The organism is Cellulomonas sp. JH27-2, assembly GCF_014837175.1.
Lineage (GTDB): Bacteria > Actinomycetota > Actinomycetes > Actinomycetales > Cellulomonadaceae > Cellulomonas.
The window spans coordinates 344,923-401,707 of sequence record NZ_JACYFR010000002.1; the positions used below are offsets into that span (position 1 = coordinate 344,923).

The following is a 56,785-nucleotide window of genomic DNA, read 5'->3' on the forward strand; positions in this document are numbered from 1 at the left end:
GCAGCCGACCCTGGACTTCGGCCGCCGCCTCGCTGCGCGCGGCACCGAGATCTGGGTGCGGTTCGTGCTGGTGCCGGGCCTGACGGACGACGAGGCCAATGTCGATGCCGTCGCCGACCACGTCGCCACGCTGTCGAGCGTCGCACGCGTCGAGGTGCTGCCGTTCCACCAGATGGGCCGCGACAAGTGGGCCGAGCTGGGGCTGACCTACGAGCTCGAGGACACGCAGCCGCCGACGCCGGAGCTCGTCGAGCGGGTCCGCGGCCAGTTCCGCTCGCGCGGACTGACGACCTTCTGACAGACGAAAGGGACCTGCTCGCCCGGCGAGCAGGTCCCTTCCGCGCGTGTCAGGCCGGGACGTTCGCGACGCCGTCCGGCAGGATGCGGCGGCCCAGGACGCGCTCGGAGTAGCCCGTGCGGTCCAGGTACGGCGTGATGCCGCCCAGGTGGAAGCCCCATCCGGCGCCCAGGATCATGCACAGGTCGATCTGCTGCGGCGTCGCGACGACGCCCTCGTCCAGCATGTGGCCGATCTCGACCGTGAGCGCGGTCAGGACCGAGTCCAGGACGCCGGCCTCGTCGAGCGGCTCGTCGGCGACGGTCCGCGTGCCGTCGAACACCGCCTGGATCGCCGGGTCGACGGGCTTGGGCAGCCCCTTGGCCGGCGCGTCGAGCACGACCCGCGTGCCGTCGGCCACCAGCTTCTCGAGGCCCGGGGAGCGCGGGAACCGGTCGCCCAGGTCCTCGCGCAACGACGTGAGCACGTGCAGGCCGACGGCGGGACCCACCAGGTCGAACAGCTCGAACGGCGGCATCGGCAGTCCGAGCGGGCGCAGCGCACGGTCGGCGACCTCGACGGGCGTGCCGTGCTCGACGGCGTCGACGATCACGCCGAGCAGCAGCACGAGCAGGCGGTTGACGACGAAGCCCGGGCGGTCGGCCGCGAGCACGGCGGTCTTGCGCAGCTTGGCGGCGACCGCGAACCCGGTGGCGAGGGCCTCGGCGGACGTGTGCTCGGCGTGGATCACCTCGACCAGCGGCATCGCGGCCACGGGGTTGAAGAAGTGCAGGCCGACCACACGCTCGGGGTGCTGCAGATCGGCGGACATCGCCGTGATCGACAGGGCCGAGGTGTTCGTCGCGAGGATCGTCGTCGGGGAGACGATGCCCTCGAGCTCGGCGAAGACGCGCTTCTTGAGGTCGAGGATCTCGGTGACCGCCTCGATGACCAGGTCGCACGATGCGAACTCGGTGATGTCGGTGGTGCCGTGGATCGAGCCGACCAGGCGCGCCGCGGTGCCCTCGCTCATCCGGCCCGAAGACGTGAGGCGCTCCACCGTGGAGCGGACCGCGGCCAGGCCGTGCTCCACGCGCTCGGCGTCGAGGTCGCGCATCACGACGGGCACGCCGAGCCGCTGCGCGAACAGCAGTGCGATCTGCGCGGCCATGAGGCCCGCGCCGACGATGCCGACGCGCGTGACCGGCTGCGCGAGCGAGCGGTCCGGCGCCCCGACGGGCTTCTTGCCGCCCGAGACGAGGCCGAACGCGTAGACCGACGAACGCATCTCGTCGCTCATGATGAGGTCGGCGAGCGCCTCGTCCTCGGCGGCGAAGGCCTCCTCGCGCGACGCCGTCCGGGCCGCGGCGACCAGGTCGAGCGCGCGGTACGGCGCCGGGCGTGAGCCGTGGATCACGGCGTCCAGGCGCTTGCGGGCGCCGGCCGCCACCGCGTCCCACGTCTGCTGGTCGTCCAGCTCGCGGCGCTCGACGACCACCTCGCCGGACAGCACGCGGGCCGCCCACCGGATCGACTCCTCGAGGAAGTCGGCCGGGTCCAGGATCGCGTCCATGAGGCCGATCTCCGTGGCCTGCTTGGCATTGAACGGCTTGTTGGTGGCCGGACGCGTGAGGATCACCTCGAGCGCCTTCTCGACGCCGATCAGGCGCGGGACCAGGTACGCCCCGCCCCAGCCGGGCACCAGGCCCAGGCCGGTCTCGGGCAGCGCGAGCGCACGGACGTCGGACGCCACCGTGCGGTAGTCGCAGTTCAGCGCCAGCTCCAGGCCCCCGCCCAGGGCGACGCCGTTGACGAAGGCGAACGTCGGCACGCCCATGGTGTGCAGCAGCTCGTACGCGGCATGGCCGCTGCGGCCCAGCTCGAGGGCGGCGTCGCGACCGGTGACCGACGCGATCTGGGACAGGTCGGCGCCCGCAGCCAGGAAGTACGGCTTGCCGGTCACGGCGACCGCCGCCACCTCGCCGGCCTGGACCCGCGCCTTGACGGACGTCAGGGCCTCGGTCAGCGAGGCGATCCCCAGCGGGCCGAAGGTCGAGGGCTTGGTGTGGTCCAGCCCGTTGTCGATCGTGACGAGCGCGAGGGTGCCGGCTCCGCCGGGCAGCGCGACGTCGCGGACCAGGGCGTGCGAGACGCGCTCGGCGCGCGGGGACTGCGGGTTCTCGGTGGTCACGTCGGTGGTCGTCACAGCGTGCTCCCGTTCTGGTCGTCGGCGACGTAGTCGGCGTGGTGGGGGTTCTCCCAGATGACGGTGCCGCCCTGGCCCAGACCGACGCACATGGTCGTCAGGCCGTAGCGGACGTCCGGGTTCTCCTCGAACTGGCGGGCGAGCTGGGTCATCAGGCGCACGCCCGACGAGGCCAGCGGGTGCCCCACGGCGATCGCGCCGCCGTACTGGTTGACGCGCGGGTCGTCGTCGGCGATGCCGTACGCGTCCAGGAACGCGAGCACCTGGACGGCGAAGGCCTCGTTGATCTCGAAGAGCCCGATGTCGTCGATGGTGAGCCCGGCGCGCTGCAGCGCCTTCTGGGTGGCCGGGACCGGGCCGATGCCCATGATCTCCGGCTCCACGCCGGCGTACGCGAAGGAGACCATCCGCATCCGGGCGGGCAGGCCCAGCTCGGCGGCGGTGTCCTCGGCGGCGAGCAGGCAGGACGCGGCGCCGTCGGTCAGCGGTGCGGCCGTGCCGGCGGTGACGCGGCCCCCCGGGCGGAAGGGCGTGGGGAGCTGGCCGATAGCCTCGACCGTGGTGCCCGGCCGGGGCGGCTCGTCGGCCGTCGCCAGGCCCCAGCCGTGCTCGGGGTCGCGCAGGGCGACCGGGACCAGGTCGGGGTCGATCTTGCCCGCGGCCAGCGCGGCGGCGAACTTGGCCTGGCTCGCGGCGCCGTAGGCGTCGGCGCGCTCGCGCGTCAGCGCGGGGAAGCGGTCGTGCAGGTTCTCCGCGGTGACGCCCATGTTCAGCGCGTCGGCGGCGACGAGCTGCTCGGACATGAAGCGCGGGTTGGGGTCCGCGTCGAAGCCCATCGGGTGGTGACCCATGTGCTCGACGCCGCCCGCGAGGACCACGTCGGCGGCGCCGACGCCGATCTGCGCGGCGACGTTGGTGACCGCCGTCATCGCGCCGGCGCACATGCGGTCGATGGCGTAGCCGGGGACCGTGCGCGGCAGGCCGGCGAGCACGCCGACCGTGCGGCCGAGCGTCAGACCCTGGTCGCCCTGCTGCGTGGTCGCGGCGATGGCCACCTCGTCGACCCGGGCCGGGTCGAGGGCGGGGTGCCGGCGCAGCAGCTCGCGGATCGTCTTGACGGACAGGTCGTCGGCGCGCGTGTGCGCGTACAGGCCGTCCTTGCGGGCGCGGCCGAACGGGGTGCGGACCCCGTCGACGAAGACCACGCGGCGGACGCGCGGGGCGGGGGATGCGGTGGGCATCGGGACCTCCAGGGCGGGACGGCTGTGTCCTTGAGGTGCCGCGAGATGCGGCACCGCGACGGCCGACGCTACTCGGGACCGAGGTCCCACGCCAGCCGAAGTTACTGAAGAGTAACAACGTGTCCGGCCCTGCGGGAACGGGTATCGGGCAGTCTCAGGAAGTACGCCCGACGAGGGTCCGGACGACTCAGGCGAAAGCCTCGGCCAGGCGCGGTGCCACCAGCTCCACCTGCCACGCGCGTGCCCCGCCCGCGGCGAGCGTCGCAGCGATCGACGTCTCGTCCAGGGGGTCCGGCGGGGTCCAGCACAGGCGGCGCAGCAGGTCGGGCTGCAGCAGGTTCTCGGTCGGCACGTCGTACTGCAGGGACAGCGCGGCGACGACGTCTCTCGCCGCCGTCAGCCGGGCGGCCGCTGCCGGGTCCTTGTCCGCCCACGCGCGCGGCGGCGGCGGAGCGTCGCTCTTGGGTCCGCGCACGGACGGCAGCTCGGAGTCGGGCAGGGCGAGGCCGCGGTCGATCGCGGACTGCCACAGCGTCGCTCGTCGTCGGGTGCCCTTGCCCGCGAACGCCGGCAGTGCGGTGAGCTGCGGCACCGAGCGCGGCAGGGCCTGGGCCGCGGCGACGATCGCGGAGTCGGGCAGCACACGGCCCGGCGAGATGTCGCGCTGGCGCGCGTTCGTGTCGCGCGTGGTCCACAGCTCGCGCACGACCGCGAGCCGACGGGCGTCGCGGATGGTGTGCAGACCCGAGACCCGCCGCCACGGCTCGGCACGCGGCGGGGGCGGGGGAGCGGTGCGCACGGCCTCGAACTCCTGCGCGGCCCACTCGGCCTTGCCCGCGACCGCCAGGCGTTCGGCGAGGATCGAGCGCACCTCGACGAGGACCTCGACGTCGAGTGCGGCGTAGCGCAGCCAGTCCGACGGCAGCGGGCGCGTCGACCAGTCGACCGCGGAGTGCTCCTTGGCCAGACCCAGGCCCAGCGTGTCGGCGACGACGGCCGCGAGACCGACGCGCTCCATGCCGAGCAGCCGGGCGCCCAGCTCGGTGTCGAAGACGCGGCTGGCCCGCATGCCCTGCTCGGCCAGGCCGGGCAGGTCCTGCGACGCGGCGTGCAGCACCCACTCGACGCCGACCAGCGCGTCGGACAGCGCCGACAGGTCGGGCAGGGCGATGGGATCGATGAGCGCGGTGCCCGCACCCTCGCGGCGCAGCTGGACCAGGTAGGTGCGCTGGCCGTAGCGGTAGCCGGACGCCCGCTCGGCGTCGACGGCGACCGGACCGGTCCCCGAGCCGAAGGCCTCGACCACAGCGGCGAGCGCCTCAGGGGTCTCGACGACCGGCGGGATCCCCTCCGCCGGCTCGGTCAGGGGGGTGATCACGGGCTCCGGCGCCTCGCCCGGGGTCGGGCCAGCGCCGGTCGTGGCGTCGCCGACCTCGTTCTCCATGGCCTCAACCGTAAGCGAGAACCCGCGTGCGGCTCCGCAGGCGCGAGCGGTGCGCCGTGGCAATCACCGAGACGTGCGTCTCAGCGCAGGATGCCGCCCCGGATCGAGATCGCGACCAGCTCGGCGCGGTCACCCGTCCCGAACTTGCGCGAGATCCGTGCCAGGTGGCTCTTGACGGTGAGAGCGGACAGGCCCAGCTCCTCGCCGATCAGCCGGTTGCTGCGGCCGTCCGCGACGAGCTCGAGCACGCTGATCTCGCGCGCGGTCAGCTCGGGCAGCTCGGCCGGGGGAGGCGGAGGAGCGGGGAGCCGGACCAGGCTCGCCGTCGTCGTGCCGGCGACCGCGCCCCGCACGCCACCGGCGAGCAGGATGCCCAGCTCGGGCCGGCTCGCGCGCCGCGTCAGGACGACGACGCGGTGACTGCCGCGGCGGCGCAGGTTCGTGACGAGGGCCGAGCCGTCACCGTCGGCCACCTCGCTCACGACCACGCACATCTGGTGCCCCGCCGGGCGCGCCGGAGCGTCGGCACGCAGGGTGCCGGGTCGGCGCACGACCTGAGGTCGCAGGGGCTCGATGCTCACAGCACGGTCATCGGCACCGGGGCGGTGCGACTTGAGAGCCGTCAGCGGCGTGTGGTCCTCAGTGTCGCGGCGCGAGCGGCACGACGCCCTCGGGGAGCGGGGGCAGGCCCGCCGCGGTGCACAGCAGCGTCGCCCAGGCGCGCAGGTGAGGGGCGAGATCCTCGTCGGCGGCCGTCCAGGACGCGCGGATCTCGAGCTCGGTCTGCTCCTGCCGAACGTCCAGCGAGCCGAAGCTCTGCGAGAGCACACGCGTCACGGTGCCCCCGGCCGCGAGCGGGTCCAGGTCGGCCGACGCCAGGGCGTCGGTGAACCACGACCAGGCGACCTCGGCGAGCAGCGGGTCCGTGCCGACCTCCGCCTCGAGCGTGGCGCGCACCAGCGTGACCAGGCGGAAGCTGCCCTCCCACGCCTCGTGCCCGGCCGGGTCGTACAGCACGACGAAGCGACCGGACGCGAGCTCGGCGGCGGACACCGACCGCCGCTCGGTGCGGACCTCCGCGGTGAGCGCGGCCGAGTACGGCGCGATCCGCGCGGGACCGGGCACCTCGTCGAGCACCACCTCGGGTCGCACCGCGACGCCGCGCAACGAGCGCAGCGAGCGCACGAACTCGGCGGGGACGTCCTGGGGGCCGGCGGTGGTCACGGGGTGGAGCGTACGGGCGACCGGTGCCGTCTTGCGGTCCGGCACGCCGCGTCGTGGCTCCGCTTCGAGCACTACGCTGATCGGGCACCCAGCACCCGGCTCCGGCGCGATCGTCGTGCGCGCACGCGCACCTCGACGACCCGTGGGGCCGACGAATCGAAGGAGCATCCCTCGCATGGCTGAAACGGCGACTGGAACGGCGCAGATCGGCGTCACCGGACTGGCGGTCATGGGCCGCAACCTGGCGCGCAACTTCGCGCGCAACGGGTTCACGGTCGCGATCCACAACCGCTCGTACGCCAAGACCCAGTCCCTGGTCGACGACCACGGCGACGAGGGCACGTTCGTCCCCTCGGAGTCGGTCGAGGACTTCGTCGCGTCGCTCGAGCGGCCGCGCAAGATCGTCGTCATGGTCAAGGCCGGTGGCCCCACCGACGCGGTGATCGACGAGCTGGTGCCGCTGCTCGACGAAGGCGACATCGTCGTCGACGCCGGCAACGCCCACTTCCCCGACACGATCCGGCGCGAGAACGCGCTGAGCGCCAAGGGACTGCACTTCGTCGGCTCCGGCGTCTCGGGTGGCGAGGAGGGCGCCCTGCTGGGCCCGTCGATCATGCCCGGCGGCACGGCGAAGTCCTACGAGAGCCTGGGCCCGATCCTGGAGAAGATCTCCGCGAAGGTCGACGGCGTGCCGTGCTGCACGTACGTCGGGCCCGACGGCGCCGGTCACTTCGTCAAGATGGTGCACAACGGCATCGAGTACGCGGACATGCAGCTCATCGCCGAGGCGTACGACCTGCTCAAGCAGGGCCTGGGTGCGTCTGCGGCCGAGATCGGGCAGATCTTCGCGGAGTGGAACACGGGCGACCTGGAGTCGTTCCTCATCGAGATCACGGCAGACGTGCTGCAGCACGTCGACGCCGCGACGGGGTCGGCGTTCGTCGACATCGTCCTCGACCAGGCCGAGCAGAAGGGCACGGGTCGCTGGACCGTGCAGAACGGTCTGGACCTGGGCGTGCCGATCACCGGCATCGCCGAGGCGACGTTCGCGCGAGCCCTGTCCGGTGGCACCGCTCAGCGCGAGGCCGCGGTCGGCGTGCTGCCCGCGCACACCACGCCGTGGGACGTCACGGACCGCGACGCGTTCATCGAGGATGTCCGCCTGGCGCTGTACGCCTCCAAGGTGGTCGCGTACTCGCAGGGCTTCGACCAGATCGCCGCCGCGTCGGCCGAGTTCGGCTGGGACATCGACCGCGGAGCCATGGCCCGCATCTGGCGGGGCGGCTGCATCATCCGCGCGCGCTTCCTCAACCGCATCACCGAGGCGTACGAGCGCGACGCGCACCTGCCGCTCCTGCTGGCCGACGAGTACTTCACGGGTGCCGTCGGCAATGGCGTCGAGGCCTGGCGGCGCACCGTCGCGGGTGCGGCGCTGCACGGCGTGCCGACCCCGGCGTTCTCGTCGTCGCTCGCCTACTACGACGGCGTGCGGGCCGAGCGTCTGCCCGCCGCGCTGATCCAGGCGCAGCGCGACTTCTTCGGTGCGCACACGTACCGCCGGACCGACCGCGAGGGCACGTTCCACACCACGTGGTCCGGCGAGCGCAGCGAGCAGGACGCGTGACGCAGCCGTCCGACGGGCTGCGGGGCGTCTCCCTGCAGCCCGTCATCCTCGGCGCCGACATCGGCGTCTACGCCCTGGCGCGCTCGTTCCACGAGGCGTACGGCGTGACGTCGATCGTCGTGGCCGGTGCCGCGCTCGGACCGGTCGCGCACTCGCGGATCGTCGAGCACGAGATCGTCGGAGACGGGCACGACGCGCGCCAGCTCGTCGACCGGCTGTTGGCCGTGGCGCAGCGCCTGCCGGACCGCCGGCTGGTGCTCATGGCCAACTCCGACTGGCTCGTGCGCGTCGTCGTCGAGCACCGCACCGAGCTCGAGCCGTACTACGTGGTGCCGTTCCTGTCCGCGGACCTGCTGGCCCGCATCTCGGACAAGGCGACGTTCGCGGAGATCTGCGCCGACCTGGACATCTCCGTGCCGCGCACGTTCGTGCAGACGTTCGGCGACGGGTCGCCCGACGTCGTCGTCGACCTGGAGTACCCGCTGATCGCGAAGGCGGCGAGCAGCGCGGACTACCAGGACGTCGAGTTCGCCGGGAAGAAGAAGGTCTTCGAGATCGCGACGCCCGACGAGCTCGTGTGGCTGTGGGGCGCGCTGCGCGAGGCCGGCTACCAGGGCCGGTTCGTGGTCCAGGAGCTGGTGCCCGGCGACGACACGCAGATGCGGTCGGTCACGGCGTACGTGGACAGCCGGGGCGTGACGACCCTGCTGTGCTCCGCGCACGTGCTGCTCGAGGAGCACACGCCGTCCGGGCTGGGCAACCCGGCCGCGATGTTCACCTATCGCGACGACGAGATGCTGGCCCAGGCAGCGCGCTTCCTCGAGGCGACCGGCTACCGGGGGTTCGCGAACTTCGACGTGAAGGTGGACCCGCGCACCGGGCAGTTCCGCTTCTTCGAGGTCAACCCCCGCATCGGGCGCAACAACTACTACGTGACCGCGGCGGGGGCCAACCCGATGCGGTTCGTGGTGGACGACCACGTGCACGGCCTGGCGGTCGAGCCCGTGGTGGTGGACACGTCGGTGCTCTACGCCGTCGTGCCGCACCGCCTCCTGCTGCGCTACGTGCTGGACCCGGCCCTGGCCGCCCGCGTGCGGGGGCTGATCCGCGCGAAGAAGACCGCCCACCCGCTGCGCTACCGGGCGGACCGCTCGCCGCGTCGGCGGGCGTACGTCCTCGCGGCGCTGGTCAACCAGGTGCGCAAGTTCCGCCGGTGGTACCCCGCGGTCACCGAGACGGGGTTCTAGCCCGAGCACGACGAAGGCGCCGGGGACTCGTTCCCCGGCGCCTTCGTCGTACGGTGCCTCAGCCCAGCTCGGACGTGCCCGAGTACAGGTGCAGCACGGGGACCTGCAGCTCCTCGCGAGCCCGGCTGGCCCAGTCCTGGTGGAACGTGTCCTGCCAGGCGTGCGGGTAGGTCACGACCGCGATCTCGCGCGCGCCCTCCTCGACGCCACGGCGCAGAGCCGGCAGCGGGTCGTCCTCGACGACCGTGCCGGTGGCGGCGCGGCCGGCGCCCTCGAACTCGGCCAGCGTCGCAGCCAGCCGCTCGGCGGCCGTCGCCTCGGCCTGCGGCTTGCTCGGCTCCTTGCCGATGAGACGGTCGAACGCCTCCTTGAGCTCGCCGAGCCCCAGGTTGTCGACGATGGTCGGCAGCAGCGGCTGGTCGGAGTCCGCGGGGATCAGCACGCGGTACTCGAGCACCTCGCCCTCGTGCAGGGCGAGCAGGTGCTCGATGTCGACGGCGGCCAGCGTGTCCTCCGCGAGGACCAGGATGGTGTCGGTCACGCGTCGAGCCTAGACGCTGCGGCGCGTTGGTCCTGTCATCGGGCTGGCGGAGCACGGCGCCTCGCGAGCGATGCAGGGACGGCACCTGGTGCTCACCCGTGCGGTCCCCCTAGGCTCCGGCGCAGGCATCGACCTCGGGGGCAAGGGTGAAGGCTGCACGCACACGTCGGTTCGGGGCGCTCCTGGCGGCGGCAGCCGTCGGCACGACGTTCGTCGCGGCCTGCTCGTCGCCCCAGCCGTCGTACGACGGAGCTGCGTCGATCCTGGCCGATCGCGTCAACGGCTCGATGGCGAGCTACAGCAACGTGCCCACGACGATCGCCGAGGCGCTCCCGACCACGCGATACGTCTCTGCCGTGAACGGTGACTCCGGCACGTTCAGCGACCTCGTCGTCACGGGGCGGTTCACGGGCTGGCAGCGCGGCGTCGCGACCGTGTGGCCTGCGGGCGGGGGCGACAGCGGGACGGAGGTCGACTGGGACGACGACGCCGCGGACACACGGACGATCCTCCTGACCTTCACGGTGGACTCGACGGTGGCCGCAGCCGAGGGGGTGTATGCCGCCCGCGAGCTCACGGTGTGGGTGTCGCTGGACGGTGGCGTCCGACCGGGCGACGTCGGCGACGGGCTGACCGGCGCGGGTGAGACCGTCGTGTTCCTTCGCCACCCGAGCAATCCCTCGGTGGCCCGGTTGTGGAGCATCGCGGGCGACGGGGGATTTGTCGGCACCATCGACGACGCCGGGTCCGTGACGATGGGCGTCATCGAGCGCGCGGACGACACGAGCTGGCTGAGTGCACTCGTCCCCGACGTCGACGGTCTGACGATCGACGCGCTGCGTGACGACGCGATGCACCCGACCACCGTCAGCTTCGGCGGCTGACGCGTCGGATCAGGCGCGTGCGACCTGCCAGCGGCCGAGCAGGGTGCCGTCGGCGTGCAGCAGGTGCCGGGCGACGAGGCGGCGCGGCGGGTCCAGCCAGTCGTCGGTGCGCAGGACGCGGGGGGCGGGGCCGCCGACGAGCAGCGGGCTCCAGGTCAGGCACAGCTCGTCGATCAGGTCAGCGGCGACGAGCTGGGCGAGCAGGCCCGGACCGCCCTCGGCCAGGACCCGGTGCAGCCCGCGCGCGGCCAGCGCGCTCAGGGCGGCGCCGAGGTCGACGTCGCGGCCGCTGCCCGTGGCGATCACGTGGTCGCCCCCGACGCGCCGGCGCAGCTCGGCCAGGTCCGGGCAGCCGGGCGTCGTGAGGACGAACGGCGGGCGGTCGGCATCGAGCAGCGCCGCCGGTACGGCTCCGCTGGCCGAGACGACGGCCAGCTCGAGCGGGTCGCGCAGACCGCGGCGGCGGCGCTCGGCGGCCAGGCTCGCGGGGACGTGGAGGGGCGTGTACCCCTCGTCGCGCGCGGTACCGGCCCCGACCACCACGACGTCGGCGAGTGCCCGCAGCACCTGGAAGATGCGGTTGTCGGCGGGGCCGTTGATCGAGCCGCTGACATCGTCGGGGCCGGTGCCCCCGCCGTCGACGGTGGACACCATGTTGGCGCGGACGTGTCGCGCCGGGGCGTCGTCGAACAGGGCGAGCAGCTCGGCCTCGTCGTCGCGCGGCTCGAACCTGCGGGCGCGGTCGACGGGTAGGAGCAGGTCGAGGGCGGGGGAGTCGGTCACCCGGGTCACGGTAGCGGCGGTGTGCGCCGCGGACACGGCGACGGTGGCACGCGAGTGCTCGTCGTCGGTCGTGTTCTGCCTTTCTGCCGAATAGCGGCAGGAATGCGGAGCGCGACTGTCGGCGTCTGCCTGAGGCGGATCTGCTGCGGGCAGATCCGGGGTCCGCGGAGGTGCTGGGCATGCGACGTTCGTCAGGTCGGCACCCACACCTGCACCTGGAGGACACCGTGCACCAGACGCTCGGCCGCACCGCGGCACCACCCACCCGCCCGTTCGACGACGACCTGTCGACGCGACTCCTGCACCAACGGATCGTGGTGCTGGGGCAGGAGGTCGACGACGCGGTCGCCAACCGCATCTGCGCCCAGCTCCTGCTCCTGTCCGCGGAGGACCCGCGGCGGGACGTCGCGCTGTACATCAACTCGCCCGGCGGCTCGATCAGCGCCGCCCTGGCGATGTACGACACGATGCGGCTGATCCCCAACGACGTCTCCACGCTGGCCATGGGGCTGGCCGCCAGCGCCGGGCAGTTCCTGCTCAGTGCGGGCACGCCCGGCAAGCGGTACGCCATGCGGCACGCGCGGGTGCTCATGCACCAGCCGTCGGGCGGCATCGGCGGCACGGCCGTGGACATCGCGATCCAGGCTCAGAACCTGGCCCACGTGAAGCGGACCATGCAGGAGCTCACCGCGGAGCACACGGGCCAGGACGTCGCGACGATCGAGCGCGACGCCGACCGCGACCGGTGGTTCACCGCGGTGGAGGCGCTGGAGTACGGGTTCGTCGACCGGGTGGTCGAGCATCTCGACGACGTGCGTCCCGATGCCGCGCGGAAGGTGGGGCTGTGATGAGCGGGCAGTACACGATCCCCGTGGTCGTCGAGCAGCGACCGCACGGCGAGCGGACGGCCGACGTCTACTCCCGGCTGCTGTCGGACCGGATCATCTTCCTCGGCACGGAGATCGACGACGGGGTGTCCAACGTGATCATCGCGCAGCTGCTGCACCTGGCCTCCGAGAGCCAGGAGTCGCCCATCCACCTCTACATCAACTCGCCGGGCGGCTCCATCACCGCGTTGCTCGCCGTCTACGACACCATCCGCTACATCAAGCCGCCGGTGGCGACGTTCTGCCTGGGCCAGGCGGCGTCCGCCGCGGCGGTGCTGCTGGCCGCCGGCACGCCGGGTCAGCGGCACGTGCTCGAGCACGCACGGGTGCTGCTGCACCAGCCGTCCGGAGGGGGAGAGGGCACGGCGGCGGACCTGGAGATCCAGGCGCGCGAGATCCTGCGGATGCGTGAGCAGGTGGAGGAGATCCTGGCGCGGCACACGGGGCAGCCGGTCGAGAAGCTGCGGCTCGACACGGACCGGGACCTGATCCTCACCGCCGAGCAGGCCGTGGCCTACGGGGTCGCGGACCGCGTCGTCGCGACGCTGAAGGAGGCCGCCGCCGCGTGACGCGCCCGGCGGCGGGCGCTGGTCGTTCGCCGCCGCGGGTCAGGCGGCAAGCAGAAGACCCGTCGCCGGGCCTCCCGTGGCGGACGCGGAGCGAACGGTGTGCTCGGCGGACGACGTGGCGGCGGCGAGGTCGACGACGATCCGGCCCTCGGCCTGAGCGAGCTGCGCGTGCGCTGCCCCGACGAGGTCGACGAGCCGCATTCCGAGCGCCCGGCAGATGGCGACGAGCACCTCCGACGACGCTTCCTTGCGTCCGCGCTCCACCTCGGACAGGTAGGCCAGTGACACGCGGGCGTCGTCGGCGACGTCCCGCAGCGTGCGTCCCTGCTCCTCACGGCGCTCGCGCAGGATGCCACCGACGAGGTGCCGCAGCAGCGGCTGATTGCGAACGAGCTCGATAGTCATGAAGCCTCCTGCCGGCGAGCGGGCAGTCTGCGCCCGTGCTGCCACGCTAGCGCGGCCGACGCTCAGGACGGTGCTCGTGCCTTCTGCCCAGAGCGGACACCTCACCATCGCGACCGCCCTGCGGGTGTCAGCTCGGGGAGAGAACGCCCGTCAGGGCGGCGACGTCGCCGACGACGACCACTGCCGGGTTGCCGACGCCTCGCTCCGCGGCGATCGCCGCGATCGTGGCCAGCGTTCCCGTCGTCGTGCGCTGCGTGGGCAGGGTGCCGTTCTCGACGACAGCCACCGGGGTGTGCGGGTCGCGGCCGTGCGCGACGAGCGCCGCGGCGTGGCCGGCGAGCTGCGCGACGCCCATGAGCAGGACCAACGTGCCCTCGAGCCGGGCGAGCGTCGCCCAGTCGGGCAGGGCGTCGTGCGCGGACAGCACCGTGAACTGGCGGGCCACGCCGCGATGGGTCACCGGGATGCCGGCCGCGCCGGGGACCGCGATGGCGCTGGTGACGCCGGGCACGACCTCGACCGGGACGCCGGCCTCGAGGCACGCGGCGAGCTCCTCGCCGCCGCGGCCCAGCACGAACGGGTCGCCGCCCTTGAGCCGCACGACCCGCAGGCCGGCCTGGGCCCGCTCCACGAGCACCGCGTTGATCTGCGTCTGCGTCAGGGTGTGCGCGTGCGGGGACTTGCCCGCCTCGATCACCTCGACCGATGCGTCCAGCTCGGCGAGCAGCGCGCGCGGCGCGAGACGGTCGACGACGACGACGTCGGCCTCGGCCAGCGCCCGGCGCCCCCGGGTCGTGATGAGCCCCGGATCGCCCGGGCCGCCGCCGACGAGGGTGACGTGGCCGGACCCGGCGCGGTGGCGGCGCACGGGCAGTGCACCGGTGTCGAGCAGCAGCGCGATCGCCGAGCGCAAGGCGGTCGCCCGACGCGGGTCGCCGCCCGCGGAGACGGCCACCGAGACGTCGCCGGAGCGGGCCACGGCCGCGCTCCAGGCGCTCGAGTCGGCGGCGGAGTCCGCGCGCACGCACCACAACCGCGCGGCGTGCGCGTCGGCCGCGACCTGGTCGTCCACCGCGCGGTCACCCGTCGCGGTGTGGACCAGCCAGGCGTCGTCGAGGTCGGTGCTGAGGTAGTCGCGCCGCACCCACGTCACCAGCGCGGAGGAGACCAGGTCGGCCAGGTCCTCGCAGATCGCGGGGGCGACCACCAGGACGTCGGCACCGTCGCCGACCAGCACCGAGGCTCGTCGGGCCGCGACCGGACCTCCGCCGACGACGACGACGCGCCGACCGGCGAGGTCCAGCCACAGCGGGTGCCGGTCGGTCATATCCCGGCCCCGGCCAACCAGTCGGAGTCGTTGCCCGCGGCCGGGTCCACCGGCACGAGCGCGTCGAGCAGCGTGCGTCCCACCATGCCGGCCGCGAGCGTCGCGCCGTCGGCCGGGTCGACGATCAGGAAGCCGCCCGTGCGTCGGTGCGTGGCGTACTCGTCGAGCGCGACCGGCTCGGCCAGCCGCAGGACGACGCGCCCGATGGCGTTCAGCCCCAGCGCGGAAGGCGCCGCGTCCGACGAGGTGTCCGTCGCGTCCACGGCGTGCAGCGTGTCCGTGCCGCGCCACTCCTCGACCGTCAGGCTGTCGACGTCGAGCCGCGCGTTGACCTCGCGCAGCAGTGCCCGGACTGTGCGCGTCCCGATGCGGACGAACACGCGCTGGCCCAGGACCGACCGCTTCTCGGCGAGCCAGCACACCGTGCCGACCAGGTCCTGCCCGGTCTGAGCGGGCACCGACGTGGGCACCAGCAGGTCCCCGCGGGAGATGTCGACGTCGTCCGCCAGGCGCAGCGTGACCGACAGCGGCGCGTGCGCCTCGTCGAGCGGTCCGTCGAACGTGTCGATGCCCATCACGCGGCTCGTCTTGCCCGACGGCAGGACGGTGAGCTCGTCGCCCACCCGGACCACGCCCGACGCGATGCGCCCGGCGTACCCCCGGTAGTCGGGGTGCTCGGCGTTGCGCGGGCGGATGACCACCTGCACGGGGAAGCGGAAGTCCTCCGTGCGCGGGTCGCGCAGCACGGGGACGGCCTCGAGGTGCTCGAGCAGCGTGGGCCCGGAGTACCAGGGGGTGCGTGAGGAGCGGTCCACGACGTTGTCGCCGTCGAGCGCGGACAGCGGCACCGCGACGACGTCCGTCAGGCCCAGGCCCGTGGCGTAGGACGTGAAGTCGTCGGCGATGGCCCGGAAGACGGCCTCGTCGAAGTCGACCAGGTCCATCTTGTTCACGGCCAGCACGACGTGCGGCACGCCCAGCAGCGCGGTGATCGTCGCGTGCCGGCGCGTCTGCTCCAGCACCCCCTTGCGCGCGTCGACGAGCACGATCGCGAGCTCGGCCGTCGAGGCGCCCGTCACCATGTTGCGCGTGTACTGCACGTGCCCCGGCGTGTCCGCCAGGACGAACGCGCGGGTCGCCGTGGAGAAGTAGCGGTAAGCGACGTCGATCGTGATGCCCTGCTCGCGCTCGGCCCGTAGGCCGTCGGTGAGGAGCGCCAGGTCGACCTGGCCGCCGCCGCGCGCCGCGGTCGCCGCCTCGACGGCGGAGAGCTGGTCGGCCAGGACCGACTTCGTGTCGTAGAGCAGGCGGCCGATCAGGGTCGACTTGCCGTCGTCGACGGACCCGGCCGTGGCCAGGCGCAGGAGGTCGCGCTGGGTGTGGTCGGCGGTCGTCGGCTCAGCACTCAACTGCGTCGTACCCATCAGAAGTAGCCCTCACGCTTGCGGTCCTCCATGGCGGCCTCGGAGGCCCGGTCGTCGGCGCGGGTGGCCCCGCGCTCGGTCAGGCGGCTCGCGCCGACCTCGGCGATCACCTCGGGCACGGTCGCCGCGGTCGACTCCACCGCACCCGTGCAGCTCATGTCACCCACCGTGCGGTAGCGCACGCGGCGGACCTCGAGCGTCTCCGACGGCTTCGGGCCGCCCCACTCGCCGGGCGCCAGCCACATGCCGTCGCGCAGGAACACCTCGCGGTCGTGGCTGTAGTAGATCGAGGGCAGGTCGATCTCCTCGCGCTCGATGTAGCGCCACACGTCCAGCTCGGTCCAGTTGGACAGCGGGAAGACGCGCACGTGCTCACCGGGCTTGTGCCGGCCGTTGTACAGGTCCCACAGCTCGGGCCGCTGGCGGCGCGGGTCCCACTGCCCGAACTCGTCGCGCAGCGAGAACATCCGCTCCTTGGCGCGCGCCTTCTCCTCGTCGCGCCGCCCGCCGCCGAACACCGCGTCGAACCGGTTGCTCGTGATGCCGTCCAGGAGCGGGACGGTCTGCAGCGGGTTGCGCGACCCGTCGGGGCGCTCGACGACGCGGCCGTCGTCGATGGCGTCCTGCACGCTCGCGACCACGAGCCGCAGGCCGTAGCGCGCCACGACGTCGTCGCGGTACTCGATGACCTCGGGGAAGTTGTGCCCGGTGTCGACGTGCATGAGCGTGAACGGCACCGGCGCGGGCCAGAAGGCCTTGCGCGCCAGGTGCAGCATCACGATCGAGTCCTTGCCGCCGCTGAACAGCAGCACCGGCCGCTCGAACTCGCCCGCCACCTCACGCATGACGTGGATGGCCTCCGACTCCAGCGCGTCCAGCTGGGTCAGCGTCGTCGTGCTGGTGGTCGTCATGTGTGCAGACCGCATTCCGTCTTGGAGGTACCGGACCAGCGTCCCGCGCGCGGATCCTCGCCGGGCGCGACGGCCCGCGTGCACGGCTCGCAGCCGATCGAGGCGTAGCCGGCCTGGCGCAGGGGGTTGAGCACGACGTGCTCCGCCTCGACGAAGGCATCGACGTCGTCCTGGGTCCACGCGGCCAGGGGGTTGAGCTTGACCTTGTTCCGCTTCTCGTCCCAGCCGACGACCGTGATGTCCGTGCGGGTGGGGGCGTCCTCGCGGCGCATGCCGGTCACCCACGCCGAGTAGGGCGCGAGGCCGCGCTCGAGCGGCTCCACCTTGCGCATGGCGCAGCACAGGTTGGGGTCGCGGTCGTGCAGGCGCGGACCGTGCTCGGCGTCCTGCTGCTCGACCGTGGTCAGCGGCAGGACCGTGCGCAGCGAGATGTCCGTGAAGTCGGCGTAGTAGTCGCGCGTGCCCAGCGTCTCGGCGAAGTGGTAGCCGGTGTCCAGGAAGATGACGTCGACGCCCGGCACGGCCTGCGCCGCCAGGTGCACCAGCACCTCGTCGCCCATCGACGACGCGACGACCAGGTCCTTGCCGAACGTGCGGCCGGCCCACTCCAGGATCTCGCGCGGGTGCGCCCCCTCGAGGTCGCGGCCCGCCTGCTCGGCCAGCTCACGCAGGTCGAGGGCGCTCGTGTGCGTGTCCAGGACGGTCATGACGGGACCCCTTTCAGGCCGACGAACCGCAGTGCGAAGACGCGCGCGCACGAGCGGCACTCCCACTCGCCGTGCTTCTCGCCGGCGGGGACCAGGTCCTCGTCGGCGCAGAAGGGGCAGTAGTAGGGCACCGCGCGCTGGCCGGACTCGCTCATCGCAGGTCCTCCTCGGCGGCTCGCTGGGTCCACTGGGCGAACAGCTCGCCCTCGGTGCGCTGCTCGTCGAAGCGTCGGGTGACGCGCTCGATGTAGTCGGGCAGCTCCTCGGCAGGAACGCGCAGGCCGCGCAGGGTCTTCCCAAGACCGCTGGTCAGGCCCAGACCGCCGCCCAGGTGCACCTGGTAGCCGTCCTCGCCGCCCGCGAGCGCGCCCTTGAGGCCGATGTCGGCCGTCTGGATGCGGGCGCACGAGTTGGGGCAGCCGTTGAGGTTGATGGTGATCGGCTGGTCGAACGTGGGCAGCCGGTCCTCGAGCTCGCCGACGAGCGCCGTGGCACGCGCCTTCGTCTCGACGATGGCGAGCTTGCAGAACTCGATGCCGGTGCACGCCATGGTGCCGCGGCGGAACGTGGACGCGGACCGCACGGCGAGGCCCAGGTCCTCGAGCCCCTCGACGAGCGGGTCGACGCGGTCGGCCGCGACGTCGAGCACGACGAGCTTCTGCTCGACCGTCAGGCGCAGACGGTCGGACCCGGCGGTCTCCATGAGGTCGGCGATGCCCGTGAGGATGTCGCCGGAGATGCGGCCGACGGTCGGGGCGACGCCGACGTAGAACTGCCCGTCGGCCTGCGGGTGGACGCCCACGTGGTCACGGCGGCCGGTCGGCGGCGGGGGCGGCTCGGGACCGTCGGGGAGCGTGAAGCCCAGGTACTCGCCCTCCAGCACCTCGCGGAACAGCTCCGGTCCCCAGTCCGCCACCAGGAACTTCAGGCGGGCGCGCGTGCGCAGCCGGCGGTAGCCGTAGTCGCGGAAGATGCTGACCACGCCCACCCAGACCTCGGGGATCTGCTCGAGCGTGACGAACGTGCCCAGGCGGACGCCGAGCTTGGGGTTGGTGGACAGGCCGCCACCCACCCACAGGTCGAAGCCGGGGCCGAGCTCGGGGTGCACCACGCCGACGAACGCGACGTCGTTGATCTCGTGCGCGACGTCGTGGTGCGGCGAGCCGGAGATGGCGGTCTTGAACTTGCGCGGCAGGTTGGAGAAGCGCGGGTCGCCGATGTAGTTGTCGACGATCGCGCGCACGGCCGGCGTGCCGTCGATGATCTCGTCGGCCGCGACGCCCGCGACGGGGGAGCCGAGCACGACGCGCGGGCAGTCGCCGCACGCTTCCTGGGTCGACAGGCCGACGGCCTCGAGCCGGCGCCAGATCTCGGGCACGTCCTCGACGCGGATCCAGTGCAGCTGGATGTTCTGCCGGTCCGTCACGTCGGCCGTGCCGCGGCCGAACTCGACCGAGATGCCGGCGATCGTGCGCAGCTGCTCGAGCGAGAGGGCGCCGCCGTCGCAGCGGACGCGCAGCATGAAGTACTCGTCGTCCAGCTCGTGCGGCTCGAGCGTGGCGGTCTTGCCGCCGTCGATCCCGGGCTTGCGCTGCGTGTACAGGCCCCACCAGCGCATCCGTCCGCGCAGGTCTTCGGGCGCGATCGAGGCGAAACCCTCCTTCGAGTAGGTCTCCTCGATGCGGGCGCGCACGTTCAGCGCGTCGTCGTCCTGCTTGAACTGCTCGTTGCCGTTGAGGGCCTCACGCTGGTCGAAGGCCCACTGGCCTTCGTTGCGTGCTGCGGGTGGGGCGATCCGGGTCTGCGCCATGTGGCGCTACCTCCGAGGGGGTTCGTGGACGTGCGTCTGCGCCTGGCACCCGGATGAACCGGGCGCTCGCTTCGGGCGCGGACCGCGCGCCCTGATGGGGGGTGGGGGCGAGGTCAGATGCTCCGCAGACAGCGGCACATGCACATGCCGGCAGCCGCGTCGACGGCACAACAGTGCCGACACGCACGCTCGAACCCGGACGTCATCACTCGCACAGCCTGTCACGCGAACTGCCACCCGAGAACCAGGCTTCCGCATGATGAGATCCTCTGCTCGAAGTCTGGACTTCCGCCCGATCGACGTAGGCTGGGCGATCGTGACTTCTGAGCAGGACGTGTCCGCGCCCCCTCTCGCGGGGCACGTCGTGGCGTCCCTCGTCGGACGACGACCGCAGGTCCCCACCGCGCGGCTGCTGGCCGAGCTCGTGCCGCCGCGCCACTTCGCGGATGCGTCGTTCGACACCTACGTGCCCGACACCGCGCACCCGTCGCAGGCCGCCACGGTCGCGCGACTGCGTTCCGCGGCCGACGAGATCCGCGGCGGCGGCAAGGGTGGCCTGCTGCGGCGCCGGCGCCGGCCGGTGGCGGTCTACCTGGACGGCGGGTTCGGCGTCGGCAAGACCCACCTGCTCACCTCGCTCGCGCACGCCGTCGGCGACGCCGCGTACGGCACGTTCGTCGAGTACACCAACCTGGTGGGCGCGCTCGGGTTCCTCCCGACGGTCGAGGCCCTCGCCACCCGCCGCCTGGTCTGCATCGACGAGTTCGAGCTCGACGATCCGGGCGACACCGTCCTCATGTCGCGCCTGCTGCGCGAGCTCGCCGACCGCGGCGTGGCGCTGGCGGCGACGTCCAACACGCTGCCGGGCTCGCTGGGCGAGGGGCGGTTCGCCGCCGACGACTTCCTGCGCGAGATCCAGGCGCTGTCGGACCGGTTCGAGGTGCTGCGCGTCGACGGTGAGGACTATCGGCACCGCTCGGTGGTCACGGACGCGGACGGCCTGCCGCAGGACGTCGTGGTCGCCGGCGTCGACGGGCGCGCAGACGCGACGCTCGACGACTTCGGAGCGCTGCTCGACCACCTGGCGACCGTCCACCCGAGCCGCTACGGCGCCCTGCTGGACGGCGTCGGCCTCGTCGGGCTCACCGGCGTGCACGCGGTCCCGACGCAGGACGTCGCGCTGCGCCTCGTGGTGCTCGTCGATCGTCTCTACGACCGTGACGTGCCCGTGCTGCTGGGCGGTGCGGGGGAGCGCGCGCTGTTCTCCGAGGCGATGCTGGCCGGCGGCTACCGCAAGAAGTACTACCGCGCACTGTCGCGGCTCGGGTCGCTCGCCGCCGACGGGCAGGCCCTCCTCGCCGGATAGCGTGGTCGCCATGACGAACCTCGACGGGTACGTGGCGGGCATGACGTGGGGCTGGACCGGCGTGCGGGGCACGTGGGGCGGCGCCGAGGCGGAGCAGTCGATGGACCTCATGGTCGAACGGCTGGGCGTGACGTGGACGGCGATCACGTTCGGCGCCCTGCAGGACACCGCGCAGTCGACGCAGATCCACTTCCACGACGAGCCGACGGTCACCGACGACGAGGTGCGCTGGGCGATCCGCGCCGCGAAGGCTCGGGGCCTGAAGGTCGTGCTCAAGCCCGTCGTCAACGTCGCCGACGGCACGTGGCGCGCCCACATCAACTTCTTCGACGTCGACGTCCCGCCCGAGCCGAAGTGGTCGCAGTGGTTCGCGTCGTACACCGAGTTCGTCGTCCACCACGCCCGCATCGCGGCCGACGAGGGCGTCGAGATGCTCTGCATCGGCTGCGAGATGGTGCAGAGCGACCGCCGGGCCGACGAGTGGCGCGCGCTGGTCGCCGCCGTGCGCGAGGTCTACGACGGGCTGGTCACGTACAACTGCGACAAGTACCAGGAGGACCACGTGACCTGGTGGGACGCTGTCGACGTGATCTCGTCGTCCGGCTACTACCCGGCGGGGGACTGGGAGAACCAGCTCGACCGGATCGCTCCCGTCGTCGCCGCTCACGGCAAGCCGTTCTTCTTCATGGAGGCCGGCTGCTCCAGCCGGGTCGGCTCGCCGGACCTGCCCAACGACTGGAACCTCGCGGGTGAGCCGTCGCAGCAGGCGCAGGTCGAGTGGTACGCCGCGGCGTTCACCGCGTGCGCCAGCCGGCCGTGGGTGCGGGGGTTCATGCTCTGGGACTGGCCGGCCCGCCTGTACGACGAGGCCGACGCGGCGACGAACGACGACTACTGCATGTTCGGCAAGGCCGCCGAGGCGACCGTGCGCGAGGGGTTCGCCCGGGCCGTCGGGAGCTGAGCTCGGCTCCCGACGGCAGTCGACGGCAAAGCTCTACTGCCAGAACCCCGCGACGCTCGCAGCCAGGTCGTGCCCCTGGTCGTGCCCCGCGCGAGCGGCGTCGGGCCGCAGCGACAGCTCCATGCCGCGCTCTCCGAACAGGTGCTCGGCGTCCGGCGTGGGGAACACCGTGAGCACCTCGCTGCCGCCCGCGCGCAGCGCGTCGACCTGCGTCTGCAGGTGCGTTCCCCAGGCGAACGGGTGCAGCGACCTGCCGCCGAACGGCGACAGCACGAGCACGCGGGCCGCACCCGCGGCGAGGTCCGCGTTCTCCGCGTTGGCCCGGTAGCCGCCGTCGATGTAGAGCTCGTCGCCGATCCGGTACGGCAACCCGCTCGAACAGCTGGCGGCGACGGCGTCGACCACGTCGACGCCGCTGTCGCGGTCGAACGTGACGGGCTGACCGCTGCGGGCGTCGACGGCCGTGACGAGCACCCGTCGCTCCGGCCACCGCGCGCCGGGCAGCCGCGCGGCGACGGTCGAGCGCCACCGCGGCGCCCAAAACCCGTCGGCGCTCGCGTCGAGCTCGAGCGCCGCCGCGCCCATCCGGCGGCGGAAGTCGGTGATGTCCGACGAGGCCGCGATGGTCGCGTGCAGCCGCTGCAGCTGGTCGGGCACGGGGCGGCCCGGGTTGCGGCGTGGACCGGGTGGTGCGCCGGTCGGTCGGTGCCGGTCGGGGGCGGTCAGGGCGGCTGCGTACAGCTCGGGCAGGGGGGTGCCGACGACCTGGGCGGCCGCGGTCGACCCGGCCGAGGTGCCGATCGTCAGGTCGGCGGCCGTCACGTCGACGCCGGCCTCCGCCAGGCCGGCCAGGAGGCCGATCAACCAGGCGTTGCCGGTCGACCCGCCTCCGCCGAGGACGAGGGCCCGCTCGGGAGCGGGTGAGGAAGATGAGGAGCTCATGCCGATCGCCTCTCGCGATGGGTGGTTCGGCGCTCCCGGTCGGCTGCGTCAGCCGTGGATCGTGGACTTCGGGAGAGCGCCTGTGATGGACACTGCGTGCATCGGGCTCACCTCCTCCGGTCGGATCACGATCGAGGCGACGCTACCACCCACCTCGTCGCACCTCGCACCCTTTTCCCGGCGCCCCCGTCCCGGGCTCGATGCTCAGCCCAGCGGGAGGATCTCGTCGGTCAGGTGGTTCGGGGTGCCGAATCGGTGTGCGGTGATGCTGACGGCCTGCTCGCGCAGGAACGGGAGCAGCTCGACCCGACCGGACTCGGTCGCCTCGTGGTCCCACACGGCGACGTCCGGGCGGCCCCCGGTCGCCTCGACGAGCGACGACGCGGGCGCGCCGAGGAGCCGGACGCGGCCGCCGGCCAGGGCGCCGACGCGGGTCTGCCACGCGGCCTCGTCCTCGACGTGGACCTCGTCGGCCACGGCCCTGACGGCATCGGCCAGCTCGCGGGGAAGCACGACGGCGGTCGAGACGACGATCCGTGCGCGGGCCGCCGACGCGGCGGCGACGACACGGGCGAGCGCCGCCGCGGCATGGTCGGCGAGCCGTACGAGCACCGGGTCGCCGTAGGGCAGGTGCCGCAGCACGTTGCGCTCGGCCGTGAGCCCCGTGACGTCGTCGGCGGCGAAGCGCGTCGCGAGCGCGAGGGCGTCGCTGCGCGCGCCACGCTCGACGAAGGCGCTGTCGTGGTCGTCGAGCGAGGCGAAGCAGGCCGTCACGACCGCGAGGGCGCCCGCATCGAGGATCGACGAGCCGTCCTGCGCCGGTGCGGGCGACCACGTGCCCAGGCCGTCGAGGTAGCTGGGGCCACCCGCCTTGGTGCCCGGTCCCACCGCCGAGCGCTTCCAGCCGCCGAACGGCTGGCGGCGCACGATCGCGCCCGTGATGCCGCGGTTCACGTAGAGGTTGCCGGCCTGGATCGAGCCGAGCCACGTGTCGATCTCCGCCGGGTCCAGCGAGTGCAGCCCGGCCGTGAGTCCGTAGTCGACGTCGTTCGCGACGGCGATCGCCTCGGGCAGGTCGTCGGCCGTCATGACGGACAGCACGGGGCCGAAGTACTCGGTGAGGTGCGACGGCGCGCCACGGCGGACCCCCGTCCGTACGCCCGGGCTCCACAGCCGGCCGCTGACGTCGAGGCGGCGCGGCTCGAGAGCCCAGCGCTCGCCTGGCGCCAGGCGGGTCAGGCCGTCGAGCAGCTTGCCGGCAGCGGGCTCGATGACCGGGCCGACCTGCGTGCGCGGGTCGTCGGGATAGCCGACGACGAGCGAGGAGGCCGCGTCGAGGAGCTGGTCGTGGAAGCGTCGCGACCGGGCCACCGAGCCGACGAGGATGACGAGCGACGCTGCCGAGCACTTCTGCCCGGCGTGCCCGAAGGCGGAGGCCACGACGTCCTTGACCGCCAGGTCCAGGTCGGCGCTCGGCGTCACGATGATCGCATTCTTGCCGCTCGTCTCGGCCAGCAGCGGCAGGTCGGGGCGGAGCTCGCGGAAGAGGGCGGCGGTCTCGTAGGCGCCGGTGAGGATCACGCGGTCCACCCCCGGGTGGGCGACGAGCTCGCGGCCCAGGTCTTGCTCGTCGACCTGCACCAGGCGGAGCACGTCGCGCGGGACGCCTGCCGCCCAGAGCACGTCGGCCAGGACCGCCCCGCACCGCTCCGCCGGGCCGGCGGGCTTGAGGACGACGGCGGAGCCGCTGGCCAGCGCCGCGAGCGTCGAGCCGGCAGGGATCGCGACGGGGAAGTTCCACGGCGGCGTCACCAGCGTGAGCCGTGCGGGGGAGAACCGGGCGCCGTCCACGTGCTCGAGCTCGCGGGCCAGCTCGGCGTAGTAGTGCGCGAAGTCGATGGCCTCGCTCACCTCCGGGTCGCCCTGGTCGATCGTCTTGCCCGTCTCCGACGCCATCACCTCGAGCAGCTCGCCGCGGCGCGCCTCCAGGGCGTCGGCGGCGCGGTGCAGGACGGCCGCGCGCTCGTCCGCGGGCAGCGCGCCCCACGCGACGGCCGCCGCCCGGGCACCCTCGACGGTCTCGTCGACCTGCGCGGCCGACGTCAGGCGCGCGGCCTCGATCACGTCCAGCCCCAGCGTCGAGGACGGGACGCGGGCGAGCACGTCCGCGGCCCAGGCGCGGTTGGTCCCGACGGCGGGGTCCGTGTCCGGGGTGCTGGCGAACCGCCCGGGGCCGGGCGTCGCGGCGCCGGCAGCGAACCGCTCGCCCGTGCGGTGGGTGCTCGGCACGTCCTCGTCGAGCGCGGCGACGGAGGCCAGGAAACGGTCCCGCTCGCGGGCGAAGAGCTCCGGGTCGGCGTCGAGCTGGAAGACCGCGGACATGAAGTTGTCGCTGGACGCGCCCTCCTCGAGGCGCCGGATCAGGTAGGCGATCGCGACGTCGAACTCGCGGGGGGCCACGACGGGTGTGTAGAGCAGGAGGCCGCCGACCTCGCGTCGCACCACCTCCGCCTGCCCGGGCGCCATCCCGAGCAGCATCTCGAACTCGACCGCGTCGCGGACGTCGCGCCGGCCGGCCAGCTGCCACGCCCAGGCGACGTCGAACAGGTTGTGACCCGCGACGCCGAGCCGGACGTTCGCGGCGCGCTCGGGGTGCAGGGCGTAGTCCAGGACGCGCTTGTACTGGGTGTCGGACTCGCGCTTGGAGTGCCAGGTCGCGAGAGGCCAGCCGTGCACGTCGGCCTCGACGTGCTCCATCGGCAGGTTGGCCCCCTTGACGAGCCGGACCTTGATCGCGGCGCCCCCACGAGCCCGGCGGGCCGCGGCCCACGTCTGCAGCCGCTGCATGGCGGCGAGCGAGTCGGGCAGGTAGGCCTGCAGGACGATCCCGGCCTCGAGCCCGAGCAGCTCGGGCTGGTCGAGCAGGCGCGTGAAGACCTCGATCGTGACGTCGAGGTCCTTGTACTCCTCCATGTCCAGGTTGATGAACTTGGGGGTGGGGGACGCGGCGGCGTACCGGTAGAGCGGCTCGAGCTGCTCGACGGTGTGCTCGACCGCGGCGTCGAACGCCCACGGGTTGTGCGGCGCGACGGTCGAGGAGACCTTGATGGAGACGTAGTCGACGTCGTCGCGCGCGAGCAGGCGGCGTGTGCCCGCGAGGCGGCGCTCGGCCTCGTGCTGCCCCAGGACGGCCTCGCCCAGCAGGTTGATGTTGAGCCGCACGCCGGGACGTCGCAGGCGGGAGACGGAGTGGCCCAGCCGGCGGTCGGTCGCGTCGACGACCAGGTGCCCGACGAGGTGTCGCAGCACGCGGCGAGCGGCGGGGACGACGACCTGCGGGGCCACCACGGAGACGGCGCCGCCGACGCGCAGCAGGGTGCGCTGCACGGGGGTGAGGAAGCCCGGGCAGTGGCGAGCCAGCGAGCGCAGCCGGCGTGCGGCGACGTGCACGTCCTCGGGTCGGACCACGCCGTCGACGAAACCGACGACGAAGTCGAGCCCGTCCGGGTCCTCGAGGGCAGCGGCGAGCTGTGCCGCGGAGCCGTCCGCGGGGTGCGCGGCCGCCTCGGTCAGCCAGCGTTCGACGAGGGCGACGGCCTCGGCCGCGAGCGCGGGGTCCGTGGCGTCGGTGGTGACGGGGCGGCTGAGCGACGAGGGGGGAGTCATGGTGCCGGCGGTTCCTTCGATCACGTGCCCGCGCGCGGGCAGCGAGGCATCGGATCACCCCGCTCCGGCCAGTATGCGACCGGCACAGTCGTCAGGTACAGCGATGAATCAGGCACCATATGCGTCAGTAGAACTGATGAATTGGCCGGCCTTGAGTCAGCACGACGCGCTCATGCCGGAGGCGTCAGGATGGTCACCGACGGTGCGCTCACGCGCAGGACGCCGGGCGACGTCCGGACCGGCTCGCCCCACGACGCGGCCACGACGAGGTCGTCGGCGTCGGGCACGGTCACCTGAGCCTCGGCGTCGCCGAGCGCGAGGACCACCCGCGCGCGGCCGCGGTGCAGTACGAGGACCCCGCGCCAGGGGCCGTCGGCGTCGTCGGGCCCGTCCCATGTCAGGTCGGTCGCCGCGAGGTCGCCGGACGCGAGTTCGGGGACCGAGCGTCGCAGGGCGATCAGCAGCCGGTACCAGTCGTGCAGCGCGGCTCTCTCCGGGTCGTCGATCTCGCCACGGACCAGGCGGCTGCCCTCGAACGTGGACCGCGCGCCCGGATCGGGGATCTGCGCGTCCGGCCCGTACAGCGCGGCCCACCCGTGGCCGCCGAACTCGCCGCGCCTGCCCTCGCGCACGGCGCGGGCCAGCTCGGGGTCGGGGTGGTCGGCGAAGTACTGCCACCGGGTGCGCGCACCCCACTCCTCACCCATGAAGAGCATCGGCGTGAAGGGGGAGAGCAGCAGCAGCGCCGCCTCGACCGCCAGCGCACCGACCGGCAGGCGTTCGGAGGGTCGGTCGCCCAGGCCACGGTTGCCCACCTGGTCGTGGTTCTGCACGCTGACGACGAAGCGGTGGCCGTCGGTGCCCGCCGGGACGGGCGCCCCCCACGGCACGCCGCGGAACGTCGACAGGGTCCCGTCGTGGACGAATGCGCCGGTCAGGGCCTTGCGGAGGGTCGGGGCGGAGCCGAAGTCGACGTAGTAGCCGTGCCGCTCGCCGGTCACGAGGGCGTGGATCGCGTGATGGACGTCGTCGGCCCACTGCCCGGTCATGCCCCAGCCGCCGTCCGCCGTGGCGGCGATGCTGACGGGGTCGTTGAGGTCGGTCTCCGCGACGAGCGCGAGCGGCCGCCCCAGCGAGGCCGACAGGGCTGCGACCTCGTCGGACAGCTGCGCGAGGACGTGCTGGTCGGAGTCGTCGCGCAGCTCGTGCACGGCGTCGAGGCGCAGGGCGTCCACGTGGAAGTCGGTGAACCAGCGCAGCGCGGAGCCGACCACCCAGCGACGCACCTCGTGCGAGCCGTCGGCGTCGAGGTTGACGGCGTCGCCCCACGGTGTCTGGTGCGTCGACGTGAAGTACGGCCCGAACGCCGACAGGTAGTTGCCGGACGGGCCCAGGTGGTTGTGCACGACGTCCAGGCAGACGCCCAGGCCGCGGGCGTGCGCCTCGTCGACGAAGTGCTGCAGCGCGGCCGGGCCCCCGTAGACCTCGTGCACCCCGTACGGGTCGACCCCGTCGTAGCCCCAGCCGAACTCCCCGTCGAAGGGGGCGAGCGGCAGGAGCTCGACGACGTCGACGCCTAGCGAGACGAGGTCGTTCAGGTGCTCGACGGCGGCCGCGAGCGTCCCGGCGGCCGTGAACGTCCCGACGTGCAGCTCGTACAGCACGCGACCGCGCACGTCGACTCCCGCCCAGTCCGAGCGCCAGGTGTATCGCATCGCGTCGAAGACGCGGCTGGGCGCGTGCACGCCGCGCGGCTGCCACGCGCTGCGCGGGTCGGGCCGAGGATCGCCGCCGTCCACGCTGAACGCATAGTCGGTCCCGTGCGGCAGGTCGACGTCGTGCGTCCACCACCCACCACCGTCGGCGACCAGCGCACGGCGCTCGTCGCTCAGCACCACCTCCACGCGCCCCGCGCCCGGCGCCCACACGCGGGGCAGCATCAGAACACCTCCCGCACCAGCAGGGCGACGGGCAGGCGGTCCAGCAGGTCGGCCACCGGGACGACTCCGCCGTCGACCACCCGGTCGGTGAGCACGTCGTGCCAGCTCCCCTCCGGGAGTGCGACGGTGTGCTCGCCCCAGCCGCCCAGGCGTTCGAGGGCGGCACCCAGACGGGTCGCGACGACGGCCACCCGCGGCTCGCCGTCGACCGTGCGGGCGAACGTCAGGGCGTTCCCCGCGGAGTGCGCGAGCGGCAGGAACCCGGCGCCCGGCCCCACGAACGCGTCAGCCAGGTCGCGGCGCACCCGCAGCGCCCGCGACGTGACCAGCAGCTTCTCGTCGTCCAGGTCTCGCGGGCCGGCACCGTCGTCCAGCCGCTCCAGCCGGGCGGCGAGCGCGGCCACCTCGACCGGACGCCGGTTGTCGGGGTCCACCAGCGCGACGGCCGTCGCCTCGGTGCCCTGGTAGACGTCGGCGACGCCCGGCAGGGTGAGCTGGACCAGCTTGGTCCCCAGCGTCGCCGCCCGAACCGCGGCGCGGGTCCGGGCCTCCCACGCGGTGAACAGCTCGACGACGGCCTCGTCGGCGACCGCGTTGCGGGCCAGGTCGAGGACGGCCGTCTCGTACTCCTCGTCGGGCGCCGTCCACGTGGTCCTGTCCTTCGCCTCGCGCATCGCCTTGACCAGGTACTGCTCGAGGCGCTCGACCGCGAGCGGCCCGTCGGCGGCCCACGTGCCCGCCAAGGTCTGCCACAGCAGGTACTCGGTGCGGCCGTCCACCAGGCCGCTGCGGTACCGGACGGATGCGGCACGCAGGTCGCGCACCAGCGCCGACCACTCGCGCGGCAGCTCGCTGAGCACGCCCATCCGGGTGCGGGTGTCCTCGCTGCGCTTGGTGTCGTGGGTCGACAGCGTCGTCATGCCGTACGGCGTGGTGTGCTGCGCGCGCGCGGCCCACGCCATGAGCTCGGTGGGCGTCAGCGCGAAGCGCTCGGGCGCCCCGCCCACCTCGCACAGCGCGGACAGGTGGGTCCAGCGGTAGAACGTGGTGTCCTCGACGCCCTTGGCCATGACCGCGCCGCACGTCTGCTGGAACCGGACGACGAGCTCGTCGCGCCGGTGCCCGCGGGTCCGCCCCGCGCTGCCGACCTCGCGCCCGAGCAGCAGGTCGACCAGCACGTCCATGGTCGCGCCACGCTCCGGGCTCAGGTGGGCGCGCGCCTCGTCGGCCGCCGACGTCAGGACCTCGATCCCCTGGGCGCGCGGCGTCTGACCCGGCACCACGTAGGCGCGGTAGCGGTCGAACGCGACCAGCAGCTCGATCAGGCAGTCCTCGAGCGCGCGGAACGTGTGGTCGCGCAGGCGCAGGTCGTCGCGGCAGATGTCCGCAGCGAGCGACGTCAGGCGGTGCACCTCGGCGTACAGCGGACCGTCGACGATCTCGCGCTTGGCCCGGTTGGCCATGTCCTCGAAGCCGTCCGAGGCGTCGCCGGTGACGCGGTGCATGAGCCCGGCCAGGTCGGCCGCACCGCCCGGGTCGACGAACGTCTGCTGCACCCGCCAGAGCGCCTCGTACCCCGTGCTGCCCGCCGTGTCCCAGTCGCCGGGCAGCTCCTCGTCGCCCTCCAGGATCTTCTCGACGACCACCCATGCGCCGTCGCTGTGCTGCCGCAGCCGGGCCAGGTAGCCGGCCGGGTCGGCCAGGCCGTCGGGGTGGTCGATGCGCAGGCCGTCGATCGTGCCGTCGCGCAGCAGGTCCAGGACCAGGGCGTGCGTCGCGTCGAAGACCTCCGGGTCCTCGACGCGGATCGCCACCAGGGTGCCGACGTCGAAGAAGCGGCGGTAGTTGAGCTCCTCGTCGGCCACGCGCCAGTAGGCCAGCCGGTAGTGCTGGCGCTCGACCAGCTCGGCCAGTCCCAGCGCCTCCGTGCCGGGACGGATGGGGAACACGTGGTCGAAGTACCGCAGCACGGGCGTCACGCCGAGGCCGGGGATCTCGACCTCGTCGCGCGTGATCTGCCCCTCCGCCAGGACCGTCCCGATGCGGTCGCCCAGCACGGGCGCCAGCAGCGCCCCGTCACCGGCCGACCAGTCGACGTCGAACCAGTGCGCGTACGGCGACTCCGGCCCCTGCGCCATCACCGACCACAGCGGCGCGTTGTGCCACACGGGCGTGGGGACCGCCATGTGGTTGGGCACGATGTCGAGGACCAGCCCCAGGCCGTGGGCGTGAGCCGCGTCGGCGAGGCGGCGAAGGCCGTCGATGCCGCCGAGCACGGGGGAGACCTCGTCGTGGTCGACGACGTCGTACCCGTGCGTGGAGCCCGGTGCGGCCGTCAGGATCGGCGACAGGTACACGTGCGTGACCCCGAGCAGGGCGAGGTACGGCACACGCGCCGCGACGTCGTCGAACGTGAGGTCGGCGCCCAGCTGGACGCGGTAGGTGCTGACGGGCACCGGCCGGCCCGCCGCCGGGATGCGGCGGGACGCGACCGTCCACTGCTCGGTCATGCGTTCTTCGGGTTCTTGGCGCGGCTGCGGCGCTGGGGCTTGTCGGCAGGCTTCCCGTCGGCCGGCTGTTCGTCGGTCACGGCCTCGTCGCCCGGCGACGTACCGACCGTGCGGTGCTCGGGGTTCTGCTTGGCGGCCCGCTCCGACTCCCGCGCGGCGGCCGCGAGGGCGCCCGACGAGTACGACGGCACCGGCTCGACCGGGGGACGCGTCAGCACGACGACGGAGCTCCTGGCCAGCGTCACCTCGCTGCCGGCCTCGGCCGTCGCGCCGATCGGCACCTGCGAGTCGGTGTCCAGCACCGCGGTCCACGTCTGCCCGTACTCCGCGTCGGGCAGCGTGAACGTCGCCGGCTCCGGCTGGCCGTTGAAGAGCACCAGGAACGAGTCGTCGACGATCTGCTCGCCGCGCAGGTCGGGCTCGGCGATCGCGTCGCCGTTGAGGAACACCTGGACCGCCCGGGCCTGGCTGTTCTGCCAGGCGTCGTCCTCCATGTGCGTGCCGCCCGGGTTGAGCCACGCGATGTCGCGCAGCTCGGACTCCCCGCCGTGCTCGGGCGAGCCGGCGAAGAACCGGCGCCGCCGGAACACCGGGTGCTCGCGGCGCAGGCGCACGACCTCCCGGGTGAACTCGAGCATCGTCGTCTGCGCGTCGCCCAGGTCCCAGTCCATCCACGACAGCTCGCTGTCCTGGCAGTACACGTTGTTGTTGCCCTGCTGGGTCCGGCCGATCTCGTCGCCGTGGGCGATCATCGGGATCCCCTGCGACAGCAACATCGTGGCCATGAAGTTGCGCTGCTGACGGCCCCGGAGCTTGAGGATCTCCGGGTCGTCCGTCGGTCCCTCCGCGCCGCAGTTCCACGAGCGGTTGAAGCTCTCGCCGTCGCGGTTGCCCTCGCCGTTGGCCTCGTTGTGCTTCTCGTTGTAGGAGACGAGGTCGGCCAGCGTGAACCCGTCGTGCGCGACCACGAAGTTGACGCTCGCGATGGGCCGGCGTCCCGTGTGCTCGTAGAGGTCCGACGAGCCCGACAGGCGGCTGGCGAACTCGCCGAGCGTGGAGGGCTCGCCGCGCCAGAAGTCGCGCACGGTGTCGCGGTACTTGCCGTTCCACTCCGACCACAGCGGCGGGAAGCCGCCCACCTGGTAGCCGCCGTCGCCGATGTCCCAGGGCTCCGCGATGAGCTTGACCTGGCTGACGATCGGGTCCTGGTGGACCAGGTCGAAGAACGCCGACAGCCGGTCGACCTCGTGGAACTGCCGGGCCAGCGTCGCGGCCAGGTCGAACCGGAAGCCGTCGACGTGCATCTCGGTGACCCAGTACCGCAGCGAGTCCATGATCAGCTGCAGCACGTGCGGGGAGCGCATGAGCAGCGAGTTCCCGGTGCCGGTCGTGTCGAAGTAGTGCGACAGGTCCTCGTCGACGAGCCGGTAGTAGTTGGCGTTGTCGATCCCGCGGAAGCTGATGGTCGGGCCCATGTGGTTGCCCTCGGCGGTGTGGTTGTAGACCACGTCGAGGATGACCTCGATGTCCGCCGCGTGCAGCTCCTTGACCATCGCCTTGAACTCCTGCACCTGCTGGCCGGGGAGCTTGAAGGCCGAGTAGGCGTTGTGCGGGGCGAAGAACCCGATCGTGTTGTAACCCCAGTAGTTGGACAGCCCCTGCTCGCGCAGGTGGGTGTCGTCGACGAACTGATGGACCGGCATCAGCTCGACGGCCGTGACCCCCAGCGCCTTGAGGTGCGCGATGACCGCCGGGTGCGCCATGCCCGCGTAGGTGCCGCGCAGCTCCTCGGGCACGGCCGGGTGCTGCTGCGTCAGACCCTTGACGTGCGCCTCGTAGACGACCGAATCGTGGTACTCGTGGCGCGGTGCACGGTCCTGACCCCAGTCGAAGTACGGGTTGATGACGACCGACGTCATGGTGTGGCCCGCGGAGTCGTCGTCGTTGCGTGCGTCGTTGTCGTCGAACTGGTAGCTGAACAGCGACGCGTCGCCGTCGATCTGACCGTCGATGGCCTTCGCGTACGGGTCCAGCAGCAGCTTGGCCGGGTTGCAGCGGTGCCCCGCGGCCGGGTCGTACGGGCCGTGCACGCGGAAGCCGTAGCGCTGCCCCGGCTGCACCGCGGGCAGGTAGCCGTGCCAGACGAACGCGTCGACCTCCGGCAGGTCGACACGGGTCTCGGTGCCGTCCTCGTCGAACAGGCACAGCTCTACGCGGTCGGCGACCTCGGAGAAGAGCGCGAAGTTCGTACCGCTTCCGCTGTACGTCGCGCCGAGCGGGTAGGGGCGTCCAGGCCAGATCAACATGGGCCAAGGGTGCCAGCCCCATGTTTCCGGCGCCCGCCCAGTGCGCGCCCGCACCGGGTGATGACCGACACGGCGCCCGCGGTTGCGGAACCGGTCGCGACCTGGTGCGCTGCCAGACAGCGCGCCCGTGCGGGGCGCCGGCGAAGGGCGGGGCCGTGGCGGGACGCGTGGTGGTGGTCGGCGGGGGACTGGCGGGGGCGAAGACGGTCGAGGCGCTGCGCGACGGCGGGCACGACGGCGGCATCGTGCTCCTCGAGGCAGGCGACGAGCTGCCCTACGAGCGGCCACCGCTGTCCAAGGGCTACCTGCAGGGGTCCGACGAGCGCGACTCCGTCTTCGTGCACGACGCCGACTGGTACGCCGACCATGACGTCGAGCTCCACCTCGACGTGCAGGCCACCGCGCTCGACCTCGCCGGACGCGACGTCATCGACACGTCCGGGACCCGGCACGGCTTCACCCACGTCGTCCTCGCCACCGGCAGCGCACCCCGCCCGCTCGACGTCCCCGGCGCCGACCTCCTCGGCGTCGCGCGCCTGCGGACCCTGGCGGACGCCGACCGGCTGCGCGCGTCGCTGCAGAGCGCGTCCCGTGTCGTCGTCGTGGGAGGCGGGTGGATCGGCCTCGAGGTCGCGGCCGCCGCACGGGCGGCGGACTGCGAGGTGACCGTCGTGGTCAGGGACGAGTTCCCGCTGCGCTCGGTCCTCGGCGACCGGATGGCCGCGCTGTTCGCCGACCTGCACCGCGCCCACGGGGTGGACCTGCGCACCTCGGCCGAGGTGTCGCGGATCCTTGCCGCCGGCGACGGTGCGCACGTCGGGGGCGTGGCGCTCGCGGACGGCACCGTGGTGGACGCCGACCTCGTCGTGGTCGGGGTCGGTGCCGCGCCTCGTGTGGACCTGGCGCGCGACGCGGGTCTGCTGGTCGACGACGGCGTCGTGGTCGACGCGCACCTGCGTTCGTCGGACCAGCACGTGCTGGCCGTCGGGGACATCGCCCGGGCCGAGCACCCGTTTCTCGGTACCCACGTACGGGTCGAGCACTGGGCCACCGCGCTCAACCAGCCTGCGACGGCCGCGGCCACGATCCTGGGCCGCGACGAGCCCTACGACAAGCTGCCGTACTTCTTCTCCGACCAGTACGACCTCGGCATGGAGTACGTCGGCTGGACCGGGCACGGGTTCGACGACGTCGTGGTCCGCGGCGACGAGTCCGGACGCGAGCTGATCGCGTTCTGGACCCACGGCGGCCGGGTCGTCGCCGGCATGAACGTGAACGTGTGGGATGTGGTCGAGGACGTGGAGCGGCTCATCCGGTCGCGCGCTGTCGTGGAGCCGGCCCGGCTCGCCGACCCGGACATCCCCCTGGCCGACCTGGTCTGACGGTCAGACCGCGTGGGTCCGGGCGACGGCCCGGCGCACCACCTCGTCGTCGTCGGCTCCCTGCGCGCGCCACGCCTGCTGCTGGATCGCACCGTTCCCGCGGCGCAGCACCGTTGCCGCGTGCCGCTGCACCCACTCGAGGTCGCCCGCCTCGGCGAGGGCCTTGCCGACGTGGCTCAGCAGCTCACCGACCACGACGGCGGCCGGGCGGGGGAGACCGTCGACGGGGCTCACCAGGTCACCCGTGAGGCCGGAGCGCGCGGCCCGCCACGTCGCTGTGCGCAGGAGCTCCGCGCGCGGCTGCGGCACGATCGGTCCGGTCGCGAGCGCGGTCTCGGCGAGCGCGCGGACCAGGGCGGCCTGGAGCACGGCGTCCTCGGCGTCGAGGCACACGTCGGCGACCCGGACCTCCACGGTGGGGTACCGCGAGGAGAGGCGCGCGTCGAAGTACACCATGCCGTCGTCGACGATCGTGCCGGACTCCAGCAGGGCCTCGATGGCCCGATGGTAGCCGGCCGCGTCGCCGAACGGGGCGGTCGGGCCGGCCGTCGGCCAGCGTCCCCACACCTGTGAGCGGTAGCTGGCGTAGTCGCTGTGCGAGCCCTGCCAGGCCGGGCTGTTCGCGCTGAGCGCCAGCAGCACGGGCGTCCAGCGGCGCATGCCGTCGAGGACCTGCACGCCCTGCTCGTCGTCGTCGACCTCCACGTGCACGTGGCAGCCGCAGGTGAGCTGCTCGGCCGCCGTCATGCCGAACCGCGACCGGATCTCCTGGGCGCGACGGTCCGGGATCACGGTGGACTCCACCGCCTGCGGTGCGGTCCCGAGCGCGACCGCACGCGCGCCCGCCTGCTGGGCGAAGGAGTCCACCCGTGCACGCCCGCCGCGGACCTCGTCGAGCAGCTCGCCGAGCAGCGTGCGCGGCGGCGTGGACGTCTCGATCTGCTCGCGCTTGAACTCCTTCTCGACGTCGCCGCCGGGTTCCACCGACGGCTCGTCGCGCACCTGCGCGGCGTGCCACAGGACGGTCGGGGCGACCGCCGTCGGGTGCCCCTCGGGGGTGACCAGCAAGAACTCTTCCTCGATGCCCATGCTCCGCATCGGGCAAGTGTGGAGGCGAGGCGGGCTGCGCGCGACCGGACGGGTGCGTGCGCGGCGCGGGGCGGTGCGCCATGATCAGGCCATGGCGCAGACCGAACCGCAAGCAGGTGGCCCCGTGGACCCGCCCGAGGTGACGGTGACGATCGAACGACGGCGCAGCGGCTGGGACGTCGCTCTCGGGATCCTCATGGTGGTCGCGGGGCTGCTCATCCTGGGCGACGTCGTGGTGGCCACCGTCGTGTCGGTCTTCCTCATCGGCTGGACCGCGATCGGCGCCGGCCTCGTCCTGGGGGTGTGGGCGTTCACGCGCTTCCGCGCCGGCGGGTTCTGGTGGGCGCTGCTCGGCGGCATCACCCTCGCCGGGCTGGGCGTGCTCGTGCTGCAGCATCCCGTGCGCGGCGCGTTGTGGATCACCGTCTTCATCGGCGCCGCGTTCGTCGCGGGTGGCGTCACCCGCGTCGTCGCGGCCGCCTCGCTCCCGCGGGGCAAGGGCCTGTTCGTGCTGACGGGGATCCTGTCGATCCTGCTCGGCGGCTGGATCCTGGTGTTCCCGACCGAGGCGACGCTCACCGTGCTCGGTGTGCTCCTGGGCGTCCAGGTGCTGGTCGAGGGCATCACGCTGCTCGTGGCGGGGCGGCCCCGCATCACGTCGGGTCCGCGTCCTCCTGCGGCGATGGCGTGACGGCGGGTCGACGCCGGAACGAGCTCACCAGCCGTGCGATGAGCGTGGCCAGGAAGATCTGCCCGACGAGCGCCTCGAGCGCCGCCAGCCCACGCCCGGCGCTGCTGGCGGCGGTGAAGTCCCCGTAGCCGAGCGTCGTGATCGTCGTGAACGAGAAGTACTGGAGCGTCTCCGGGTCGGGCGGTTCTCCGTTCGCGAAGAAGTCCCCACCCTGCAGCCACCCGACGACGCCGAAGACGGCGGCGAACATGAGCCCCACCAGGAGGTAGGCGGAGATCGCCCCGGCGATGACCCGCAGCGTCACGTCCTGCGCCGTCAGGATGCGGTCCATGATGCACACGAGCGTGGTGGCGAGCACCACCACGAGCACGCAGTCGGTGATGCCGTCGGCGTCCTCGGCCGGCAACGTCAGGAACGCCACGCACACGAGCACACCGCCGGCGATCACGATGCCGCGGACCACCGCCCGCAGCGGCGGCCGCGGCTGGGAGGCCTTGACGGCGAAGACCAGCGCGGTCAGGTTCAGCGCGGTGACGGCGATCCGCACCCACGGGTCGTCGTCGAGCACGGAGAGCACGTAGGCGCCGACCAGCAGCACCAGCACCGCGCCGAAGTGGTCGGGCTCCGCCCGCAGCCGTCCGACCGGCAGTCGTCGTACCCCTGGCATGTGTACCTCCCGGCGCGATGTCTCCGGCCGGAACGTATCAGGCACGGGGGGCGTCAGACCTCGAACACGTAGCCCATGCCGGGCTGCGTGATGATGTGGCGCGGCGCTGCGGGGTCGTCCTCCAGCTTGCGCCGCAGCTGCGCGGAGTAGACCCGCAGGTAGTTGGTCTCGTCGCTGTACGCCGGGCCCCAGACCTCCTGCAGGAGCTGACGCCGGGGGACGAGCCGTCCCCGGTTGCGCACGAGGACCTCGAGCATCGCCCACTCGGTCGGGGTGAGGCGGACCTCCGTACCGTCGCGCAGGACGCGGCGCCGAGCCAGGTCGATGCTCAGGGTGCCCGCCTCGACGAGCGCCGACTCGCCGTCGGCCGGGGCTGCGGAACGACGGACGGCGGCGCGCAGGCGGGCGAGCAGCTCGTTCATCGCGAACGGCTTGGTGACGTAGTCGTCGGCGCCGGCATCCAGCGCCTCGACCTTGTCCTCGCCGTGCTGCCGTGCGGACAGCACGACGACGGGCACGCGGCTCCAGGCGCGCAGCGCGGTCAGGACGTCGATCCCGCTGATGTCGGGCAGGCCGAGGTCCAGGAGCACGACGTCCGGAAGGTGCTCGGCCGCGGCGGCCAGCGCTCCCGCCCCGTCGGCCGCCGTGGTCACGTCCCAGCCCGAGGCGCGCAGCGTGATCGCGAGCGCGCGAGCGAGGCCCGGTTCGTCGTCGACCACCAGGACCCGGTTGCCCCCGCTCACGACGACGCCCCCGCGAGGGGCACCGTGACGAGCATCGTCAGGCCGCCACCGGGCGTGTCCTCGACCGCGAGCTCGGCACCGACGGCCGTCGCCAGGCCCTCCGCGACGGCCAGCCCCAGACCCAGGCCGGGGCCGGAGGTGTCGCCGAGGCGTTGGAACGGCGCGAACATCCCCTCCTTGAGGTCGCCGGGCACACCCGGGCCCTTGTCGACCACCCGCAGCACCATGCCGGCCGTCGACGCCTCGGCCGTGACGACGACGGGCGCGCCCGCGGGCGCGTGCCTGACGGCGTTCGAGACGAGATTGGCGACGACGCGCTCCAGCAGCCCGGCGTCGGTCAGCACGAGAGGCAGGGTCTCGGGCACCTCCATCCGGACGAGCTCGGGAGAGTGGCCCTCGATCGCGAGCGGCACGATCTCGTCGAGGCTCGTGGCCCGCAGCACCGGGCGCACGCTGCCGGTCTGGAGCCGGGAGAGGTCCAGCAGGTTGTCGATGAGCCGCTCGAGGCGCGCCGTCGACGTCGCGAGCGTCGTGACGAGCGCGGTGCGGTCGGCGAGGGTCAGGTGCAGGTCCTCGGAGGTGAGCCCGTCCACCGATGCGCGGATGGTGGCGAGCGGCGTGCGCAGGTCATGCGAGACTGCCGCGAGCAGGGCCGTGCGCGTCGCGTCGGCCTGCTCGAGCACCCGGGCCTGCTCGGCCTGCGCGGAGAGACGCTCGTGCTCCAGCACGATGCCGACCTGGGACGCGAACGCCTCGAGCACGCTGCGGTCGCTGGCGGCGAGCGACCGGCCGGTGAGGGCCAGGACGCGGTCGTCGTCGACAGTCAGGACCGTCTGCGCCAGCGCGGGGTCCTGGCACGGGTGCGAGCCGTCGGTCGCCAGCGTCCGCCACCCGTCGTCGGTCCGGGCCAGCAGCGCGACCGACTCGAGCGTGAACGTCTCGCGCAGGCGCGCGACGAGCGCCGCGGCCGTGTCCTCGCCGGACAGGACCGACCGCGAGACGGCTGCCAGGGCGGACGCCTCGGCGCGGGCCCGGAACGCCTCCGTCGCCGCGCGTGCGGCGCGGTCGACGACGGACGCGACACCAGCCGCGACCAGGACGAACACACCGAGCGCCAGCGCGTTCTCAGGCTTCTCGATGGTCAGGCGGCCCGTCGGGGCCGTGAAGAACCAGTTGAGGAGCAGGAAGCCGACCACCGCGCAGACGACGGCGGGCCACAGTCCGCCGACGAGCGCGACGAGCACGGTCAGGGCCAGGAAGAGCATCAGGTCGGTGGGCAGGCCGATGTTCTCCCGGACGGCCTCGAGCAGGAGCGTCATGGCGACCGGACCGAGGACCGCCACGACCCAGCCCGCGACCCGCCGCGACGTCGACAGCGGGGACCGCCGGACGCGTGGGCGGACGCCGCTGCGCGCACCCTCATGTGTGACGAGGTGGACGTCGATGGCACCGGCGAGCCGGGCGATCTCCGTGCCGTTGCCCTCGGAGAGCGCTTCGCGCCACCGGCTGCGCCGCGAGACACCGACGACGACCATCGTCGCGTTCACGCCGCGGGCGAAGTCGACGACCGCACGTGCGACACCCTCGCCGACGACCGTGTGGAACGTCCCGCCGAGCGACTCCACGAGCCGGCGGTGGTCGGCGAGATCCGCGGGCGGCACGCTCGGCAGCCCGTCGGTCGCGAGCACGTGGACGGCCAGCAGCTCCGACCCGGCGGCGCGCTGGGCGATCCGGGCGCCGCGCCGCAGCAGCGTGTCGGTCTCCGGGCCGCCGGTCACTGCGACGACGACGCGTTCGCGGGCCGGCCACGGGGCCTCGATGGCGTGGTCACGGCGGTACGCCGCCAGCGCGTCGTCGACGCGGTCGGCCAGCCACAGCAGCGCGAGCTCGCGCAGGGCCGTGAGGTTCCCGACCCGGAAGTACGACGAGAGCGACGCGTCGATCTGCTCGGCGCGGTAGACGTTGCCGTGCGCCATCCGCCGTCGCAGCGACTCGGGGGAGAGGTCGACGAGCTGGATCTGGTCGGCGTCGCGGACCACGTGGTCCGGCACGGTCTCGCGCTGCCGCACGCCCGTGATGGCCTCGACGTCGGCGTTGAGCGACTCCAGGTGCTGGACGTTGACGGTGGTGACGACGTCGATGCCCGCGGCGAGGAGGTCGTGCACGTCCTGCCAGCGCTTGGTGTGGCGCGAACCGGGGACGTTCGTGTGCGCGAGCTCGTCGACGAGCGCGACCTGCGGTGCGCGGACGATCACGGCGTCCGTGTCGAGCTCGGTGAACGACGCGTCCCGGTGCACCAGGCTCCGCCGGGGAAGGACCTCGAGGCCGTCGACCTGGGCGGCAGTCCCGGCGCGCCCGTGCGTCTCGATCAGGCCGACGACCACGTCCGTCCCGCGTGCGAGCCGGCGGTGGGCCTCGTCGAGCATCGCGTACGTCTTGCCGACCCCCGGAGCGGCGCCCAGGTAGACGGTGAGGCGGCCGCGCCGGTTCCCCGGCGCGGCCACGCCCACCTCGCGCTCGTCCGTCACGAGCCCATTGTCTGCAGCGCCAGGTTCAGGCGCAGCACGTTGACCCGCGGCTCGCCGAGGAAGCCGAGATCGCGGCCGACGACCTGCCGTTCCACCAGCGCGGCGATCTCGTCGCGGGACAGGCCCCGCTCGCGGGCGACACGGTTCACCTGCAGCCGCGCATAGGCGGGGGAGATGTCTGGGTCGAGGCCCGAACCCGATGCCGTGACCGCGTCCGGGGGCAAGGCCCCGGGAGCGACCCCGTCGGCTGCCGCGAGATCCGCGCGGCGCTGGTCGACGGCGGCGAGGAGGTCCCGGTCGAGCGGTCCCAGGTTCGAGCCGGCGGACGCGAGCGTGTCGTACCCGTCGCCGGCGGCGGACGGGCGCGGCTGGAACCACGACGGACCGTCGAAGGGCTGCCCGATCAGCGCCGAACCGACTGCCTCCGAGCGGTCGGTGGTCCGGCCGCCGTTCGCGGTGAGGAGCGACCCCTCGGCCTGCCAGCGCATGGTCACCTGGCTGATGCCGGTGACCATGAGCGGGTAGACGACGCCGAGCAGCACGGTCAGGACGAGCAGGACGCGCAGGCCCGCCCAGGACTGGCGCCAGAACGCGAGTCCGACCGTGCCGACCGGTCTGGTCGGCCGGGTACGAGTGGTCGTGGCGGTCATGACAGGACTCCGAGTGCCGAGATGATCAGGTCGATGAGCTTGATGCCGACGAACGGCGCGATGATGCCGCCCACGCCGTAGACCAGCAGGTTGCGGCGCAGGAGCGCGGACGCGGACGACGGCTTGTAGCGCACTCCGCGCAGTGCCAGGGGGAGGAGCCCGACGATGACGAGGGCGTTGAAGACGACCGCGGACAGGATCGCCGATTCCGGGCTGGACAGGCGCATGACGTTGAGGACGTCCAGCTGCGGGACCGCGACCGCGAACATCGCCGGGAGGATGGCGAAGTACTTCGCCACGTCGTTCGCCACGGAGAACGTGGTCAGTGCGCCGCGCGTGATGAGCAGCTGTTTGCCGATCTCGACGACCTCGATGAGCTTGGTGGGGTCGGAGTCGAGGTCGACCATGTTGCCGGCCTCCTTCGCGGCCGTCGTGCCGGTGTTCATCGCGACTCCGACGTCGGCCTGTGCCAGTGCCGGGGCGTCGTTGGTGCCGTCGCCGCACATCGCCACGAGCCGGCCGCCGGCCTGCTCGCGCCGGATGAGCGCGAGCTTGTCCTCGGGAGTCGCCTCGGCCAGGACGTCGTCGACGCCTGCCTCGGCGGCGATCGCCTTCGCGGTCAGCGGGTTGTCGCCGGTGACCATGACCGTGCGGATGCCCATCGCACGCAGCTCGTCGAACCGCTCGCGCATGCCGTTCTTCACGACGTCTTTGAGGTGGATGACGCCCAGGACGCGTGCCGGCCCGTCGCCGCGCTGCTCGGCGACCACCAGAGGTGTCCCACCGGCAGACGAGATCGCGTCGACGGTCGCGCGGACGTCGTCGCCCGTGTGACCACCGGTGGAGTGCACCCAGTGCGAGACGGCCGCGGCGGCGCCCTTGCGCACCCGCCGACCCTGCACGTCCACGCCGCTCATGCGGGTGCGTGCGGTGAAGGGCACCAGCTCAGCACCCACCAGGTCGCCCTCGGCCCGCTCCCGCAGGCCGAACTTCTCCTTGACGAGCACAAGCACGGAGCGCCCCTCGGGCGTCGCGTCGGCCATCGAGGACAGCTGTGCGCCGTCGGCGAGCTCACGGGCGTCCACGCCGGCCGCGGGCAGCAGCTCTGCGGCCTGCCGGTTGCCGAACGTGATCGTCCCGGTCTTGTCGAGCAGCAGCACGTCGACGTCACCGGCGGCCTCGACCGCGCGGCCGCTCATGGCCAGCACGTTGCGCCGCACCAGCCGGTCCATGCCGGCGATGCCGATCGCGGACAGCAGCGCACCGATCGTCGTCGGGATCAGGCACACCAGCAGCGCCACGAGGACGACGACGGGCGGAGCCGCGTCGGAGTACGCCGCGAAGGGCTGCAGCGTCACGACCGCCAGGACGAACACGATGGTCAGCGACGTCAGCAGGACGTTGAGCGCCACCTCGTTGGGCGTGCGCTGCCGCTGCGAGCCCTCGACCAGCGCGATCATGCGGTCGACGAACGTCTGGCCGGCCGGGGCGGTGATGCGCACCACGATCTCGTCGGACAGCACGACCGTTCCGCCGGTGACCGCCGACCGGTCCCCGCCGGACTCGCGGATGACGGGTGCGGACTCGCCGGTGATGGCTGATTCGTCGACGGACGCGACGCCCTCGATGACGTCGCCGTCGCCGGGGATCGTCTGGCCGGCGCTGACCACGACGACGTCCCCGACGCCCAGCGCGGACGACGAGACCTCGGTCGTGGGCCACGAACCGAGCCCGGTGGCCACCGCGATCTCGTCCGAGCCCGCGACCAGGCGGCGGGCGGCCGTCTCCCGTTGCGTCGCGCGCAGGGACGCGGCCTGCGCCTTGCCGCGCCCCTCCGCGACCGACTCCGCGAGCGTCGCGCACAGCACGGTGATCCACAGCCAGGCGGCGATCGACCACGCGAACACGCTCGGGTCGAGGACGGCCAGGACGGTGGTGAACAGCGCGCCGACCTCGACGACGAACAGGACGGGGGAGTCCCACAGTGCACGCGGGTCCATGCCGCGCAGCGCACCGGGGAGGGCTGCGAGCAGCTGGGACGGCGCGAGCGCGGACCGCGGTGCGGCGGGGGTGGGGGTGGTGGGCGCGGGCGCCGGGGCGCCCAGGGTGGTGGTGCTCATGACAGCGACTCCACGACGGGACCGAGCGAGAGGACGGGGACGAACGTCAGGCCGACGACCACGAGGGTCACGGTGACGAGGAGGCCGACGAACACCGGTGTGTGGGTCGGCAGGGTGCCGGCGGAGGCTGGCACCCGGCGGGCGCTCGCGAGGCGACCGGCCAGCGCGAGGACGAGCGCGATCGGCACGAACCGGCCGACCAGCATGGCCAGACCGAGCAGCGTGTCGTAGAACGGCGTCCCGGTGGTCAGCCCGCCGAACGCGGAGCCGTTGTTGTTGCCGGCCGACGCGAGCGCGTACACGACCTCGGAGATGCCGTGGGCGCCTGGCTCCTGGATCCCCGCCTGACCTGCGGGAAGCGAGATGGCGAGCGCGGAGCCCACGAGGACGACGGCCGGCATCGCCAGGACGGAGAGCGCGACGAGGGTGATCTCCGGCCGCGCCAGCTTCTTGCCCAGGTACTCGGGAGTGCGGCCCACCATGAGCCCCGCGAGGAACACGGCGACGACGGCGAGCACGACCATGCCGTAGACGCCGGAGCCGACGCCACCCGGTGCGACCTCGCCGAGCAGCATGTTCACCATCGCCACGCCGCCGCCCGGTGCGGTCAGGGAGTCGTGCATGGCGTTCACTGCCCCGGTCGACGTGCCGGTGGTCGACGCCGCGAAGAGTGCGGAGGCGGCCTCGCCGAAGCGGGTCTCCTTGCCCTCCATGGCTCCGCCGGCGGCCGCAGGGACCAGCCCGGGACCGGCCATCTCCGCCCACGTCAGGAGCGCGACCGACCCGGCCCACAGGACGCCCATCGTCGCGGCGATCGCGGTGCCCTGGCGTCGGTCACCGACCAGGACGCCGAACGTGCGGGGCAGGGCGAACGGCAGCAGGAGCAGCAGGATGATCTCGAAGATGTTGGTCCACGGCGTCGGGTTCTCGAACGGGTGCGCGGAATTGGCGTTGAAGAACCCGCCGCCGTTGGTGCCGAGCTCCTTGATGGCCTCCTGCGAGGCCACCGGGCCGCCCAGCGCCGTCTGCGTGCCGCCCGTGAGCGTGGTCAGGTCGGTGTGGGCGTGCAGGTTCTGGATGACGCCCCCGACGACGAGGACGAGGGCCGCGACGAACGCGAGCGGCAGCAGCACCCGGACGATCGTGCGCACCAGGTCGGACCAGAAGTTCCCGACCCGCCCCGCTGCCTCGTGCCGCGCGAACCCGCGAGCGAGCGCCGCCAGCACCGTCACGCCCACGGCGGCGGACGCGAAGTTCTGCACGGTGAACCCGGTCATCTGCAGCAGGTGACCCGCGGCCGTCTCGCCCGAGTACCACTGCCAGTTGGTGTTGGTGACGAACGAGACCGCCGCGTTCCAGGCGCCGGGCGCGTCCATGGGCGGCATGCCGATGTCGAGCGGGAGGTGGTCCTGCATCCGGGCGAGCCCGAACAGCAGGAGCACCGACGCCAGCGAGAAGCCGAGCAGCGAGAGCAGGTAGGTGCTCCACCGCTGGTCGGCATCGGGGTCGACCCGCATGAGCCGGTAGCCGGCCCGCTCGACGCGCAGGTGGCGGGGCGCGCTCAGGACGTGCGCGACGTAGTCGCCCAGGGGGCGGTGCGTTGCGGCGAGGACGCCGACGACGACCAGCACCTGGGCGACGGTGGTGAACGTGCTCACGCGCGTCACCGGACCTTGTCGGCGCGCAGCAGCTGCACGACGAGGTACACGAGCACGGCGCCGGCGACCAGCAGGCCGGCGAGATCCTCCCCGCTCATGTGCGGTCCACGCGGGAAGCGACGATCGCGAGCACGGCGAAGAAGCCGAGCGTCAACGCGAGAAAGGCCAGGTCAGCCACTGTTCTGCCTTCGACGAGCCGGCGGCCCGTGGGCACGGGCCGGCACCCGCGCACGGCGGGCACGGCACAGGTCTACGACCCGTGGCGGCGGCCGGCGGGGGCGTTGACGCATCCTTGACGCCGGGACGTGCCGACCTGACGGGACGCTGACTAGGACGTCAGCGCCATCACGATGAGCAGCTGCGTGATGAGGAACCCCATCACGAGGTTGAGCCACAGGAACCGGCGCCAGCCGCGGTTGGCCTGCTCGCAGTCCTCGTCGCGCAGGTCACGGAACGGCGCCACCGAGATCAGGTAGACGACGGGCACGGCGGCGGCGAGCATCCCGGGCCAGCCGGCGTCGAGCATCAGGACCGCGGCCGCCGCGTACCCGGCCATGGCGAGGCGGACCGTGCGGCGGGCGCCGAACGCGGTGGCGATCGACCCGATGCCGGCCTCGCGGTCGGCGGTGATGTCCTGCACGGCGCCGAACGCCTGCGATGCCGCGCCCCACAGGAAGTAGGCGGCGAGCACGGCGACCACGGGCCGCGTGAACGATCCGCCCGCGAGCGTGACCCCGAAGACGGCGGGGGAGACGAAGTGGGTGCTGGACGTGAACGAGTCCAGGACCGGGCGTTCCTTGAACCGCAGGTGCGGCGCCGAGTACGCGATGACCGCGAACACGCTGATCGCCAGCACCAGGTCCGACCAGCCGTTGCCGAGCCACACCAGCGCCACCAGGAACGGGACGTTGCTGACGACCGCGGCCCAGATCGTCGTCCGGTGCCAGCGGTCGGACAGCACCACGCCCTCCACGCCGCCCTTGCGGGGGTTGCGCAGGTCCGACTCGTAGTCGAAGACGTCGTTGATCCCGTACATCAGCAGGTTGTACGGGACCAGGAAGTAGAGGGTGCCGACGACGAGCGTCAGGACGTCGTCGCCACCCGCGAGCAGGAACGCCGCGGCAAAGGGGTAGGCCGTGTTGATCCAGGACAGCGGCCTCGACGAGCCGACGACCTGCGCGATCCCCGCGCGCACCGGGTGGGTGTCAACGGACACGGTCGGCCTCCCGGTCCGTCGTCCGGGCGGGCGCGGGAGCGAGCAGCGCCCACACCGACGGCAGCAGCAGGGCGGCGGCGATCGGCCACGCCAGGTCCTCGACCGGTGCCCGCCAGATGCGGATCCCGACGAGCTGAGCGTCCGCGTACCTGAACAGGTCCGCGAGCACCATGACGCTGTCGAAGACGATCGTCAGGGCGACGAGGACCATGGCTGTGACGGCCATCGCGGCGGCTCGTCGCGGGTCGGGACGGCGGACGGCAGCGACGACGGCGACGACAGCGGCGAAGGCCACGAAGAGCAGCGCCAGACCCAGGTAGCTCATCGGCCCTCCCCAGCGGCGAGCCCGCGCCTGACCATCGCGAGCACCACCATCGTCAGGTACGTCAGGAACGTGATGAACACGAGCTCCTCGACGGGCAGGTGCGGAGCGACCTCGACCCCCAGCATCGCGCTGCCCTTCCCACGCCCGTAGAAGCCCTCGTGGATCGCGACCACGTCCCACGCGAGGAAGAAGACCACGCCGGTGACCAGGACGACCAGGCCGCGGCGCAGGTCGGCCCACAGGAACAACCGGTAGCGCGCGTCGAGCGCCACGATGCATGCGAGCGAGACCAGCTCGAAGGTCAGGTACCAGCCCCTCATCCGACGGCCTGCCGGACGGGCTCGGGCAGCGGGCCCGACGAGGTGTCGCCCCGCAGGCGCTTGACCACGTTCTCCGCGCTGATCAGGCACATCGGCAGGCCGATCCCCGGCAGCGTGGACCCGCCTGCGTAGAGCAGGCCACCGACCTTGCGGGACGCGTTGCGGCCGCGCAGGAACGCGGACTGGCGCAGCGTGTGCGCCGGGCCCAGCGCGCCGCCCGACCACGAGGACAGGTCGCGGGCGAAGTCCGCCGGGCCGACGGTGCGGCGCAGCACGATGCGCTCGGCCAGGTCAGGGGTGCCGGTCCGCTCCGCGATGGTCGCGACGGCCGCGTCGACCGCCCGCTCGACCGCCTCGTCGCCCGCGCCGTCGAGGCCGCCGGACCCGATCGTGACGTCCGCCGGGACGGGGATGAGCACGAACAGGTTCTCCATGCCGGCGGGCGCGACCGACGGGTCGGTCCGCGACGGCGTGCAGACGTACATCGAGGCGTCGTCGGGCACGTGCTTGTCCGCCCCGAAGACCGCGTCGAAGTTCGTCCGCCAGTCGGCGTTGAAGAACATCGTGTGGTGCGTCAGCCCGGGCACACGTCCGCGCACGCCCAGGTAGGCCAGGACGGCCCCCGGGCCGGGGTCGCGGCGGCACCACCAGGACTCGGGGTAGGTCTGGAGATCGCGCGGGAGCAGGCGCGTCTCCAGGTCGTGCAGGTCCCCGGCGCCGACGACGACGTCCGCCGCGACGACGCCCTCGTCCGTCACGACGCCGCGCACGGCGCGGTCGTCGCCCGTGAGGATCGACGTGACGCGGACCCCTGTGCTGATCCGCGCGCCGGCGCTCGTCGCGAGGCGTGCCACGGCGTCGATGACCGTGCCGAATCCGCCCATGGGGTAGCGCACCCCGTCGGTCAGGTCGCAGTGGCTCATCAGGTGGTAGAGGCTCGGCGCGCGTTCGGGCGAGGTGCCGAGGAACACTGCCGGGTAGCCGAGCACCTGGCGCAGCCGCCGGTCGGTGAACCGGCCCGCGACGTGGCTCTCGAGCGACGTCGCGAGCAGGCGAGCGAGACGGGGGGAGCGCCGCACGGCCCGTCCGGAGAGCAGGGACCGGGGCGACGCGAAGGTGGTGTAGAGGAACTCGTCGAGGGCCAGGTCGTACGCGTCGCGGGCCGAGTCGAGGTACGCGTCCAGGGCCGCTCCCGCGCCGCGCTCGACCCGCTCGAAGAGCGCGGGCGCCTCGCCGGTCACGAGCTCGAGCGGGTCGGGTGCGCCCTCGAAGTACACGCGGTAGGCGGGGACGAGGTCGACGAGGTCCAGCTCCGCGTCCGCACTCGTCCCGCACAGCGCGAAGAAGTGCTCGAACACCTCGGGCATGAGGTACCACGACGGGCCCGTGTCGAACGTGAACCCGTCCTGGGACCACGTCCCGGCGCGCCCGCCCACCTGGTCGCGCTGCTCGAGCACCCGGACGTCGTACCCGTCGCGCGCCAGCAGGGCCGCAGACGCCAGCCCCGCGATGCCCGCACCGACGACGACCGCGCGCCGCCCGTTCACCGCGTCCCCGTCAGCAACGAGCCCACCAGCGACCGCGCGACGATCCGCACCTTCGCGGGCGTGCTCACACGGACACGGGTCCGGGCTATCTGTGCCGCCGGCGTCACGCGCAGGCGGTGGGACAGCGCCGCGAACAGGTCGTACGCGCAGCGCACCGCGCGACGCGACGACGAGGGCAGCGCGTCGATGGCGGGCGACGCGGCGGCCAGGTCGGCGTCGATGTCATCGAGCAGCTCGTCACGAAGCGCGTCGGTGAGCCCGCCCGGCACGACGCCGGCGAAGTACGTGCGGCCCAGCGTGTCGTGGTCCGCGGCGAGGTCACGCAGGAAGTTGACCTTCTGGAACGCGGCCCCCAGGCGCTGGGCACCGGGAGCGAGCTCGGCGTACCGCCTGTCGCGGTCCGGGTCCGCGGCCAGGAACGAGCGCAGGCACATGAGTCCGACCACCTCGGCCGAGCCGTACACGTAGGTGTCGAGCGAGTCGGCGTCGTGCTCGGTCCGCTCCAGGTCCGTGCGCATGGACGCGAAGAACGGGGCGACCAGGCTCTGGTCGATACCGCACGCCCGGGCCGTGCGCGCGAAGGCGTGCACCACGAGGTTCGTCGAGAAGCCACGCTCCATGGCGTGCGCGGTCTGGGCCTCCAGGTCCGCCAGCAGGTCGGAGCGCTCGGCGTCGGTCAGGTCGAGCGCGTCGGCGTCGACGATCTCGTCGGCCAGGCGGACCAGGCCGTAGATGCTGCGCACCTGCGTGCGGACGGGTTCGGCGAGCAGGCGGCAGGCGCGTCCGAAGGACGTCGAGTACTCCTCGACGATCTGGGCGGTCGCGTGCTCCGCAGCGGCGTCGTAGAGCCTCGCGCCGTCGTGGCGGTCGGCCCGTGCGCGCGCCTCGCGTGCCGTCGCCCTCATGCCGCCCTCCCCGGGTCCTTCGCGGCCAGGGCCGTCACACGTTCGACGACCTCGTCGAGGCCTACCGTACGTGCGAGCTCGCGAGCTGCGTGGACGTGCTCCTCGACGAGCTGCTCGACGGCCGTCCTCGCGCCGCAGCTCTCGAGCAGCGACCGCAGCGTGGCAGCCTGTGCGGCGCCGAGCTGGGGGTCGCCCAGGTGGGCGGCGACCGCCGGCCATGCGGACGTGCGTGCGGCGCAGGCGATCAGGGCCGTCATCTTGCCCTCGCGCAGGTCGGAGACGGTGCTCTTGCCCGTGACCTGCTCGTCGCCGAAGACGCCCAGCAGGTCGTCGCAGAGCTGGAACGCGGTGCCGAGGCGGTGCCCGACGCGCCCGACGACAGCCAGGTCCTCCTCCGATGCGCCCGCGGCGAGCGCGCCCGCCTGCAGGGGGAGCGCGAACGAGTAGGCGGCCGTCTTGTGGGCGGCGACCGCGAGCGTCTCCTCGAGCGTGGGCACCCGCGTGCCGAGACCCAGGTGCACGTCGTCGAGCTCGCCCGCGGCGCTCGTGCGCACCGCCTCGTGGACCAGCGCGACCAGCCGGGCGCCGACGCGGGCGTCGGTCGTCACGGTGGCGAGCTGGGCCATCGCGCCGACCAGCGCCAGGTCGCCGGCCAGGATGCCGGCGGCCTGGCCGTAGGCGGTGGCGGCGGCGGGCCGCGCTCCGGCGTCCGTGGCGCGGTGGGAGAAGATCCCCGAGACGTTGAGGCGCCCGCGGCGCCGGACGTCGTGGTCGATCACGTCGTCGTGCACCACGAAGGCCGTGTGCAGCAGCTCGATGGCCTCGCCCAGCCGCTCGGCGACGGCCGGTTCGGTGCCCCCGAACGCGGCGTACGCGTCCGCGACCAGCGCCGGACGCAGCCGTCGGCCGCCCTCGCCGGCGGACCGCAGCGCGACCCACAGCGCGCGGTACTCCGCCCCGTACGCGGCGGCGTGCGCCTGTCCCTCCGCGAAGAACCCGTCCACGTCAGCCCGCCAGGACCGCATCGGCGCGGTGGTTGTCCAGGCCATCGAGCGCGGCGAGCTCCGCGACCTGCCCGACGAGCCAGGGGCTCAACGCCCACGGGGCGGCTGCGGTGGCTCGGCCCAGCTCGGCGGTCGTCAGCCAGCGATGGTCCATGACCTCGTCGGGGTTCGGACGGAGCGACTGCCGCGTGGTGGCGAACCACACCGGGCAGAACTCGTTCTCCACCACCCCGGACGCGTCGGTGGCGCGGTAGCGGAACTCGGGGAGCACGAGGCGCAGCTCGTCGACCTCGATCCCGAGCTCGGTGCGGGCGTGCCGCCGCACGGCGTCGGGCATCCCCTCGTCGGGCCGTGGGTGGCCGCAGAACGCGTTGGTCCACACGCCGGGCCAGGTGCGCTTGGCCAGCGCGCGCCGCGTCAGGAGCACCAGGCCGTCCGGGTCGAACAGATAGCAGGAGAACGCCAGGTGCAGCGGGGTGGCGTCGTCGTGGACGGTGGAGCGCGGCGCGGTCCCGCACGGGCGGTGCTCCTCGTCGAGCAGGACGACGACGTCATCGGTTGCTGTCGGCATGCGAGCTCCTTGCGCAGGGGTGTGGTGAACTTCGACCACCACTAGTAAGGCTAGTAGGTAGCCAGGCTAGTATCCAGGCATGACCGAGCCCGCGCACTTCTGGTACGCCGACGACCCGTCGGTGGCCGAGATCCTCGAGGCGGTGCGCCGCTTCCGGCGAGCCGACGAGGACATGCGGCGGCGGATCAGCGCCGGCATGCGGATGAACGTCACGGACATGTCCGCCCTCCAGTACGTGATCGCCGTCGAGCAGCGCGGCGGCCACGCCCACCCCGGTGACATCGCTGGCCACCTCGGGATCTCGACCGCGTCGACCACCAAGCTGCTCGACCGGCTCAGCGCGTCCGGCCACCTCACCCGGACCACGCACCCGACGGACCGACGCTCGGTGGTGGTGGCCGCCACACCCCACGCGCACACCGAGCTCCGAGAACGCCTGGGCCGGATGCACGAGGCGATGGCCGCCATCGCGCGTGCCGTCCCACCGCAGGCGCGCGGCGACGTCAGCGCCTTCCTGGACGCGATGTCGGACCATCTCGACAGCGAGCGTGGTGTCGCGCCCCTGACGTCGGCCTGAGGCGTGCCGCAGACGGCGCTGCGGCAGCCGCAGATGTGTCGACGCACCGCTCGCCGCCGCGCTCGATCACCTGCACAATCACCGCATGCACCGTGACGTCCGCGCCCACCTCGTCCTCGACGTGACCTCGCCCGCCACCCTGGCCTTCGCCCTGGCGGCACGCGACGCGACCGACGAGTCCCTGACCCTGGAGCTCGACGGCAAGCCGCTCGTGCCGCGTGAGCTGGTCGGCTCGCACGGATCGCGCCTGCACGTGGTCGACGCACCTGGGGGGAGCCTTCGGCTGGAGTACCGCGCGAGCGTGGACGGACACGTGCTGCAGGACGAGGACGACGAGGCCGACCGCCTGCTGCACCTGCGGCCGAGCCGGTACTGCGAGTCCGACTCGCTCGCCCCGACCGCGCGGGCCGAGTTCGCGGGTCTGTCGGGTGCCGGGCTCCTGGCTGCGGTGAGCTCGTGGGTCGGCACGCGGCTGACGTACGTGCCGGGCTCCTCGTTGCCGACGGACGGCGCGCTGCGCACGCTCCTGGCCCGTCAGGGTGTCTGCCGCGACTACGCCCACCTCGTCATCGCGCTGCTGCGAGCGCTCGACGTGCCCGCGCGCCTCGTCGCCGTATACGCGCCGGGGCTCGACCCCATGGACTTCCATGCGGTGGTCGAGGCCTGGGTGGACGGGGCGTGGCACGTGGTCGACGCAACCACCCTGGCTCCGCGCGGGACGCTGCTGCGGATCTCGACCGGGCGCGATGCGGCGGACACCGCGTTCCTCAGCGCGTACGGCGGGGTGGTGTCGCTCGTGGAGCTGGAGGTGGGCGCGGTGGCGGACGTGCTGCCCGACGACGACGTCACGCGGCTGGTCCGGCTCGGCTGACGTGCTCGCGCACACCGACCAGCCTGCTCGCTAGGGTTCCTCGCAGGGCTCGTCGACGGGAGGGAGGGGCATGCCGACCGCGCTGCTGATCGGGATCCTCGTCGCGGGCATCATCGTCCTGACCCCGCTCGCGGACCGCCTGCGCGTGCCGTTCCCGGTCGTCCTGACCGTCTTCGGTCTGCTGGTGCCGTTGCTCCCGTCCGTGCCCGTGCTGCGGGTCGACCCCGACATCATCCTGCCGCTCGTGCTTCCGCCCCTGCTGTTCGCCGCCACGCAGCGCGCCACGGCCCGTGACTTCCAGGAGAACGCCCGCCCCATCCTGCTGCTCGCGGTCGGCCTTACCCTCGCCAGCGCGGCAGCCGTCGCGGTGCTCGCGCACCAGCAGGGCCTCGGCTGGGGGCCCGCTGTCGTTCTCGGTGCCGTCGTCGCCCCGCCCGACCCGGTGGCCGCGACGGCGGTCGCACGCCGGTTGCGGCTGCCCGGCCGGCTCGTCACCGTGCTCGAGGGCGAGGGGATGTTCAACGACGCGACCGCCCTGGTCCTGTACGAGATGGCGGTGCTCGCGGTCGTCGCCGGCGGGATCAGCGCCGGTGAGCTCGGGCTCAGCCTCGTGCTCGCGGTGGTCGTCGGCGTCGGGTTGGGCATCGCGTCGGGGTGGGTCACCCGCGTGGCGATGGCCCGCCTGCACGCCGCCTCGGCCGAGACGACGCTGACGATCGCGGTGCCCTTCGCCGCCTATGTCGCGGCCGACCGGCTGCACGGCTCGGGCGTCCTCGCGGTCCTCGCCCTCGGCCTCTACCTGCGCACGTACGGCCACGCGGCGATCACGTCCGAGGGGTGGCTGCTGGGTCGGGCCGTGTGGCGCTACGCGGACTACCTCATCACCGCTTTCGTCTTCGTGTTCATCGGCTTCGAGCTGACCGAGGTGCTGCGGACCAGCCCCGAGCGGACCCGCGCGCTGTCCCTCGCGGCGTGGACGTGCGCCGTCCTGGTCGTCGTGCGGTTCGTGTGGGTGCTCGCCGCGACGCTGCGCACGCGTCGCTCGTCGCGTCGTGGGCCCATGCCGCTGGGTGGGCGCGAGGCGGTCGTGACCTCCTGGGCCGGCATGCGGGGCGTGGTCACCGTCGCGACCGCGCTGGCCCTGCCGCTGTACGCCGACGACGGCTCGACCTTCCCCGGCCGCGACACCATCGTCGTCGTCGCACTCGTGACGGTGCTCGTCACACTCGTCGTCCAGGGCCTGACGCTCGCCCCGCTGGTGTCCTGGCTCGAGGTCGGCACCACGTCGGACGCCCGGGCCGAGGCACGCGAGCTGCGTCGCGGTGCGACCGAGGCGGTCCTCGCGGCGCTCGAGGACGGGCTCGGCGACCCTGTTCCCGACCGTGTGCGCGAGGCCGTGACCCTGCAGTACCGCGGCTACCTCGCGGCCCAGCAGGCCATCGTCACGGCGACGCACGGTGAGGCGGACGACGACGACGACCCCGGCGACGACCCCGAGGTGCAACGCCTGCTCGCCGCGGCGAGCGAGGTCGAGCGCGGCTTCGTCGTGGACGCCCGGCTGCAGGGAGACGTCAGTCCCGAGGCCGCCGACGAGGTCCTCGACGAGGTGGAGCGCCGCGCGCTGCGCGACCTGGGCTGAACGCCGTGCGTACGACCGGGCGTACGACCAGGCGTACGACCAGGCCGTCCTGGCCGCCCGAGATGCCAGGTCCGTCGCCAGCGGGTAGACACGGGACATGTCCTCGTTCGTTCGTTCGTTCACGCTCGGTCTGGCCGTCGGCGGGCGGTCGTCCGTCGCGGTCACGGTCCCGATCGCCGTCGCCACCCGCGGGCGCAGCGGGACCGTCGCGGTCCTCCTGCGGTCCGCCGGCCGCCTGGCCGTCGCCGGCGAGGTGGTGGGGGACAAGCTGCCCGACGCGCCGAGCCGGCTCGACCGACCGGTGTTCCTCGCGCGGCTCGTCGCCGGGGGAGTCGGGGCCCTGGGGCTCGCGCTCGCCGAGCGGCGCTCCGCTGCTGCCGTGCTGGCCGCGGTCCCTGTCGGGGTCGCGGGCGCCTACGTCGGCTCGTTCGCCGGGTACACGTGGCGCACCTGGGCGGCGAAGGACGGCCCCGCCTGGGCCCAGCCCGACACGCGCGCCGCCGCGCTCGAGGACGCGCTGGTCCTGGCCACGAGCGCAGGCCTGATCCGCTCCGCACCCCGGGAGGCCTGATGGACGTCGCCGACCTGCTCACCGACGGTTTCGGTCGCATCGTGCCGACGGCGCGCCGGCTGCTCGACGGCCTGCCCGCGCCTCTGCTCACGTGGCGCGCGGACCCCGAGGCGAACACCATCGCGTGGCTCCTCTGGCACGCGGGACGCGGTCAGGACGCCCAGCTCGCGCCCCTGGCGGGCGCCGAGCAGGTGTGGTTGCGCGACGGGTGGGCGCGTCGCTTCGACCTCCCGTTCGCCGACGACGCCAGCGGGTACGGCCAGTCGTCCGACGAGGTCGCCGCCGTCGACGTCCCCGCCGACCTGCTCCTCGGCTACCTCGAGGCAGCCACGCAGGCCACGACGACCTTCGTCGCCGGGCTGGAGCCGGGCGACCTCGACCGCGTCGTCGACGAGGGCTGGGACCCGCCTGTCACGCTCGGCGCGCGCCTGGTCAGCATCCTGGCAGACGACCTGCAGCACCTCGGGCAGGCCGCGTATGTGCGGGGCCTGGCGGAACGCGTGCGCTGAGCCGGCGGGCTCCTCGCCTCAGGACGCGAGGGACTGCTCGCGGTGCAGCCCGATCCGTTGCGTCGGGACGGTCGGCACCGGTGCCGGCGGCGCCGCGCGCACCAGCTCGTCGACGAGCACCTGCCAGGCGCGCTGCACACGCACCAGCGACTCGGTGACGACCTCCGGCGGGACGTGCCCCGATGCACGCTCGCCGCGCGCCTCGTCGAGCGCGTCCAGGCCGTCGTCCACCGCACGCCGTGCGGCCCGGTAGCTCGACGTCCCGCGATCGGGAACGGCGGTCAGCACGTCGAGCGCCGCGGTCGCATCCAGGAACTCGGCCCGCAGCCGCTCGAAGGCGGCGGGGCGCTCGAACATCGTCATCCGGCCGGTCGAGGCCACTACGGTCTCGACGAGCGACGACTCGGCGAGGCCCTCGACGGCGCGGTGCAGCGCGTGCGTGTCGAGCTGGACCTGGAGCAGGAGCACCAGGGTGCGGCCCAGGATCGCCTCGGTCCGCTCCCGTGCCATCGCTCGCTGCCGCTCGGCCTCGCGCGCTCGTTCGGCCTCCCGCAGCGCGTGCGCGTACGCCTCGCGCTCCCGCTGCTCCAGCTCGGCGCGCAGCTGGTTGGCGCGGCGCGAGACCTGCGCGATCTGCGTCAGCACGCGTCGCTCGCTGGTGGCCTGCGCGTCGGCGACGAGGTCGCGGGCGGTCTCGTTCACGGGTGCGCTGTATCCGTCGTCGGTGTACGCGAACAGCGCGACGGCGTGCCGGTCCGCCCACAGCGTGGCCGTCTTGGCGTACCCGGACCGCGAGTAGAAGGCCGCCGTACGCGATCCCGCGACGATGCGCAGGCGCTCGAGCGGGGTGATGTCCAGCGGTGCCCTGCTGCGGTCGACCATCGCCGCGAACGTCGCTCCGAGCAGGTCGACGGGGTCGCCGTCGTCGGGCGTGACGCGGACGTCGACGAGCGCGAGCACCATGCGGGCATGGCGCTCGGCGAACCGTTCGGCCTCCCGCCACTGCGGGTCCCGACCCGCTGCGCTCATCGTCGTCTCCCGGCTCGTCGGCGCCTGGCCAGCGCTCTCACGTCCGACGCTACGGCGTTCGGGCGGCGGCAGCGGGGCCCCGGCCGGGTGACGTTCGGGTGTCGTTGCGCTGTTCGGGTGAGGCTCCGGCGACGACACCGGGGCGAACCGGACGCAGCGCTCGGGTGAGGCTCATCACGTCGTGCGCGCGGGGACGCGCGCGGGTCACCAACCGGAGCGCACGTAGTCCTTGAGGAAGCAGCCGTGCAGCAGCTCGCCGGCCTCGCCCCGCACGATCGGGTCGTACACGCGGGCCGCGCCGTCCACGAGGTCCAGCGGGGCGTGGAAGCCCTCCTCCGCGAGCCGCACCTTGGTGAAGTGCGGGCGCTCGTCGGTGATCCAGCCGGTGTCGACGCTGGTCATCAGGATGTTGTCGTGGGCCAGCTCACCGGCGCTCGTGCGCGTGAGCATGTTGAGGGCGGCCTTGGCCATGTTGGTGTGCGGGTGACCCGGTCCCTTGTACCCGCGCGAGAACACCCCCTCCATCGCGGAGACGTTGACGACGTACGAGTGCCGCTCGCCTGCGCGTCGCATGGCCGGCCGCAGACGGCTGACCAGGATGAACGGAGCGGTCTGGTTGCACAGCTGCACCTCAAGCAGCTCGAGGGGGTCGACCTGGTCGACCGTCGCGACCCACGAGTTGGTGTGCTCCTGGTCGGGGACCAGACCGCCCGCGTCGATGCCCGTGCCCGCGACGAGCCGCTCGAGCGAGGCCGCCTGCGCCGTCAGCGCCGCCTCGGCGACGCTCTCACGCTGCGCGAGCGGCAGGGTCGGGCTGCTCAGCTCGCTCACCGCCCCCGCGAGCTGCTGCGGGTGCGCGCTGCTGGTCCGGCCGAAGGTCGTGATCGCGGGCAGCGGACCGTCGGGCAGCGGCTCGAGCTCGGCGTCGACGAGCCGCGAGTACGCGCCGGGGGAGCGCCGAACCGTCTGGG

Annotated in this window: 51 protein-coding genes (2 of these 51 running past the window's edge); 15 read left to right on the forward strand and 36 right to left on the reverse strand. The window is 73.2% G+C overall.

Going from position 1 to position 56,785, the window contains the following annotated elements:
* Positions 1-298, forward strand: the 3' portion of a protein-coding gene (pflA, locus tag IC607_RS06520) for a pyruvate formate-lyase-activating protein (RefSeq protein ID WP_191786267.1). Its footprint begins 590 nt before the window's first position; 298 of the gene's 888 nt are visible here — the last part of the coding sequence; its start codon lies off the left edge, out of view; the stop codon is at positions 296-298.
* 49 nt (positions 299-347) lie between these two features.
* On the opposite strand, the gene IC607_RS06525 is transcribed toward pflA, so the two are convergent.
* The 5 genes from IC607_RS06525 to IC607_RS06545 form a co-directional block, all read right to left on the reverse strand.
* Positions 348-2,483, reverse strand: coding sequence for a 3-hydroxyacyl-CoA dehydrogenase NAD-binding domain-containing protein (locus tag IC607_RS06525; protein ID WP_370526053.1), 2,136 nt, complete (start codon positions 2,481-2,483; stop codon positions 348-350).
* The gene (locus IC607_RS06530) at positions 2,480-3,724 is read right to left on the reverse strand and encodes a thiolase family protein (protein ID WP_191786269.1); all 1,245 of its coding nucleotides are present in this window, start codon (positions 3,722-3,724) and stop codon (positions 2,480-2,482) included. Before IC607_RS06530 ends, IC607_RS06525 begins: the two co-directional genes overlap by 4 nt.
* 187 nt (positions 3,725-3,911) lie before the next feature.
* The gene (locus IC607_RS06535; protein ID WP_191786271.1) at positions 3,912-5,168 is read right to left on the reverse strand and encodes an HRDC domain-containing protein; all 1,257 of its coding nucleotides are present in this window, start codon (positions 5,166-5,168) and stop codon (positions 3,912-3,914) included.
* An 80-nt stretch (positions 5,169-5,248) separates the two neighbouring features.
* Entirely contained in the window at positions 5,249-5,749 is a 501-nt protein-coding gene (locus IC607_RS06540) for a response regulator transcription factor (protein WP_370526054.1), read from the reverse strand.
* 58 nt (positions 5,750-5,807) lie between these two features.
* Positions 5,808-6,392, reverse strand: coding sequence for a DUF3000 domain-containing protein (locus IC607_RS06545; protein WP_191786273.1), 585 nt, complete (start codon positions 6,390-6,392; stop codon positions 5,808-5,810).
* Positions 6,393-6,567: 175 nt separating this feature from the next.
* On the opposite strand from IC607_RS06545, the gene gndA reads away from it, so the two are divergent.
* Entirely contained in the window at positions 6,568-8,016 is a 1,449-nt protein-coding gene (gndA, locus tag IC607_RS06550) for an NADP-dependent phosphogluconate dehydrogenase (RefSeq protein WP_191786275.1), read from the forward strand.
* Complete coding sequence (locus tag IC607_RS06555; protein WP_191786278.1) at positions 8,013-9,263, forward strand: hypothetical protein; 1,251 nt, start codon at positions 8,013-8,015, stop codon at positions 9,261-9,263. The genes gndA and IC607_RS06555 overlap by 4 nt, the downstream gene beginning before the upstream one ends.
* 58 nt (positions 9,264-9,321) lie before the next feature.
* Here IC607_RS06555 and IC607_RS06560 read toward each other — a convergent pair whose 3' ends face one another.
* The gene (locus IC607_RS06560) at positions 9,322-9,804 is read right to left on the reverse strand and encodes a hypothetical protein (RefSeq protein ID WP_191786280.1); all 483 of its coding nucleotides are present in this window, start codon (positions 9,802-9,804) and stop codon (positions 9,322-9,324) included.
* A gap of 146 nt (positions 9,805-9,950) precedes the next feature.
* Between IC607_RS06560 and IC607_RS06565 the strand changes: the two genes are divergently transcribed.
* Entirely contained in the window at positions 9,951-10,688 is a 738-nt protein-coding gene (locus IC607_RS06565; RefSeq protein WP_191786282.1) for a hypothetical protein, read from the forward strand.
* Between the two features lie 9 nt (positions 10,689-10,697).
* Here IC607_RS06565 and IC607_RS06570 read toward each other — a convergent pair whose 3' ends face one another.
* Positions 10,698-11,471 carry a dihydrofolate reductase family protein gene (locus IC607_RS06570; RefSeq protein ID WP_191786284.1) on the reverse strand — a complete coding sequence of 258 codons (774 nt, stop codon included), beginning with the start codon at positions 11,469-11,471 and terminating at the stop codon, positions 10,698-10,700.
* A gap of 179 nt (positions 11,472-11,650) precedes the next feature.
* Between IC607_RS06570 and IC607_RS06575 the strand changes: the two genes are divergently transcribed.
* Together IC607_RS06575 and IC607_RS06580 are read left to right on the forward strand one after the other, a co-directional pair.
* Positions 11,651-12,319 (forward strand): ClpP family protease, encoded by a 669-nt coding sequence (locus IC607_RS06575; RefSeq protein ID WP_225224567.1) that lies wholly within the window; start codon positions 11,651-11,653, stop codon positions 12,317-12,319.
* Positions 12,319-12,927 (forward strand): ClpP family protease, encoded by a 609-nt coding sequence (locus IC607_RS06580; RefSeq protein ID WP_191786286.1) that lies wholly within the window; start codon positions 12,319-12,321, stop codon positions 12,925-12,927. The genes IC607_RS06575 and IC607_RS06580 overlap by 1 nt, the downstream gene beginning before the upstream one ends.
* 39 nt (positions 12,928-12,966) lie before the next feature.
* On the opposite strand, the gene IC607_RS06585 is transcribed toward IC607_RS06580, so the two are convergent.
* From IC607_RS06585 to IC607_RS06615, 7 genes are all read right to left on the reverse strand, one after another.
* Positions 12,967-13,332: a helix-turn-helix domain-containing protein gene (locus IC607_RS06585; RefSeq protein ID WP_191786288.1), complete on the reverse strand. Its 366-nt coding sequence runs from the start codon at positions 13,330-13,332 to the stop codon at positions 12,967-12,969.
* Between the two features lie 127 nt (positions 13,333-13,459).
* Positions 13,460-14,659, reverse strand: coding sequence for a uroporphyrinogen-III C-methyltransferase (cobA, locus tag IC607_RS06590; RefSeq protein ID WP_191786290.1), 1,200 nt, complete (start codon positions 14,657-14,659; stop codon positions 13,460-13,462).
* Positions 14,656-16,083 carry a sulfate adenylyltransferase subunit 1 gene (locus IC607_RS06595; RefSeq protein ID WP_191786292.1) on the reverse strand — a complete coding sequence of 476 codons (1,428 nt, stop codon included), beginning with the start codon at positions 16,081-16,083 and terminating at the stop codon, positions 14,656-14,658. The genes cobA and IC607_RS06595 overlap by 4 nt, the downstream gene beginning before the upstream one ends.
* Complete coding sequence (cysD, locus tag IC607_RS06600; RefSeq protein WP_255502273.1) at positions 16,083-16,994, reverse strand: sulfate adenylyltransferase subunit CysD; 912 nt, start codon at positions 16,992-16,994, stop codon at positions 16,083-16,085. The genes IC607_RS06595 and cysD overlap by 1 nt, the downstream gene beginning before the upstream one ends.
* On the reverse strand, positions 16,991-17,701 hold the full coding sequence (locus tag IC607_RS06605; RefSeq protein ID WP_191786296.1) for a phosphoadenylyl-sulfate reductase: 711 nt from the start codon (positions 17,699-17,701) through the stop codon (positions 16,991-16,993). Before IC607_RS06605 ends, cysD begins: the two co-directional genes overlap by 4 nt.
* Positions 17,698-17,856: a hypothetical protein gene (locus tag IC607_RS06610; protein WP_191786298.1), complete on the reverse strand. Its 159-nt coding sequence runs from the start codon at positions 17,854-17,856 to the stop codon at positions 17,698-17,700. Before IC607_RS06610 ends, IC607_RS06605 begins: the two co-directional genes overlap by 4 nt.
* Positions 17,853-19,511, reverse strand: coding sequence for a nitrite/sulfite reductase (locus tag IC607_RS06615; protein ID WP_191786300.1), 1,659 nt, complete (start codon positions 19,509-19,511; stop codon positions 17,853-17,855). Before IC607_RS06615 ends, IC607_RS06610 begins: the two co-directional genes overlap by 4 nt.
* Before the next feature lie 316 nt (positions 19,512-19,827).
* Between IC607_RS06615 and zapE the strand changes: the two genes are divergently transcribed.
* Both zapE and IC607_RS06625 read left to right on the forward strand, forming a co-directional pair.
* Entirely contained in the window at positions 19,828-20,877 is a 1,050-nt protein-coding gene (gene zapE / locus IC607_RS06620) for a cell division protein ZapE (RefSeq protein ID WP_370526055.1), read from the forward strand.
* Between the two features lie 10 nt (positions 20,878-20,887).
* Complete coding sequence (locus IC607_RS06625; RefSeq protein ID WP_191786302.1) at positions 20,888-21,838, forward strand: 1,4-beta-xylanase; 951 nt, start codon at positions 20,888-20,890, stop codon at positions 21,836-21,838.
* Between the two features lie 33 nt (positions 21,839-21,871).
* Here the strand turns inward: IC607_RS06625 and IC607_RS06630 are convergent, their stop codons facing one another.
* The 5 genes from IC607_RS06630 to glgX form a co-directional block, all read right to left on the reverse strand.
* Complete coding sequence (locus IC607_RS06630) at positions 21,872-22,780, reverse strand: patatin-like phospholipase family protein (protein ID WP_191786304.1); 909 nt, start codon at positions 22,778-22,780, stop codon at positions 21,872-21,874.
* A 204-nt stretch (positions 22,781-22,984) separates the two neighbouring features.
* Entirely contained in the window at positions 22,985-26,446 is a 3,462-nt protein-coding gene (locus tag IC607_RS06635) for a bifunctional proline dehydrogenase/L-glutamate gamma-semialdehyde dehydrogenase (RefSeq protein ID WP_191786306.1), read from the reverse strand.
* 170 nt (positions 26,447-26,616) lie between these two features.
* Positions 26,617-28,386: a malto-oligosyltrehalose trehalohydrolase gene (treZ, locus tag IC607_RS06640; RefSeq protein ID WP_191786308.1), complete on the reverse strand. Its 1,770-nt coding sequence runs from the start codon at positions 28,384-28,386 to the stop codon at positions 26,617-26,619.
* On the reverse strand, positions 28,386-30,896 hold the full coding sequence (gene treY / locus IC607_RS06645) for a malto-oligosyltrehalose synthase (protein ID WP_191786310.1): 2,511 nt from the start codon (positions 30,894-30,896) through the stop codon (positions 28,386-28,388). The genes treZ and treY overlap by 1 nt, the downstream gene beginning before the upstream one ends.
* Complete coding sequence (glgX, locus tag IC607_RS06650; RefSeq protein ID WP_191786312.1) at positions 30,893-33,202, reverse strand: glycogen debranching protein GlgX; 2,310 nt, start codon at positions 33,200-33,202, stop codon at positions 30,893-30,895. Before glgX ends, treY begins: the two co-directional genes overlap by 4 nt.
* A 155-nt stretch (positions 33,203-33,357) precedes the next feature.
* Here glgX and IC607_RS06655 point away from each other — a divergent pair, with 155 nt between their 5' ends.
* On the forward strand, positions 33,358-34,584 hold the full coding sequence (locus IC607_RS06655) for an NAD(P)/FAD-dependent oxidoreductase (RefSeq protein WP_370526056.1): 1,227 nt from the start codon (positions 33,358-33,360) through the stop codon (positions 34,582-34,584).
* A gap of 3 nt (positions 34,585-34,587) precedes the next feature.
* Here the strand turns inward: IC607_RS06655 and IC607_RS06660 are convergent, their stop codons facing one another.
* Positions 34,588-35,682, reverse strand: coding sequence for a glutamate--cysteine ligase (locus IC607_RS06660; protein WP_370526057.1), 1,095 nt, complete (start codon positions 35,680-35,682; stop codon positions 34,588-34,590).
* Between the two features lie 82 nt (positions 35,683-35,764).
* On the opposite strand from IC607_RS06660, the gene IC607_RS06665 reads away from it, so the two are divergent.
* Positions 35,765-36,364, forward strand: coding sequence for an HdeD family acid-resistance protein (locus tag IC607_RS06665; RefSeq protein WP_191786317.1), 600 nt, complete (start codon positions 35,765-35,767; stop codon positions 36,362-36,364).
* Here IC607_RS06665 and IC607_RS06670 read toward each other — a convergent pair.
* The 14 genes from IC607_RS06670 to idi all read right to left on the reverse strand — a co-directional run bounded on the left by IC607_RS06670 (position 36,327) and on the right by idi (position 50,618).
* Positions 36,327-37,031, reverse strand: coding sequence for a potassium channel family protein (locus IC607_RS06670; RefSeq protein ID WP_191786319.1), 705 nt, complete (start codon positions 37,029-37,031; stop codon positions 36,327-36,329). The two genes, IC607_RS06665 and IC607_RS06670, sit on opposite strands and share 38 nt — an antisense overlap.
* Positions 37,032-37,084: 53 nt before the next feature.
* The gene (locus IC607_RS06675; protein ID WP_191786322.1) at positions 37,085-37,774 is read right to left on the reverse strand and encodes a response regulator transcription factor; all 690 of its coding nucleotides are present in this window, start codon (positions 37,772-37,774) and stop codon (positions 37,085-37,087) included.
* Positions 37,771-40,302: a DUF4118 domain-containing protein gene (locus tag IC607_RS06680; protein WP_370526058.1), complete on the reverse strand. Its 2,532-nt coding sequence runs from the start codon at positions 40,300-40,302 to the stop codon at positions 37,771-37,773. Before IC607_RS06680 ends, IC607_RS06675 begins: the two co-directional genes overlap by 4 nt.
* The gene (kdpC, locus tag IC607_RS06685; protein WP_191786324.1) at positions 40,299-40,952 is read right to left on the reverse strand and encodes a potassium-transporting ATPase subunit KdpC; all 654 of its coding nucleotides are present in this window, start codon (positions 40,950-40,952) and stop codon (positions 40,299-40,301) included. The genes IC607_RS06680 and kdpC overlap by 4 nt, the downstream gene beginning before the upstream one ends.
* The gene (kdpB, locus tag IC607_RS06690; protein ID WP_191786326.1) at positions 40,949-43,072 is read right to left on the reverse strand and encodes a potassium-transporting ATPase subunit KdpB; all 2,124 of its coding nucleotides are present in this window, start codon (positions 43,070-43,072) and stop codon (positions 40,949-40,951) included. Before kdpB ends, kdpC begins: the two co-directional genes overlap by 4 nt.
* Positions 43,069-44,730: a potassium-transporting ATPase subunit KdpA gene (gene kdpA, locus IC607_RS06695; protein ID WP_370526059.1), complete on the reverse strand. Its 1,662-nt coding sequence runs from the start codon at positions 44,728-44,730 to the stop codon at positions 43,069-43,071. Before kdpA ends, kdpB begins: the two co-directional genes overlap by 4 nt.
* Positions 44,731-44,824: 94 nt before the next feature.
* Complete coding sequence (locus IC607_RS06705; protein WP_191786332.1) at positions 44,825-44,971, reverse strand: hypothetical protein; 147 nt, start codon at positions 44,969-44,971, stop codon at positions 44,825-44,827.
* Between the two features lie 87 nt (positions 44,972-45,058).
* Complete coding sequence (locus tag IC607_RS06710; RefSeq protein WP_191786335.1) at positions 45,059-45,946, reverse strand: prenyltransferase; 888 nt, start codon at positions 45,944-45,946, stop codon at positions 45,059-45,061.
* Entirely contained in the window at positions 45,936-46,271 is a 336-nt protein-coding gene (locus IC607_RS06715) for a lycopene cyclase domain-containing protein (protein WP_191786337.1), read from the reverse strand. Before IC607_RS06715 ends, IC607_RS06710 begins: the two co-directional genes overlap by 11 nt.
* Positions 46,268-46,591 (reverse strand): lycopene cyclase domain-containing protein, encoded by a 324-nt coding sequence (locus IC607_RS06720; RefSeq protein ID WP_191786339.1) that lies wholly within the window; start codon positions 46,589-46,591, stop codon positions 46,268-46,270. Before IC607_RS06720 ends, IC607_RS06715 begins: the two co-directional genes overlap by 4 nt.
* Complete coding sequence (gene crtI / locus IC607_RS06725; protein WP_191786341.1) at positions 46,588-48,138, reverse strand: phytoene desaturase family protein; 1,551 nt, start codon at positions 48,136-48,138, stop codon at positions 46,588-46,590. The genes IC607_RS06720 and crtI overlap by 4 nt, the downstream gene beginning before the upstream one ends.
* Positions 48,135-49,043 (reverse strand): squalene/phytoene synthase family protein, encoded by a 909-nt coding sequence (locus IC607_RS06730; RefSeq protein WP_191786343.1) that lies wholly within the window; start codon positions 49,041-49,043, stop codon positions 48,135-48,137. The genes crtI and IC607_RS06730 overlap by 4 nt, the downstream gene beginning before the upstream one ends.
* Positions 49,040-50,068 carry a polyprenyl synthetase family protein gene (locus IC607_RS06735; protein ID WP_191786345.1) on the reverse strand — a complete coding sequence of 343 codons (1,029 nt, stop codon included), beginning with the start codon at positions 50,066-50,068 and terminating at the stop codon, positions 49,040-49,042. The genes IC607_RS06730 and IC607_RS06735 overlap by 4 nt, the downstream gene beginning before the upstream one ends.
* On the reverse strand, positions 50,049-50,618 hold the full coding sequence (idi, locus tag IC607_RS06740; RefSeq protein ID WP_191786347.1) for an isopentenyl-diphosphate Delta-isomerase: 570 nt from the start codon (positions 50,616-50,618) through the stop codon (positions 50,049-50,051). The genes IC607_RS06735 and idi overlap by 20 nt, the downstream gene beginning before the upstream one ends.
* Before the next feature lie 79 nt (positions 50,619-50,697).
* On the opposite strand from idi, the gene IC607_RS06745 reads away from it, so the two are divergent.
* The 5 genes from IC607_RS06745 (at position 50,698) to IC607_RS06765 (ending at position 54,785) form a co-directional block, all read left to right on the forward strand.
* Positions 50,698-51,195 carry a MarR family winged helix-turn-helix transcriptional regulator gene (locus IC607_RS06745; RefSeq protein WP_191786349.1) on the forward strand — a complete coding sequence of 166 codons (498 nt, stop codon included), beginning with the start codon at positions 50,698-50,700 and terminating at the stop codon, positions 51,193-51,195.
* A gap of 85 nt (positions 51,196-51,280) precedes the next feature.
* On the forward strand, positions 51,281-52,066 hold the full coding sequence (locus IC607_RS06750) for a transglutaminase family protein (protein ID WP_191786351.1): 786 nt from the start codon (positions 51,281-51,283) through the stop codon (positions 52,064-52,066).
* 70 nt (positions 52,067-52,136) lie between these two features.
* Positions 52,137-53,705, forward strand: a complete 1,569-nt coding sequence (locus IC607_RS06755; RefSeq protein ID WP_191786352.1) for a Na+/H+ antiporter — start codon at positions 52,137-52,139, stop codon at positions 53,703-53,705.
* 97 nt (positions 53,706-53,802) lie between these two features.
* Complete coding sequence (locus IC607_RS06760) at positions 53,803-54,276, forward strand: hypothetical protein (protein ID WP_191786354.1); 474 nt, start codon at positions 53,803-53,805, stop codon at positions 54,274-54,276.
* Positions 54,276-54,785, forward strand: coding sequence for a DUF664 domain-containing protein (locus tag IC607_RS06765; RefSeq protein WP_191786356.1), 510 nt, complete (start codon positions 54,276-54,278; stop codon positions 54,783-54,785). Before IC607_RS06760 ends, IC607_RS06765 begins: the two co-directional genes overlap by 1 nt.
* 18 nt (positions 54,786-54,803) lie before the next feature.
* Here IC607_RS06765 and IC607_RS06770 read toward each other — a convergent pair whose 3' ends face one another.
* Together IC607_RS06770 and IC607_RS06775 are read right to left on the reverse strand one after the other, a co-directional pair.
* Positions 54,804-55,814, reverse strand: a complete 1,011-nt coding sequence (locus IC607_RS06770; protein WP_191786358.1) for a hypothetical protein — start codon at positions 55,812-55,814, stop codon at positions 54,804-54,806.
* A 204-nt stretch (positions 55,815-56,018) separates the two neighbouring features.
* Positions 56,019-56,785: the 3' portion of an SDR family oxidoreductase gene (locus tag IC607_RS06775; protein ID WP_191786360.1), read on the reverse strand. The gene runs 730 nt beyond the window's last position; only the last 767 of its 1,497 coding nucleotides appear in the window; its start codon lies off the right edge, out of view; the stop codon is at positions 56,019-56,021.

Excerpts from the sequence above, each read along its gene's own strand:
- IC607_RS06630 (WP_191786304.1), bottom strand. The coding sequence starts at position 22,780 with ATGAGCTCCTCATCTTCCTCACCCGCTCCCGAGCGGGCCCTCGTCCTC.
- IC607_RS06535 (WP_191786271.1), bottom strand. The coding sequence starts at position 5,168 with ATGGAGAACGAGGTCGGCGACGCCACGACCGGCGCTGGCCCGACCCCG.
- IC607_RS06755 (WP_191786352.1), top strand. The coding sequence starts at position 52,137 with ATGCCGACCGCGCTGCTGATCGGGATCCTCGTCGCGGGCATCATCGTC.
- IC607_RS06530 (WP_191786269.1), bottom strand. The coding sequence starts at position 3,724 with ATGCCCACCGCATCCCCCGCCCCGCGCGTCCGCCGCGTGGTCTTCGTC.
- IC607_RS06745 (WP_191786349.1), top strand. The coding sequence starts at position 50,698 with ATGACCGAGCCCGCGCACTTCTGGTACGCCGACGACCCGTCGGTGGCC.
- IC607_RS06735 (WP_191786345.1), bottom strand. The coding sequence starts at position 50,068 with ATGCGGTCCTGGCGGGCTGACGTGGACGGGTTCTTCGCGGAGGGACAG.
- IC607_RS06615 (WP_191786300.1), bottom strand. The coding sequence starts at position 19,511 with ATGGCGCAGACCCGGATCGCCCCACCCGCAGCACGCAACGAAGGCCAG.
- IC607_RS06730 (WP_191786343.1), bottom strand. The coding sequence starts at position 49,043 with ATGAGGGCGACGGCACGCGAGGCGCGCGCACGGGCCGACCGCCACGAC.
- IC607_RS06660 (WP_370526057.1), bottom strand. The coding sequence starts at position 35,682 with ATGCGGAGCATGGGCATCGAGGAAGAGTTCTTGCTGGTCACCCCCGAG.
- idi (WP_191786347.1), bottom strand. The coding sequence starts at position 50,618 with ATGCCGACAGCAACCGATGACGTCGTCGTCCTGCTCGACGAGGAGCAC.
- IC607_RS06595 (WP_191786292.1), bottom strand. The coding sequence starts at position 16,083 with ATGGGTACGACGCAGTTGAGTGCTGAGCCGACGACCGCCGACCACACC.
- gndA (WP_191786275.1), top strand. The coding sequence starts at position 6,568 with ATGGCTGAAACGGCGACTGGAACGGCGCAGATCGGCGTCACCGGACTG.
- IC607_RS06625 (WP_191786302.1), top strand. The coding sequence starts at position 20,888 with ATGACGAACCTCGACGGGTACGTGGCGGGCATGACGTGGGGCTGGACC.
- cobA (WP_191786290.1), bottom strand. The coding sequence starts at position 14,659 with ATGACCGACCGGCACCCGCTGTGGCTGGACCTCGCCGGTCGGCGCGTC.
- treY (WP_191786310.1), bottom strand. The coding sequence starts at position 30,896 with ATGACCGAGCAGTGGACGGTCGCGTCCCGCCGCATCCCGGCGGCGGGC.
- IC607_RS06770 (WP_191786358.1), bottom strand. The coding sequence starts at position 55,814 with ATGAGCGCAGCGGGTCGGGACCCGCAGTGGCGGGAGGCCGAACGGTTC.
- treZ (WP_191786308.1), bottom strand. The coding sequence starts at position 28,386 with ATGCTGCCCCGCGTGTGGGCGCCGGGCGCGGGGCGCGTGGAGGTGGTG.
- IC607_RS06585 (WP_191786288.1), bottom strand. The coding sequence starts at position 13,332 with ATGACTATCGAGCTCGTTCGCAATCAGCCGCTGCTGCGGCACCTCGTC.
- glgX (WP_191786312.1), bottom strand. The coding sequence starts at position 33,202 with ATGTTGATCTGGCCTGGACGCCCCTACCCGCTCGGCGCGACGTACAGC.
- IC607_RS06765 (WP_191786356.1), top strand. The coding sequence starts at position 54,276 with ATGGACGTCGCCGACCTGCTCACCGACGGTTTCGGTCGCATCGTGCCG.
- IC607_RS06610 (WP_191786298.1), bottom strand. The coding sequence starts at position 17,856 with ATGAGCGAGTCCGGCCAGCGCGCGGTGCCCTACTACTGCCCCTTCTGC.
- IC607_RS06750 (WP_191786351.1), top strand. The coding sequence starts at position 51,281 with ATGCACCGTGACGTCCGCGCCCACCTCGTCCTCGACGTGACCTCGCCC.
- IC607_RS06715 (WP_191786337.1), bottom strand. The coding sequence starts at position 46,271 with ATGAGCTACCTGGGTCTGGCGCTGCTCTTCGTGGCCTTCGCCGCTGTC.
- IC607_RS06670 (WP_191786319.1), bottom strand. The coding sequence starts at position 37,031 with ATGCCAGGGGTACGACGACTGCCGGTCGGACGGCTGCGGGCGGAGCCC.
- IC607_RS06760 (WP_191786354.1), top strand. The coding sequence starts at position 53,803 with ATGTCCTCGTTCGTTCGTTCGTTCACGCTCGGTCTGGCCGTCGGCGGG.
- IC607_RS06720 (WP_191786339.1), bottom strand. The coding sequence starts at position 46,591 with ATGAGGGGCTGGTACCTGACCTTCGAGCTGGTCTCGCTCGCATGCATC.
- IC607_RS06635 (WP_191786306.1), bottom strand. The coding sequence starts at position 26,446 with ATGACTCCCCCCTCGTCGCTCAGCCGCCCCGTCACCACCGACGCCACG.
- IC607_RS06665 (WP_191786317.1), top strand. The coding sequence starts at position 35,765 with ATGGCGCAGACCGAACCGCAAGCAGGTGGCCCCGTGGACCCGCCCGAG.
- IC607_RS06605 (WP_191786296.1), bottom strand. The coding sequence starts at position 17,701 with ATGACCGTCCTGGACACGCACACGAGCGCCCTCGACCTGCGTGAGCTG.
- cysD (WP_255502273.1), bottom strand. The coding sequence starts at position 16,994 with ATGACGACCACCAGCACGACGACGCTGACCCAGCTGGACGCGCTGGAG.
- IC607_RS06575 (WP_225224567.1), top strand. The coding sequence starts at position 11,651 with ATGCGACGTTCGTCAGGTCGGCACCCACACCTGCACCTGGAGGACACC.
- IC607_RS06580 (WP_191786286.1), top strand. The coding sequence starts at position 12,319 with ATGAGCGGGCAGTACACGATCCCCGTGGTCGTCGAGCAGCGACCGCAC.
- kdpB (WP_191786326.1), bottom strand. The coding sequence starts at position 43,072 with ATGAGCACCACCACCCTGGGCGCCCCGGCGCCCGCGCCCACCACCCCC.
- kdpC (WP_191786324.1), bottom strand. The coding sequence starts at position 40,952 with ATGACCGCCACGACCACTCGTACCCGGCCGACCAGACCGGTCGGCACG.